The organism is Maribacter spongiae, assembly GCF_047345125.1.
GTDB lineage: Bacteria > Bacteroidota > Bacteroidia > Flavobacteriales > Flavobacteriaceae > Maribacter.
On sequence record NZ_JBLFEQ010000015.1, the window covers coordinates 1 to 52,450 of the forward strand.

Here is a 52,450-nt window from a genome sequence, read left to right on the forward strand (position 1 = left end):
ATCGAACCCTGCCCGTTTTATCTTGATCGCATCGCGATAATTGGCCTCATTGGAAATGGCATAACCGACATAGGGGTATTCCTGATGCCTATTGGTCCCGCGGAGGTACATTTTTTTATCGTTCAGAAAGAAACCTTCACCATTGAGCTCTATTTTTCTGATACCAATCTTTTGGGAGAGACTGTCTACCTTTTGTCCATTGCTGTACAGCTTTGTTGTCAATGTATATAAATGGGGGGATGTCGTGTTCCAAAGCTTTGGTCTATCAATATCCAATGAGATGGAAAATTCGTTATCACGGTTCGGGCCCACTGATACCTTAGAGGATTTTTGACTGGTACTATTTCCGCTACCATCGGTTAGGACAACTTCGGCATATATCTCTTTTTCTTGACCGGATCCGTTCATCGCATGGATCTTTACGCTGCATCTTGCCGATTCACCGGATATGTCCGAAAAATGGACCAGTATTCCTCCCCCACCGGTTTTATTGGCCAACATCGGGTCCGAAACGTAAACATCGTTTTTTGTGATCAATTCAACATCTCTATAAATCCCACCATAATAGTTAAAGTCGAGATCCTTTAATGGTTTCCCAGGTGGAATGACCGGGTTATCGGTATTGATCGCTTTTACCGTTAAAGTGTTCTTCCCCTCTTTCAAATGTTTTGATAAGTCGATACCGATAGGCAGATAACCGCCCATATGGTGGTTTAGGTGTATGCCGTTCAACCAGACATCCGACTCGTGCATTATCCCTTCAAATCGAAGAAAGACATTTTTGTTGTTTCCCGGGGCGAGTTCAAACTCCTTCTTGTACCACATGGTCCCCTGCCACTGGTTATTGACAACCAAGGGTTCTGTTCTCGGAATATGAGGAACGGATACTTCAATTTTATGTTCTAAATTTTCTTCTGTCCAAAATATCCAGTTCTCATTGAAATTAGTTTCAGTGCGAAAAGTGGTTTCCTTGGCTTTTGTGGAAATAAAAAAACTGCCTATCAATAAAATAATAAAAATTGGGACAATAAATTTGATATTGGAATTTCTGTAGGGTATGCGAGTCATTTTTTCTGAAATGTTTTTATACTTGCCGAATTTTGACTTACCATATATGTAGTTCCCAACTTCGATTTTAATTTAACAATACTCCTTGCATCACCATCTACATAAAATCCACTTTCTTGGATGGACAAAGGGTCAAAGTTTCCATCACCTTTTCCTAACATCAATAATCCCGTAAAAGCATCATGTCTTCCTGCCACCGGTTCTATTCCATAATTGTTCCCTACCAATAATACATCGGTAAGGCCGTCGTTATTGACGTCATCCGCCAATAAATCCATTATTGGTGCCCATTGAGCCTCTTTTGGCAAGGGAACAGCTTTAAATTTGTTGTTTCCTATATTTTCTATGTACATACTCTGCAGACAGTTTGCTTGCAGTACTAACATCTCCTTAAGGTCTTTTTCAGTAAACAATTGGGACACTTTCATATGGGCATAAGAGTCATAGGTAGGGAAAATGTTTTTCCCTTTTCTTATTTGGTTGACGAACTGATCTCTATTGTGGACCAAATGTTCTTCTCCTTCTAGGTAGTGCGAAATCAAAGGGTCTATTTTTCCATTTGAATCAAAATCATTGGCATACAAGGTAATAGGTTCTTCCAATGATGCTTTGTAGCTACTGTTCAACCCGAGGTTTCCTACAATGAAATCCATATCACCATCATTGTCAAAATCAGCAGAAGATATGCTATTCCACCAACCAGATAAATTCTTTGTTCCGCTTTCGTGCGTAACGTCCACCAGTGTTCCCTTTTTGTTCTCAAAAAAAGTGACGGGCATGTATTCTCCAACAACGACCAAATCTGGATAATCATCATTGTTAAAATCGGTCCAAACAGCATCTGTTACCATTCCCAATGCTATCAATCCTCGAGAATTTTTAAAATCATAATTACTAAAATACCCAGCGTTGTTTACCAGTAACAAACTGGTCACCGGTTTGGGATATTCCGTAGGATGTACCCTTGCACCAATAAAAAGATCTAAATCTCCATCTCTATCAAAATCCGATGCCATAACACAGGATCCACTAAAAGGAATGTCGGGCAAATGGCCTGAGGTTAATGTAAAATTGCCCTTGCCATCATTGAAATAAAGTCTATCCAAGTAATTTTCCTTGTGCTGGTATTCATTGCTTCCGCTTACTACATATATATCCAGATCCCCATCATTATCGGCATCGAAAAATGTAGCTTCAATATCTTCTGAAGGAATTGGCTTTTCCAAAGTACTTTGTTTATAGAAGCTGCCATTTTGCTTTTGCAAATAGATAGATCCAGGTTCATCACCATTGCCCCCAACAAAAAAATCATCCAGTCCGTCATTGTTGATGTCACCTGCTGCCAATCTGGGGCCTTGTTCCGATAGTTTTTGAGGGATTAAAAAATCGCGGTTAAAATCCAAATAATCCGGTTCATGATGCGTGTGATCGACCAAGTCAACTTTGTTCAAGCAGGTATTCGGAGGCGTATTCTTCGTGGATAACTCAATATTTTTATTGGCGTTTTTATGATTTACAACAAGTATTTGGTCAGCATCGACCATTGTTGATTTACTTACCATTCCATCGGGCCAATTAACAATCACGGAATCTATTTTTTCTGAATTGCCCAACCCAAAATGCAGTTTTTGATCTATGCTGGATTGAAAACCCCTTACATGTTGTTGGTAATGTGATTGCATCATTCCGTCATAGTATATTCGGATTTCCGCTCCCAAACCTGATGCGTTATTATCAGGTCCCTTTAAAGTGATTCTCAGATAATGATTTTTAAATAATTGATCGCTTTTATTTTCGTAAATATTGGCTGGTGCATCCAAATTATTTATCGCAAGATCTAAATCCCCATCATTATCCAAATCGGAATAGGCCGCTCCATTGGAAAGTGAAGGGTTGGTAAACCCCCAGTTTTCGCTCTTGTCTTCAAAGGTAAGATCACCTTTGTTTTTAAAGATAAAATTATGGAGCTTAATATTTTGTAATCGGTGCGATAAGGCGATGACCGCAGAATCCGAATCTATTGGATTCGGCTCTTTATCCACAATTCCATAAGCTATGAAATCCATATCGGTCAAAAACCTTTTGTATCCGTTGGTGATGAACAGATCCCTATACCCGTCATTGTCATAGTCCGCGAGTAATGGAGCCCAACTCCAATCGGTAGTATGAATTCCTGAGAACTGTCCAATTTCGCTGAATGAAATTGCACCTTCTGTATTAGGACCATTGTTCAATTGCAATGTGTTTCGCATATATTGAGGCCGATACCCTTTTTCAAGTGCCAGTTTAAACTTGGTATAACCTATATCACCCACCATCTTATGCCTCCTCCAATTTTCATAGGGCAGCATATCGGCCACTATAATTTCCATTTTACCATCGTTATTGATATCGGCAATATCATTGCCCATACCAAAATGGCTAAAGTGCTTAAAATACTTATCTCCGCTTTCGGTAAAAGTTCCGTCTTGGTTGTTTATGTACAGGTAATCGTGTGAAATAAAGTCGTTGGATACGTAAACATCGTCCCAACCATCTTGATTAATATCACTGATGGCCAATCCCAGGCCCATGCCTTCATATACTATGCCCGCTTGTTCGGTGACTTTTATAAAATTACCATTGCCATTGTTTTGATACAATTGGTCGTTGGAACTTCCACTGCCATCTGTTATCATAGGACGTATGCGATCTGGAATACGATCGGACATCGAATGGTTTAAGAGGTAAAGGTCCAAATCACCATCCTTATCGTAATCAAAAAAGGCCGCATGTGTTGTATAACCGTCATCGTTGACACCATATTGTTCTGCCAGTTCTTTAAACAATGGAATCCCTTCTTCATCAACTCCCTGATTGATGAAAAGCAGGTTTTCCCTTTCTTGTGAGGTATGGTTGCCCGCCTTGCTTACATAAATATCCAAGAGGGAATCACCATTGATATCTACCATTGTTGCCCCGGATGACCAATTGGTCGTAGCAGTACCTGATTTTGACGTTATGTCCTCAAATTTCAAATTTCCTTTATTGAGATATAAGGCACTGGAGACCATGTTTCCGGTAAAGTAAATATCATCCAGCCCATCATTGTTCACATCGCCTATGGCAACACCTCCACCGTTGTACACGTAATAATAACTTGTAAGGTCAAATCCTGGTTTTTCTTCAACTTTGTTCGTAAACCTTATTCCACTTTCATAAGGTTCTTTTTCTTCGAATAACGTGATTTTTTTTTCAGCACAGGATATAAAAAGAAGAACAATACCTGTGATAAAGAGATATGGAGGATTATAACTCTTTTTAAACCAGTTTAAATTGGTGGGCAATAATTTCATAGTCAATTAAAATTGTTGTTCTGGATTATGGGAATAATAAGGGCACTTTAAAGCAGTGGATAACATTTAAATACGTTTAAAGCCCTTCTCTTTCAAGAAGGGCCATAAAACTAACCAAACTAATTATTGTTCTTAATATCCCGGATTTTGTTCCAACCCTTCAATTAAATCTACTTCCGTTGCAGGTTTGGGAAGTAATCTATTATTTTCGGTTACATTGGGGTGAAGATCTTGATTGACTTCAACTACCATTTTCTTTCTTACCAAATCGAACCACCGTTTGTGTTCAAAAGCCAATTCCCATGCTCTTTCCGCTATTACCGCATCATCAAAGTCACCTTGGGAAATTCCTGCCGTCAAATCTACTGATGCGTCAGGAGTGTTTGAATCTAAATTGTTCGCTCTTCTTCTAACTTGGTTTATGGCTTCCAGGGCAGATGCTGAGGGGCTTCCTTCGGCCATATTTGCCGCTTCGGCATATATTAACAAAACTTCGGCATATCGCAGTATCGGAATCCCAAAATCTCCCTGTGCTCCACCACAACCGCCATCACCTGGGCCACAAGGAACACCTCCGTCCCTAAATTTAGCTATATATGGTTGTTGAAATTCGCCATCCTCCCATGCTGTACCATCCAAGAAAACGGTATGAAAAGAAATATCTTTTCTGTAATCATCTGGGAAAGCATTAAAGAAACGGTCTTCGCTATACCAGTCAGACCATCCACCTTCCACACCGGGACGTGAAGAATGGTGGAATTTACTTCCCTCTCCATTTGACGCACCAAAGAAAGAGAATATGAATTCACTATTGTTCAATTTATTATCAACTAGCCACAAATCTGCAAAATCCTCTTCTAGACTATAGGTTCCCGCCAGGTTTCCGGAAATCAGCTCATTGGCTTTATCCCTTGCCAAAGCATAATTGGAAGTATCTTCCAAAGGCCATCCTGCCATGGTCAGATATACCTTGGCCAACAATGCCTTTGCGGCACCTCGGGGAGCTTTACCCGCTTCAGCAAACGAAGGGGGCAATTGGTTTTCGGCCAAAGACAGATCAGAAACGATCAGGTTGTATATATCGGCTACCGGTGATTGTCCTACGACATCTGCATCGGTCTGATTTTCACTTGTAATAATAGGTACCTCTCCAAACCATCTCACTAGATAAAAATAACCCAGTGCCCTTAAAAATCTAGCCTGACCTTCTATTTCGTCTTTCCTTTCGGCAGACACGACTCCTTCCAAATTGCCAATATTTGAAATGATATTATTGGAATTGGCAATACCTGCGTATAGGGCATTCCACATGGCAGAGTGCGCGCCTGCACTCGGTTGGGTCAAAAATCTATCGTATTGATTCAAATTAAACGCCGGTGGTCTTGAACTCATGTCCTCTGCTCCACCGTTCATTACAAAAGCGTTTACAAAATCAAAACCTCCCCATCCGCCAAAGTAACTTCTATAATTACCTACCAAAGCAGCTTCAAAATCCACTTCGTTCGAAAAAAAGCTTTCTGGAGACAATAGGCCCTCTGGTTGTTCCTCTAAATCCGTACAACCATTTAACAGTGTGATGCCCATGGCAATCAACAGTATTCTTTTTGTTACCTTTTTCATTTTATACATTTTTTTATTATTAAAAACTAAGATCTAAACCTACCGTATAGGTTTTTTGTGAAGGAAAGGATGCCAGATCGATTCCACCTCTGGTATCAATATTCGTACTAGATTCAGGATCGTATCCAGTATAATCTGTAAAGGTGATCAGATTGGTCCCGGTAACATAGAGCTTGAGTGATTTAAGCCCAATTTTTTCAATCACGTTCTGAGGTATGTTATACCCTAACGATATGTTCTTTATTCTAACATAAGATCCATCTTCTATCCATCTACTGGATTGTAAGTTTTCAAAACTATTGCTCCCTTCAAATGAAGGAACGTTGGTGTTTTGGTTTTGGGGTGTCCAACGATTCAATATCGCTACACCTGTGGCATCTGAATCTCCAGAAGTTCTTTCAGTACGTACTCTACCAATATTCAATATATCGTTTCCTTGAACTCCTTGAACAAATACGTTCAAATCTAGGTTCTTATAAGAAAAAGTATTGGTCCAACCGAAGGTGTAATCTGGTTGGGCATTTCCTATGTCAACAATATCATTATCATCTATAACGTCATCATTGTTCTGATCAACATATCTAGGTGCTCCAGGTATTACCCCGAATACTGCTGCTTCGGTGGCTTCGGCAGTACCCCAGACACCATCTTGAACAAATCCTCTAAACTGACCTATCGGCTTGCCCACTTCTAAAAACAAGGTGTTTCCAAAACCTGGTATCCCGGGAGCCCCTAGAGTAATCTCATCCTCTCCGGACAAAGCGAGTACTTCATTATCGTTAAAGGAGATGTTAAACCCGGAATTCCAAGAAAAATTTTTCGATTGTACCGGGGTACCCCCTAGATAAAATTCAAATCCCTTGTTCTCTACTTCTCCTATATTCCTCAATACGTCTGCAACTCCCGAAGTTCTGGGCAAAGGCACTGACAATAGAAGATCTTCCGTGTTCTTTTTATAATAATCCGCAACCAGATTCAATCGTCCATTGAACATATCCAAATCAATCCCGATATTGGTTTGTTTGGTAACTTCCCATTTCAAATCTGGATTACCCGCGCTACCGGCCAAGAGTACCCCAGTTGCAGGATTTGCCCCATCTATGGCAAAATTGGTGGTTGCCAAAACTGTAAGTGATTGATAGGGGTCAATGGCTTGATTGCCCGTTTCTCCATAAGTAGCCCTTAACTTTAAATTATCAATGGTTTTGGAATCTTCCAAGAAACTTTCATTGGAAATGTTCCATGCCAGACCTGCTGATGGGAAAAAACCTCTTTTGTTGTTGGCACCAAATACCGAAGAACCATCGGAGCGTGCCGTCAATGTTAAAGAATATCTATTGTCATATCCGTAAATGACCCTTCCCAGATACGAAAGCAAAGATCTGGTTGTTCTCTCTGAACTTGGTCGTCCAGGAACAGCGGCCAGGCCAAGATTGTTAAAGGTTACGGCGTCAGTTAAAAACCCCATTGCGTTACCGGTAAAATGTTCATTGAACTCTTCAAATTGCTGCTCTAGAACACCAGTTAAATTAATGGAATGTTTTCCAAATTCCTTAACATAGTTAAGTTGATTCGTGTTTTGCAATGTTATAGTTCTCCTGTCCCTAATTGATGCCGTTTCCGTTGTTGGACTATTGCTTGGCCTCGAATTGGCATAAAAACTAAATTCAGAGTCATCCAGTCTATAGGCTCCACTGACACTAAATTTTAACCCATCCAAAATTTCATAATCCACTTTGGCATTGATACTCGTAGTGGTAATGATATTTTCCCTAATGGGTTCAACAGCTAAAGCCAAGGGGTTAAAGTTGGTGGGTGGGCCAGCACCACCACCTGGTTGGGAATATGTACCGTCTTCTTCAAAAACGGGCTTGGTAGGTGCAAATACCTGTGCCGAGAATATAGGGCTACCATCATTGTTTCCGGCAAAACTGTTCAAATTAGTCGGATGGTCCTCTTCATGGGAAAGATAGGTGTTCGTGGTTACACTAAGTTTATCATTGATCCTTGCTGTTAAATTTGCTCTCAAAGAATATCTATCATAAGAAGTATTTTGTATAATACCTTCTTGATCAATTACGTTACCCGAAACATAATAGGAAATATTATCGTTCGCCCCGCTAACATTCAATAAATGGTTTTGCGAAAAGGCCGTTCTAAATATTTCGTCTTGCCAATCGGTACCGCCATTTGCATTGAACGCTGAAATTTCGGCACTAGTGAACACAGGGTTAAGCCCTATTTCTGATCTATGGGCATTGACCGTTTGGGCATATTGACCGGCATTCAATAAGTCTAGCTCATTACGAACTTCTTGTAAGCTGTAAAAACTGTTATAGGTGACTACCGGTTTTCCTGATTTTCCTTTTTTGGTGGTAACCAAAACGACTCCATTTGCCCCTCTGGACCCATAAATGGCAGTGGCCGAGGCATCTTTCAATATCTGTATCGATTCTATGTCGTTTGGGTTTATCGTGTTTATACTGCCACCTTGGAAACCATCGATTACGACAAGGGGGTCATTGCCTCCGTTAATTGAATTCGCCCCACGGATCCTAATGGTAGCCCTTCCATTGGGAGCACCATCATTGTTTTGAATCTGTACGCCCGCTACCCTACCTTGGATGGCTTGGTCCACACGGGTGACAGGTAACTCTTTTAGCTCTTCCACAGCAACGGACGCCACGGAACCCGACAGATCGCTTCGTCGTTGTGGCCCGTATCCTACCACCACTACTTCGTCCAGGGCATTTCCCTCTTGTAATGCGATAGAAATAGATGTTTGCCCGTTCAAAGCAATTTCCTGAGTTGCAAAACCTATATAGGATATGACCAACGTAGCATTTTGATCCGTTACTTGTAGCGCAAAATTTCCATCAAAATCTGTTTGTGTTCCATTTTGCGTATTCTTTTCAATAATATTGGCCCCTGGCAAGGGTTGCCCGTCTTGGTCTGTAACAGTTCCCGTTATTACGGATTCTTGTTGGTTCAAATCCCATAAATTTGATTCATATCTTTTTGCAGACATTACTTCTGTCTGGAAAATAAAAGAGAATAAAATCAACATTGTCAATTTTAAGCTCCATTTTGCCCTATTTAAATAGAACAACTTACTTGGTTTGTTTTTTTTCATACTCTTAAGCGTTTTAGTTATCATCTATTAAGTAATGAGGGAAATCGTTAATTATGTTGATTCGATTACGGGGCGTTGTTCAACAACGCCCCACATGAACCAAAAAATTAAAAACTAACTAACTCATAAACTATATTTATGGTTCGCAAGTAATCACTTAGAGTAGAGAATAAAGGGGAAAGGTTTCGTTTAAAAGGGGAGGAGGTTTCGTTTTGGCGATAGTATGATATTTATTTTAACAAAAGTGGATGAGATGTACTATAAATCCTTTTGTTCCTTTAAAATTTCGGAAGGGTTTTGTCCAAATCGCTGTTTGAATAATTTGCTAAAGTACTTTCGATCTGAATATCCTATTTTATAGCATATTTCCGCCACAGTGTATTGTTGTTCCTCCAGTAACTTTTTTGCGATCTTAAATTTATAGTCGCGTATAAATGCAACCAAGTTCATTCCAGATAATGCCTTGATTTTTTTATAAAGTACGGAGTGGCTCATTCCCATTTCGTTAGAAAGATAGTTTGCGTTCAATTCTGGAGAGTCCAGATTGTTTTCGATCAATTTGATGAGCTTTTTCAAAAAGTCCTGGTCTTTTCGATTTATTGCCAGTTCTTTGGGTAGGATCAATCCATCCGCACTAAACTTTTTACGCAATAATTCTCTATTGTATAAAAGACTTTTTACCCTGGCCAATAGTAAAGGTTCATTAAAGGGTTTTGTAATATAATCATCCGCTCCAAGCTCAAAACCTTTGAGCTTATCTGAATCAAATGTCTTTGCCGTTAAAAGTATGATCGGAACATGGCTCAACCTCATATCCGTTTTGATGCTTTCACAAAGTTGCATACCATCCATTTTCGGCATCATTATATCACTTACTATCAGGTCCGGCATTTGTTCCAATGTTATTTTCAGGCCTTCTTTTCCATTCCGGGCTTCCAAAATATTATATGAAGTGTTCAGCACTTGTTTTATATATTGACGGAGCTCATCATGATCTTCGATGATCAAAATGGTTTCCATAGAAGTGTTATTGCTGGAAGTAAAAGCCTTGTTTAACTGATTTTGAGGTGTTTCTTTTTTGAATGTTTCTTGAGGTTCATTTATCTGCATATGCTCTGCGGAGAAGTGATCATTTCCAAAGGGCAATAAAATATTAAATTCACTGCCTTTTCCCTCAATGCTTTTAACGGTTATCTTGCCCGAGTGGAGCTTAATGACTTCCTGAGCGATCGACAATCCAATTCCGAAGCCTGTTTTTTCCGTTACGGCATTTTGATAAAATCTATTGAATATTTTTGAGAGTTTCTTTTTTGGAATACCCTCTCCCGTATCTATTATTCGTACTATGGCCTGTTTTTTTAAGATACCTACTTCAACTTTTATAGATTTACCGGGCGGGGTAAATTTAAAGGCATTGGATATAATATTGAATATCGTTTTTTCCATTTGCCCTTTATCGAACCACAATGTAATGTCATTGGAGGAAGAGGTAAATTGGTAGTCTATTTCATTGTCTATTGCCCGTTGGCCAAAGGCCAAATATATTTCCCGGATGAAGCTAGTTAGGTTATTTTCAGTAATCTTAAGGTCTATGGTGCCCGATTCCAATTTTCGGAAATTCAACAATTCGTCTACCAAATCCATAAGCCGTTTGGCATTGCTTCTAACGGAGACCAAACGCTTTTGTTCGCTTATGTCCACCGCATCTTTTTTCAACCCGTTTAATGCCCCTGTGATTAGAGTTAATGGGGTTCTTATCTCGTGGGATATATTTACAAAAAACCTTTGCTTGAGATTATAAAGTTCTTCGTTCTTTTCATTCGTCAACTGTTCAAACTTTAAGTTTGCCTTCATGCGCTCCCAAGCTATTGTATATTTTCTCAGAAAAAAAAGCAAGGCCAGTGATAAGAAACCATAAATTAGATAGGCCCACCATTGAAACCATAAAGGCTTTAATATCTCTATATCTATAATAGCCAAATTTGAGTTCCATTCCATACCCTTTTCCCTACTTTTGACTTTAAACGTATAGTTGCCATTAGGTAAATTGGTGTAAGTTGCCGTTCTCTCCTTACCAATATTTCTCCAATCTTCATCAAAGTTTTCCATTTTAATGGCATATTCCCTCTTTGAAGAAAAAGGATATTGTAAAGCCGCAAATTCAAATGTTATAACGTCAAGATTATGCTTGAGTATGATACTATCCTGATATTGAATGTTTTTTTGGAGAATATCGTTGTCGCCTATAGTAACAGGTTTGTTAAAAAGCTTAAAATCAGTAAATAAGATTTTAGGGGGGCTTTTTTTGTGGGAAACCTCATTGGAGTCAAAATTGACAACGCCCTGTAGTCCCCCAAAATAAAGTTTTCCTGAACTGTCTTTTGAAATGGAATTGATATGGAATTCATCAAGAAGATTCGGTACTCCATTAAAATATCCGGTATTGTAATCAAAATTATATATACCATCTTTGGTTCCGAACCATATTTTGCCCGTAGCATCTTCAATTATGGAGACTATCGTTGCGTATTTTATAATCTCCTGGTCATCAAATCTTTCTATTATGTTTTTTTGGGGGTTATATCTGTTGACTCCACTACCTGCCGTTCCGATCCATATAAAACCCTTTGAGTCCTTTAATATTGAAAAAACATAATCTGAGCTTATGGAATTGTTGTTTTCATCATCATATCTAAAATGTTCAAATGTCTTTTTTTCAGTATCGAAAAGGTTAATTCCGCCCCCAAAAGTTGCCAACCAAAGATATTTGCCATCTTTTTGCATTGCAATAACATTGTTACTGCTTATAGAATTGCGATCATCTTTCGTTTTTTTATAGTGGGTGAAAGTTTCTGTTCTTATATCAAAAAAACTTACTCCTCCTTCCCATGAGGCTATCCAGAGATTTTTATTTTCATCTTCTATGATATAGCGAATATCATTATAGCTTAATGAGTTTTGGTTAGGCCGATGCTTAAATTGTTTTAGTGTGCCTTTCTCAATATCAAAATGTATAAGGCCATTTTTAAATGTCCCTATCCAAAAAGTGCCATTGGAAGCTTTCATTATATATTGGACATAACCTGCATCAATAGGTATTTTGGAAGTTTTATTATAAAAAGTGGTTTTGTTGTTAAGGGAATCAAAAACAGTCAATCCTTTCCCGTCCAGTCCCATAAGAAGTTTATCCCTAGTCTTGAAAACAGAAAGTACCGGTGATGTATCTATTCCTTTTATATCGCTAAATAGGATTTTAAAATTATCTTCTCCTCCAAAAACATTAACACCGTTCCATGCGGTACCGATCCATACATTGCCGTCATTGTCCATGGCAAGATCATAAATAGCATTTCCGGATAAAGATGATGGTGTTTGGGGATTGTTCAGGTAGTTAGTGATCGAGGGTGAAATTCCTTTAAAGCCTTGTATTTCAAACATGCCGTTACCATCCGTTCCTAGCCAGAGATTGTTTTTTTTGTCACCAATAATGGATCGAACAATATTGATTTCTTCGTGTGATTCTAATCCTACCTCTTTCAGAAAGTTTGAAAGTTCATAAGTATTGGAATTTAATGATACGGCCCCACTGCCACTTGTTCCCAATAAAATGGTATCGTCGTCCAATTCATATAACGCATGGATAAAATCAACATTTAAATGAGGTTTTGAACTTTCTACGGTATTCAATGTTTGTTCATTGTAATCATATTTTTTAAGTCCATCCCCAAAAGTTCCTATCCAAAGGTTTTCCTGGTGTTCTAGAAAACTTGTTATATTATGTGGGGTACCATTTAACCATGAAACAAAACTATTGGAAGCCCTGTCAAATAAACAGAACCCATTTTCAGTTCCTATCCATAAATTCCCTCTAGTATCTTCGTATATGGCATTTAATTTATCTGAAGGGATTGAATAAGGGTCGTTTTTGTCATTGCGATAAATCGTAAAATTGTCTTTATCCGGTTCATAAAGGGCCAATCCCCCTCCAAGGGTAGCTACCCACATCCTGCCTTTTAAATCAATCAAGATATCGGAAATATCATTGGTGATCAGATTACTGTTTTGCTCGTTGTAAACTTTTATACTTTGCCCATCATATCTATTAAGTCCATTTTTAGTGCCGATCCACACAAAACCTTCCTGTTCTTTAACTATGCTATTGATTCTGTTATTGGATAAACCAATTGTTCGGTTTATCTTGGCAAAAAAAGGTTGAGATTGCCCACGGCAGCAATTATGGATAAGTATGCCCAGAACAGCTGTCAAAATTATCGATCTTATCATTGCGTTCCAGTTATTTGACTATTCCCCATTATCAATATTACACTTGAAATTGAACCTGGATTATTGATTAATAGTCAATTTAATAAATTAACCTTTTTATTAGGGGTGAAATTTGGTTTTTTGAGGGGGAAGAATTCTATATTTCGGCCTTTTATTTTATGAGCCTAATATATGCCCTATTATTCTTGTTTTTTTAGGTCGCAAAGATATGATGAGTCATATATACCATGTTCCCGTTCTGTTTTGAAAATCTATGGTTTTTCATCTTTTCGAAAATGCAAAACTACGTTGGATGTGTGGTTTTTTGAGTATTGTAATCGCGGAAGAATTGTATGTTCTATTACAAAAGTTTTAAGTTTTTGATGCTCCCAAAAAACAAAACCCTGCATTTTCATACAGGGTTTACGCTTTAAGTGATCGCGGAAGGATTCGAACCTTCGACCGTCTGCTTAGAAGGCAGATGCTCTATCCAGCTGAGCTACGCGACCATGCACATTGAAAGCCGTTTTTCAAATGTGGGTGCAAACTTACTAAAAAATACAAAGTGGTAAAACGAAAAAGAGGTAAAAGATACCGCTTTCTATTTTAGGTAGATTCTTAATCTGAAAACTCCCCGACCTTTGAGTTGGATTTCCTATTCACCACTCCTTTGGAGAGGTCTGAACTGCCTTTTTAAGCAGTTCAGGGTGAGGAAAAATACAAAATTTCGGTTTTTGAACCTCAGGGATACCTGCCTGCCGGCAGGCAGGGTCGGTTTCAAGAAATTTTTTATTAAAAATTGGACAGGAATACCCCGTTTTGTCAGTGTTGGGCATCATAACGATCAAAATTCTCCCATATCTGATCCAATACTTTTAAAAATACCTCAAATTCAGCTTCGCTAATAGATTCCGTACTCATTTTTCGGATATCCTTTATAATGGGTAAGGCACGTGCCATTAGATTTTCCCCGGTAGGGGTCATGACCAGCTTAAATCGTTTTTGATCGTCCCTAAAACGGGATTTTTTTAAGAATCCCTTTTTACAGAGTCCCCTGATTACCCGGGATGTGGTGGCCCTATTCCTGAAATTTGATTTACTGATTTCAGCCTGCGAAGCATCTTTGCCCAACAGATGCACCCGTTGCAATATAACCCATTGTTCAATGGTCAAATCAATATCATTTTCGGAAAAGGCCCTTAAAAAAGTCCCCTGGACTTTTTTTAACGTGCGATCCAAATAAACACCGAATCCATCGGTTCTATCCATCTTAAAATTGTTCTATGGTCAAAAATAGGGAGGAATACCTAAAATAATGTTGTTAATGCAACAAAAATAAAAAATTGTATTAAATTTGACCAAAATTGATAATCCATATGGCCAGATATTCCAATGAGTTAAAGACCGGCTTTAAAAACTACATCCTTGAGGACAGTACGTATAAGGGTGGAGGCAGGAAAATAACAATGCCCAAAGGGGTAGAGGTGCATAAATTGTCCTCCAATGAAAACCCATTGGGTTGTTCTAGCCAGGTGAAACGGGCCATAGAAGATGCTCTTAAAGATATAAGCATCTATCCAGATAACACGGATATCCGACTTAGGGAAGCCCTATCCAGGGATTTTGGGAATCAACTTACCGAAGATTATTTTGTAACCGCGAATAGTGGTTCTGAAATTATTGATATTATTTCAAAAGTTTTTTTATCCGAAGGTGATGAGGTCATTGTTTCCCAACCTTGCTTTTTGCCATATACGGCCTTTACAAGATGGATGGGGGCATCCGCGATCAATGTACCCATGACAAAAGATTATGATTATGATCTGGATGCCATTTTAGAAGCGATAACAGGGCGTACCAAACTTGTTTTTCTGGCGTCGCCCAATAATCCGTCCGGAAATTATATTCCTTTTGATGAATTGTCCCGATTTTTGGAACGCGTGCCCAAAAACGTCATCGTTGTCTATGATGAGGTGTACAGGCATTTTGCAGAAGCAAAGGATTACACCTCCGCCTTACCCTTTGTACAAAAGGGATACAATATTATTGCGATCAATAGTTTTTCAAAGACATATGGTCTGGCCGGGTTAAGGGTCGGTTATTGTTATGCTCCCTTGGAGATTAGCAATTATATTAGAAAAGTATGCAAGCCGTTTTTATTGTCTTCTCCTGCCTTGGAAGGTGCCATAGCGGCTTTGGACGATATGGATTTTGTACAACGGACCGTTGACCTGATCTCAAAAGAAAGACGATTTGTACTTAAGGGCCTGACGAATTTGGGAATCAAATTCTGGTCTACCCAGGGGAATTTTGTATTGATAGACCCTCCGATCGGAGATTTGGATTTCACCCAATTTTTACAGGATAAGGGCATTATGGTAAGGCCTGTAGGTAATTTTGGTGCTCCTGGCAAGGTTCGGATATCTTTTGGGACAAGACCGGCCAATGAAGCAATGTTAGAAGCTATTAAAGACCTGTTAAATAGCTGATTAAAATAAAAAAGTAATAAATTTTTAATATATTTGTTGCATATGCAACATAAAATAACGATAAATTATGAACACTTCAACTTTGCCGAAATTGCATGATGCCGCACAAGATTTCATGCCTATAAATGGCACGGATTACTTAGAGCTTTATGTGAGTAATTCAAAACAGGCGGCGCACTTCTATAAAACCGCCTTCGGGTTTCAATCTTTGGCATACGCTGGTTTGGAAACCGGACTAAAAGACCGTGAAAGCTATGTGGTGATTCAGGATAAAATACGTTTGGTGCTGACCTCCCCACTTAAAAGTGGAACCGATATAGGTCGTCATATAGATCAGCATGGTGACGGTATTAAAGTGGTGGCGTTATGGGTAGATGATGCTACCTATGCCTACAACACCGCTATTGAGAGGGGCGCAAAATCCTATATGGAACCGAAAACAGAAGAAGACGAAACAGGAAAGGTAATCCGTTCCGGGATATACACCTATGGCGAGACCGTCCATATTTTTGTAGAGCGAAAAGATTATAACGGGACCTTTATGCCCGGTTTCAGAAAATGGGAGACCCCGGATTATAATCCAACTCCTATAGGACTTAAATATGTGGATCATATGGTGGGCAATGTAGGATGGAACCGGATGAACGAATGGGTAAATTTCTATGAGAATGTAATGGGTTTTACACAAATTCTGTCTTTTGACGATAAGGATATCTCTACCGACTATACCGCCTTGATGAGTAAGGTAATGAGCAATGGGAACGGAAGGATCAAATTTCCGATCAACGAGCCTGCCGAGGGCAAAAAGAAATCGCAAGTAGAGGAATATCTCGATTTTTATGAAGGTGAAGGCGTGCAGCATATTGCGGTAGCTACAGATGATATCATCCAGACCGTTCGTGACTTAAAGAGTAGGGGAGTGGAATTCTTGACCGTTCCGGATACTTATTACGATGTAGTTTTAGATCGTGTGGGGCAAATAGATGAGGACATTGCACCGTTAAAAGAATTGGGTATCTTGGTAGATCGTGATGATGAAGGGTATTTATTGCAGATTTTTACAAGGCCCGTAGAACCAAGGCCTACCATGTTTTTTGAAATCATTCAAAGAAAAGGGGCACAATCTTTTGGAAAGGGTAACTTTAAGGCACTCTTTGAAGCTATTGAACGTGAACAGGAGCTTAGGGGGACATTGCATTAAGAAAATAGGCACTCGGGTTCAAGAACCTGTAAATTTGTATATATCCCTATAAAACGGGATGAAGTTTGAACTTAAAGGAAAAACATGCCCATATATCATAAATTAGGAAAATTTCCGCAAAAGCGGCACATACAATTTGAAAAACCGGACGGGGGCCTGTACTATGAACAATTGTTCGGTACCATTGGTTTTGATGGCATGTCGTCATTGTTATATCACGTACACCGTCCCACCCAGGTAAAGGAAATAGGTGAGGCCATTGATGTGAGCCCTAAAATTGCCGTTGAAAAGAACATTGCCTCAAGAAAATTGATCGGTTTTGATGTGGCCCCAAAAGATGATTTTTTGGAGTCTCGGGAACCCATGTTGGTGAATGGCGATGTTCATATAGGCCTGGCCGCCCCAAAAAAGTCAATGACCGGGTACTTTTATAAAAATTCGGATGCGGATGAGATGCTGTTCATCCATAAAGGTACCGGAACATTGAAAACCTTTTTGGGAGACATTCCTTTTGAATATGGGGATTATTTGATAATTCCCCGTGGAATGATCTATCAAATAGCATTTGATACAGAAGATAATCGCATATTATATGCCGAGTCCTTTCACCCAATTTATACCCCAAAACGGTATCGTAACTGGTTTGGGCAGTTATTGGAACACTCCCCTTTTTGTGAGCGCGATTACAAATTGCCCCAAAATTTGCGGACGCACGATGAAAAAGGGGAGTTCGTGCTAAAAATAAAAAAGCAGGGTATGTTACATAGTCTGGTCTATGCCACGCATCCGTTTGATGTTGTGGGATGGGACGGATACAATTACCCTTACGGATTTTCGATCCATAATTTTGAACCCATAACGGGCCGTGTTCATCAACCACCACCGGTACACCAGACTTTTGAGACAAGTGCATTTGTCATCTGTTCTTTTTGTCCAAGATTATATGATTATCACCCAAAGGCCATACCGGCACCTTATAATCATTCCAATATAGATTCCGATGAAATGTTATATTATGTGGACGGTGATTTTATGAGTAGAACCGGTATTGGGCCCGGATATATTTCTTTGCATCCTGCAGGAATCCCCCACGGGCCGCACCCGGGGACCTATGAGGCCAGTATCGGTAAAAAAGAGACAGAAGAATTGGCGGTCATGATAGATACCTTTAAACCCTTACAGGTAACAGAAAACGCTTTGAAAATAGATGATGGCCAATACTACAGGTCTTGGGTAGAATAGTATAAAAAAGAATTAAGAATCAAGAGGAAAGAAACAAGATTTAAATTCAAAATCTTATATCCCGTTAGTTAAAAGAACAAATGATTATAAATATCCCCGAAAACTCGGATTTTTCAATTTACAACATCCCTTTTGGGATATTTTCCACATTGGATGGAAGCCCTCGTGCCGGCGTAGCTGTTGGTGAATATATTCTGGATTTGGCCGCAACGGCCCAATTGAATGTCTTTGATTTTGATACGGCGGTATTTGAAAAAGAGACGTTGAACGATTTTATATCCCTGGGAAAAGAAATCACTAAAAAAGTAAGAAGGGACGTCCAGACGTGGCTTCAAGACGAAAATTCTGTTTTGGCAGGAAAACCAGGGCTTTTTATAAAGCAGTCCGAAGCTCAAATGCATCTACCTGTCCGTATAGGGGATTATACCGATTTTTATTCCAGTATAGAGCATGCCACCAATGTTGGCAAGATGTTCCGTGATCCGGAAAATGCGTTATTGCCCAATTGGAAACATATTCCGGTAGGGTATCACGGTCGTGCAAGCTCCATTGCGGTCAGTGGGGAACCTATTCACAGGCCTAAAGGGCAGACCATTCCCAACGGAGCCGATAAACCGGTTTTTGGCCCTACGCAACGGTTGGATTTTGAACTGGAAATGGGGTTTGTTACAGGTAAGAACACGGCCCTGGGCGAGTCTATCGCTACCGATGGAGCAGAAGATTATATTTTTGGGTTGGTCTTGTTCAATGATTGGTCCGCACGTGATATCCAAAAATGGGAATATGTACCGTTGGGGCCTTTTTTGGCCAAAAACTTCGCATCGCATATCTCACCATGGATCGTTACGCTCGAAGCCCTGGAACCCTTTAAAGTACCTGGCCCTTCCCAAGAACCGGAAGTATTGCCCTATCTTAAATATCATGGGAATAAAAACTATGATGTAAATTTAGAGGTTGCCATTACACCCGAGGGAAGTGGTGAGCAAACGGTTTGCCGTTCAAACTTTAAATATATGTACTGGAATATGGCACAGCAACTGGCACATCATACCGTTAATGGCTGTAACATTAATATTGGCGATCTTTATGGTTCGGGAACAATTTCCGGCAAGGATGAAGGCTCGTACGGTTCTATGTTGGAATTGGCGTGGATGGGGACCAAACCCTTGAAAATGAAAGATGGTTCCGAACGCAAGTTTATTTTGGATGGTGATACCGTTATTATGAGAGGTTATGCCAAAAAGGATGGAAAACGCGTCGGTTTTGGTGAGGTGAGTGCAAAAGTATTGCCGGCGATCAAATAAACTCTTTTTCCAGTTTAAGGAAAGTCATTAAGAGAACAGATGATAAGAACTATAGATCCCAATGCGATTTCCCAACCTGATCTGCACGGTATTTTACTGACCGCCGTTGCACCCAGGCCCATATGTTTTGCGAGTACGATCGATGCCAGGGGTAATGTAAACCTGAGTCCGTTCAGTTATTTCAACGTATTTAGTTCGAATCCCCCGGTCCTTATATTTTCCCCGGCACGTAGCGGTAGGGACAATACGTTGAAACATTCGCATGAAAATGTTAAAGAAGTACCCCAAGTAGTTATCAATATTGTCAACCATCCCATGGTGGAACAAATGTCGTTGGCAAGTACGGCCTATGATAAAGGAGTGAACGAGTTCGTCAAATCAGGTTTTACACAAGTGAAAAGTGAAAAAGTAAAACCGCCTAGAGTTGGGGAGGCACCGGTTGCTTTTGAGTGTTCGGTAACACAAGTTATAGAACTGGCCGAAACCCCTGGTGCCGGAAATTTGATTTTGGCCAAAGTGGAACTTATACATATCAATGAAGATTATTTGACCAATGAAAAACTGGATACCCAAAAACTAGACCTGATCGGTAGAATGGGCGGTAGCTGGTACACAAGATCTAGCGGGGATTCTTTATTTGAAATTCCTAAGCCCATAAGAACAAAAGGCATTGGGGTAGATGCCCTGCCAGCGCCGATACGGGATAGTGAGGTCTTATCCGGTAACAATTTGGGGAGGTTGGGCAATCTTGAAAAATTTCCGACCAAGGCGGAAATAGATGAGGTCCATGCTATGGAAGAAGTAACAAAACTTTATAAAGATTTTGACGGAGACAAAAATGAACGCTCCAGAAAGGTTCACCAATTGGCCAAGTCCTGGCTAAAGGCCAATAGAACAAGAGAAGCATTGGCACTACTGTTTAAGCTTGCGGAATAGACCACAAAAGTCTTTTCAAAATAGGAAAGGCTATGGTCTTTACGGATAAAAATTCAATCAATTATAATTTCGTCCGCAAACACCCAGGAAGGTAAGCCGGCGGCATGATGCCAATAAGGGGTCTCGGTATTATTGGCCTTTACTTTAACGTATTGTGCCATAGTGGGTTTAAAATCAATATTGAAATAAACAATATCATTTACTTTACTCTTTTTTTCTAAAGGGAAAGGGTTTTTTACGGATCCAAGCGGCGTAAAATTTATACCGTCCGATGATTTAAAGTATTCCACTATAGAAGGGAGGAAAACTACATGATTGGTCACCTGTAAAAAGGCCATGGAGATGCTCTTGATCTGCTGAGGTTTGTCCAAATCAACAATAACTTCCATATCGTTTCCTTCGTACCCCAACCAGTTGGCATAAAAACTACTTCCGCCAAGTGCTCCATCGGTCAATACCAATGGGTCTTCATCAGCATATTTTTTAGGTCGGGTAACAGAAATAACTTTCTTGTTCTTTGCCTTATTGGGTTTTTTTGCGGTTTCTATGGCGGACAGATAATTAGACCTGTATTCGCTTACCGTAAAGCCCATTTCATTCATTAAGGTAATCTTGTTTTTGGTCGTTGTGTTAATGAAATTATCCAATGTGACAGCGATCAATGGATTGGGGATGTCCCTGTTGTTGTCTTTAACCATTAAACGGTAGGTATCGGATACATTTTTTCTGCTGGCTTCTAAAATAGCATAGTCGATACTAAGGCGTGCCATTTTTATCCGGTTCAATATTTCCGGTTTATGGCCCACTATTTTTTCCGCCCGATCAAAAATTTCTGAATATTCGGTTAACAGTTCGGGGTTTAGGTAAGATGAAAAGGCCTCTGAAGGATCTCCGTAAAGAAATAGAAAAAAATCATTGTCTTCTTTGATTTTTGCATGTATAAGTTCAATATATTCTTTTATAAAAGGCCCAGCTTCATGGTAGTACCCATTAGTGAACTCGGTCAATAGGGCATCAAGATCCAAATCTGGATTCCATAGTAATTTGGCGGTGATATAGGAGCGTAATTCAAAAAGTTCACTGGGATTACGACTGTGCTGTTCAAAAACCCATTTGGCATTGTTCTTGCGAAACAATTGAATATTGGGCTGTAATGTATGGATATTGGGGAATGGGGCCAAAAAATTAGTGAATTGGGTGGTATAGTCCCAAATGCGGATATTGTCCGTGAGTTTTCCCCAGCCTTCTAGGTCGGCGGCGAAATCGGTACATTTTTTGGCAACTGGGGCACTTCGGTCGCATTCTATGGAACACAATGTAATCAATACATTTTTTGCCGGACGAATTTTAGGAGGTTTACGGGTATGTTGATAGGCCAGGGTAGAAATAGTTTTATCCGGAAAAGCGTTGGCTACCTTGTTTACAAAGTGGATCATGGTGCCGGACGGACTTCCTTCCTTTGTGTCTATTTTGTGGCAGTTATCGCATTGGCAATATTGTTGATTGTCATCTTGGCTTACCGAAATTACAGATGCTTCCGGATGCCTTTTAAACAAGGTGGAAACGGAATCCTTTACAATTTGCAGAACGGTTTCATTGGTAAGGCATAATTGCGTAGGCAGTCTTTTGCCTTCCCTTAAGGCATAATATTCCGGATGTGGCACATAGAATTTTTCTTCGGGCAGAAACTTATGGAACGTATGGACCCTTGCCTCTTTTACATATAGGGGAAAAGCGTTATGGGTGACCTTCTGTTGATCGGCAAATTCGGGGTTTTCATAAAAAAGCTTGGAATGTACCGTTCTGGTCGTAATCTCAGGAGTGTAGCTATACGCTATGGGGTCTAAGGAAATTGATTTTTTGAATGGAATTGCTTCAACTTCCGGAGCATACCATTTACAATCCAGATAGTTCTCTAAAAATTCATATACCCCATTTCTGGTCGCACTGTTGGATCCACCGTTGATAAACAAATTTAGGTTTTTGGTTCTGATGGCTATTTGATCGGGCAGAAGCTCTTCTTTTGTAGTTCCCAAATAAATCTTTTGTTTTTCTGCATTTTGGGAATCTTCAGCTACAACATCTATATGCGCCCCACTTATTTTATATAAATAATACTGAAGTTTTTCTGCAGACTCATATTGGCTTGCGCTGGCATGGCCGTTGCACACAATTTCATAATTGGATTCCCCATTTTCAGCTAGTTTTATCTTTTGGTCGGAACAGGAAACACCGAAAATAATTCCAAAGCACAGTGTTAGTATTGCATTTTTTTTCATCCGATGGTGCTTACTTGGTTTGTTTTTTAATTGGTGTTCATACCCCTAGATTTCACTGATCGATATTTCCGTCGGTATCAATTTTTTATGGAGGCATCGAATATGGACTTTAAAAGACTGCTCTTTTCTTTGGTATCGTTCCCCAGTTCCCAAAACATGATTCCACCTAATTTTTTGTTGCGGGCATACGTCGTTTTTAGGCGTACGGAAACGGTGTCGTCATAGCTAATAAAAATACTGTCTTTTGCGCTATATAAGTATGGAGCCTTGGCAACTGGATCCCAATACCTTTTATAGTTGGCATTCTTTTCAAATTCATTTCTTATCTGATGATATGCGCTCCACCCGATGTGTGTTCCGGAATTAGGCTGGTACAATCCGTTGTCTTGCGGGGGAACACCTTTCCATGCCCTACCGTAAAAAGCGGCACCAATGACAATTTGTTGGGGATCTACCCCGTTAGCGATGCAAAAATCCACAATTTTTTCCGCCGACCGGGGTTCATAAGTATAGCCTCTCTTTTTCATTTCCTCTTTTCTGCTATTGATATATGCCATGGCGGGAGTATCTTTTATATCCTCTTCCTCTATTCGTCCTAAAGCCGTATGGTGTCCTGTAAATGGTGAAGTAGATCCAATTTGATCATAGGTCATAACATTCATGTAATCCACATATTTCATAACTTCCTTAATCTCCACGTTTTTGTAATACCGTTTCCATCCGGCAGAGGCAAAGGTTAGGGTTTGTTTACGCTTTAAGGTATTCAGCCCCTCCCGTAGTTCCTTCATCAACAATGTGAAATTTTGTTTGTCTTCCGGGCGGGCCCCTGTTCCCGCTGCCGGTATGGCCGGATATTCCCAATCGATATCAAGACCGTCCAATTCGTATTCTTTGTTAAAGTCAACCACGCTTTCAACAAATTTCCGGCGATTTTCAGCAGTATGGGCCATGTCCGAAAAACCGTCTGCACCCCACCCACCGCAGGCAATCATAACTTTTAGATTGGGATGTAGTTTTCTTTGGGCCACTAATTGGCGAAGTTTCTTCCCTGTTTCCTCATTCCTGAATTTCATTTCACCATCAATTACATTGGTGAAAGAAAAAATAATATGTGTTAATTGGTGCAGGGGAATTTTTTCCGGATGGTAATCCCTTTCGGGAACATAATAAGCCATGACCATGATCGATGGTTCTTTTTTCTCCCCATATTCGTTATATGAAAACAAAAATGAAGAAGTCAGAAAAATAATTAGGATCGAAAAGGAGTATAATTTAAATGGTCGCATCGGAAGTAATTTTACTAAGAAAAATAAATATTTGGAGAATATATTTGGAATCTATTAGACGGAAAACATAATATGGAGCATAAACAACGATAATTATCTAGATTCCTTAAGGATTGATTTTGTATGTTCGATTATTTTTTCTGCCTTTTTGGAGCGGACAATGGATATGTTATTTTTTTGTCGATCTGAAAATGCTTATTTTCCGAAATCCATAAAATATGTTGTGGATGTTAAATGGATAGTTAAAAATGTCATCGGAGAAAGAACATTCGATAAAAGATGATTTATGGGCCAAATTTGTAAATGGTGAAAAAACGGCATTTACTTCTATATATAACCAATATGTGGATGCGCTTTTTGCCTATGGTTCAAAATTGTCCTTGGATACCGAGCTTGTAAAAGATTGCATACAAGATATTTTTATAGAACTTTATACGCGTAGAAGGCAGCTTTCAGAACCTAGGGTCATTAAATACTATTTGTTCAAGATGCTTAAGAATGGTATTTTAAAAAAACTAAAAAAAGAAAGAAGGACCAGTAGTATATCTGAACTTAATGATTCATTTTTTTTTGCTGAATACAATGTTGAGAACAAGACCATAGACCTGGAAATAGATGACAACAAGAGAAGACTTATTTCAAAGACCCTAAAATCATTGACCGATAAACAACAGGAAATCTTATACCTAAGATTTACCATGGAGTTTGATTATCGAGAAATATCCGAAATTATTGGAATTGATCATAATTCTGTTCGAAAACAGGTGTACAGGGCCATAAAAAAACTTCGTGAAAGTGATGCTTTTAAAAATAACATCAATATCATCCTGTTTTATTCTTCTATTTATTGAACTCGTTTAAACTTTTTCGATTGGCTAAAAAATTGCCCTTTTGCACCCTGACCTTGTCATTTTTTTCCTTTTGTAGCACGGCTACGCAACTCAAAAATACCTTCGACAGGGCAAAAAAACCTAATTTTCGCCATAACCCAAAAAATTTAAACCGGCCCATTAAAAAAAATAAAAGTCTACTAATCAGTGCTTTATATTGTTTTTGAGAGGTTTTGATGCGTTTTTTTAAAAAAAAGTTAAAAAAAAGTGTCCACAACATTAATTTTTTATTCCCTACTAAGATATAAATGCGCAATTGTATCAAGTGAAAATATATTCAAAGTATCTAGAAGATGAGACTTTTATAAAATGGGTGTTGGGCACAGCTGCCGAGAAAGACATTTCCCATTGGAACACCTACTTAAAAAAACATCCTAAGGAAAGAAATATCATTATGTCCTTAAGGGATGTTATCCTGACCTTGAGGACACAGGATAAAAAGTTGACGGTTGAAGAGAAGCAATACATTTTAGGGACTTTGCTTGATAAAGTGGATGAATCGCATAAACCTAAAGTTATTGGTCTGTGGAGAAAACCACTCAAATATGCAGCGATTTTCATTGTTGCTTTAGGTCTGGGTGCATTTTATTATGTATCTCAAATAGGACAAAACGAACATAAAGTTTTTGAAGGTCTGGTAGAAGTTCCCTTAGGGGAAGTTTCCGAAACCCAGTTGGTCTTGAGCACGGGAGAACAGGTTGTCGTGAATGCTCAAAAATCAGCTATTCAATATACCCGTTCGGGAGAGGTCATTATTAATGAGAAAGATACATTAAATAACGACGAGGTTAAAAAGCCGAAAACAGAGCTTTTAAACAGGTTAGTGGTTCCTTATGGTAAAATAAGCAATATTACATTGTCTGACGGTACGGTGGTATATGTAAACGCAGGTAGTGTATTGCTATTTCCCGAAAAATTTGATCTTGATAAAAATGGTGAACGGATAGTGTATTTGACCGGGGAGGCCTTTTTTGAAGTAGCTTCTAATAAGGAAAACCCTTTTGTGGTAAAAACCAGGGAAGAAAACTTATCGATAAAAGCGGTCGGCACAAAATTTAATGTATCGGCTTATCCTACGGATCGTGATATCATGACCGTATTAACAGAGGGAGAGGTCCATGTTTCTGAAACAAAAAGTGTGTTTAATAAAAGTGTTACAAAAATGGAACCTGGTCAATTGGCCTCATGGAACGAAGAAGGAGAAGGCGTAAAACTGGAAACAGTGAATACGGATGATTATACACTTTGGACACTTGGATTGCTTCGCTTTGAAAGTAAATTGTTCATGAATGTCACCAAAAAGCTGGAGCGCTATTATAACATAGAAATAGATTTTGATTCATCACCTTCCATGCAGGTATATATTAGTGGAAAACTGGATTTAAATGATGAATTGGAGGAAACGCTGCGAAATCTGGCCATGGCCACCAACAATAATGTCGAATTTCAAAAAATAAATGAAAAAAAATATCGTGTCATCAAATAGCAAAACATAACCAAAAAAAACCGTCAGGAGTGTCTTACGGATAATAAATTTAATTAACCAATCTAACATTTATGAGAAAAACCAAACATTATATGGTCGTTTATTCGACCATAGTGACTAAATTATTGGCTATTATGAAGTGTCTTAGCCTTATTTTGTTAGTTTTTGCATGTTATTCTTTTACAAGTTCCTATGCACAGAACACCAAACTAAAATTGGATTTAAAGCAGGCTTCTTTAATCCAGATTATTGAGGAAATAGAACGACAAAGCGATTTTCTTTTTATTTATAATGACGAGGTATTGCCCGAATTGAACAAGGTAGTGGGCGATGTTGTGATGAACAATGTTAAAATAGTCAAAATACTTAATGAAGTCGTTGATAAAGAAAACCTGAAATACGTTATAAAAGGGCGTCAGGTAATTATGCGGAAAAGTACTAGGAGATCCCGAAAAAAAACAACCACTCCTGTTGTCGATGTACAAGAGATGGAAATTAAGGGAACCGTGACCGCAGCCGATGATGGTGCTCCCTTGCCTGGAGCCAATGTAATAAAGGTAGGGACCGACCAGGGAACACAAACGGATTTTGATGGTAACTATACCATTAACGCCGAGAAAGGGGACGTTCTACAATTCTCCTATATTGGATTTAAAGTAACGGAAGTTACCGTGGGTGATTCTGAGATAATCAATGTAACTCTTCAGGAGGATTCAGAGTCGTTGGACGAAGTGGTCGTTGTCGGTTTTGGTACGCAGAAAAAGGAAAGTGTGGTTGGGGCAATGAGTTCTATAAAACCTGCTGAGCTTAAGATACCTTCCAGTAATTTGACCTCCGCCTTGGCAGGAAGGATTTCTGGGGTAATTGGTTACCAAAGAAGTGGAGAGCCCGGAGCTGATAACGCACAATTTTTTATACGGGGAGTAACCACCTTTGCATCCCAGGCAGTACCCTTGATTTTAATTGATGGGGTAGAGTTGACCGCAGATGATTTGGCAAGATTGAATCCAGACGATATTGAGAGTTTTGCGGTACTTAAAGATGCTACGGCTACCGCAGTGTATGGGGCCCGTGGAGCCAACGGGATTATCTATGTGACCACAAAACAAGGGGTTACCGGTAAGGCCAGGGTATCCTTGCGTATAGAAAATTCTTTTAGCCAAAATACTCAGGTGCCGGAATTGACCGATCCCATTACTTATATGCGTTTGGCCAATGAAGCTGTTATCACTAGGACGCCCAATAGAAGGGTACCGTTCAGTGAGGAGCAGATATTGAGTACCCAAAGGGGCATTAATTCTAATGTTTTTCCGGTAACCGACTGGCAGAACGAACTCATTAAAAAAACCGCCGTCAACCAAAGAATGAACATGAACGTTACCGGTGGGGGCGAGGTGGCCCAGTATTATATCGCAGCCTCCTTTAATAAAGACAATGGGATACTTAGGGAGGACTCCCGCAATAATGTGGACAATAACATTAATTTGAAACGCTACCTCTTGCGGTCCAACATTACCATAAACCTGTCAGAAACCACCAAGGCCATTGTACGTTTGCACGGCACTTTGGACGAGTTTAGGGGGCCTTCCATTTCCGGTACCAATGTGTTCGGTAGAACACTGCGTACTAGTCCAGTGCGTTTCCCCGCAGTTTACGATCCGGATGAGGCTAGTGTTAATTCGCCCAATATATTGTTCGGTAACCAACGAACTACCACTGGCGATCTGTTTTTAAACCCTTATGCCGAATTGGTGAGCGGGACCTCGGAAACTAGCCGGTCCCTCAATCTGATTCAATTTGAACTGAAACAGGACTTGAGCTCCATAACACCAGGCCTTAAGGCACGTTTTCTTGGGAACAACAACCGTACCTCTTTTTATCGTTTAGTACGAATATCCACCCCCTTCTTTTATAATGCCGAATTGTTCAATTTCGATCGGTTAAACAATACCTATATTCTTTCTGACCTGAATTCCGATGGTAGTAGGGCCTTGAGGTTTGATCGAGATCAATCGGAAACTACCGTGAACAACGTATTGTATGGAGAATTGGCCTTCAATTACGATCGCACTTTTAACGAAAAGCATACCATCAGTGGCTTGTTGGTAGGTATTGCCCGTGAACTGAACGACGGTAATGCAGATGATGTCGAATCTGCCTTGCCCAGCAGGAACCTAGGATTTTCCGGTAGGTTTACCTATGATTATGACAGCAGGTATTTTGTGGAGTTTAACTTTGGGTATAATGGATCGGAGCGTTTTGCCAGCAGGGAACGTTTCGGCTTCTTCCCCTCAGTAGGTGCCGGTTGGTTGGTGTCCGATGAGCCCTTTTTCGAAAAAGCCCCAGACTTTATCTCCCGCTTAAAGTTCAGAGCTTCTTATGGTCTGGTGGGTAATGATGCCATTGGTAATAGGGACGACCGCTTTTTTTACCGTTCCAGGGTAAACCTCAATGACCCAAGCAGGGGCTATGTTTTTGGAGGAGGCACTATTCCAGGAGTATCCATTAGCCGCTATGGCAACGAGTTGATTACCTGGGAAGTAGGTAAAAAATTCAATGCGGGTATGGAACTCAACCTGTTCAATGATGCCGTACAAATCAGGGCCGATTATTTTTCTGAAGTCCGGGAAGATATCTTACAGACCCGTGTGACCCCTACCAGTCTGGGTCTTCAGGCGGCGAACCGAGCCAATGTGGGTACTGCCTTTTCACGAGGGGTCGACGCCTCGGTTGAGTTGAACAAATCCTTTAGCAACGATCTTTGGGTAACCGGTAGGGCCAATTTCACCTACTCCAAGGCCAATATACGTTTTGTGGAAGAGCCTGATTTTGCCCAGGTCGGGGCACCTCACAGATCCGCCATCGGAGCCGTGATCGGACAACGCTTCGGTTATATAGCCGAGCGGTTGTTCATCGATGAGGCAGATATTGCCAGTTCGCCCATTCAGAATTTCGGAATTAATGCAGAACCTTTGCCAGGGGATATCAAGTACAGGGATGTAGATGGCGATGGTGAAATAACCAACTTGGACCAAGTACCGTTGGGGAACCCGATAGTGCCTCAGATTACATATGGTTTCGGGCTATCGGCCGGATACAAAAACTTCGATATTTCCGCCTTTTTCCAGGGTAATGCCAAGGTATCCCTCTTTATAGATCCGGTCCAAACCGCCCCCTTTGTTACCAGAGTTGAGGATTTTACCAGTTCCTTCAGCTTTTTGGGAGGAGGTAACACCTTGTCCACCGAATCTACTATTTTAAAGGCTTATGCCGATGACCACTGGTCCTTGGACAACAGAAACCCCTATGCCCTGTACCCTAGGTTGTCGAATAGAGTCGAGCCCAACAACGTACAACGTAGTAGTTGGTGGTTGCGCGATGCTTCCTTTTTACGCCTAAAACAGGTAGAGGTGGGTTATACCTTTAGGGAGCTTTCTGAAAAACTAGGTATGGGTACTGTACGCTTATATGCCACCGGTACTAATTTGTTCTTATTGTCCCGCTTTAAATTATGGGATCCCGAGGTGGGTAGTAACGATCCCGATCAGGAAAACGGGGGGAACGGCTTTGGATATCCTTTACAGCGAGTCATTAACCTAGGTTTGCAATTAAATTTTTAAAAAAAGATTGAAATGAAAAAAACATTCAAAATTATTGCGTTATCCGTTATAGCATCACTACCGACATTGTCCTGTAGCGACTTCTTGGATATCGTGCCAGATAATGTGCCTACCGTGGAAATCGGTTTCGAGAACCGGTCAACGGCCCGAAACTTTCTGGCCACGGCCTATAGCTATTTACCATTTGTAGCATCTTCCGGTGCTAATCCAGCTGTTTTTGGAGGTGATGAACTATGGTTGAACCCTGGCGTATTACAAGATCTTTCCGGAACATTTCCCGGTATTGACATTGCGCTCGGTCAACAGTCCGTAAGCAATACCCGATTAAGCCTTATAGATGGCCCTTTTAGTCTGTTTGTTGGCCTTAGGGATTGCAATCTGTTCATCGACAATATCAACAAAACCTTCGATGTCACTGAGGCTGAAAAAAGGCGTTGGGCCGCCGAGGTCAAAACCCTTAAAGCCTATTATCACTTTTTACTGTTCAGGATGTACGGCCCTATGCCCATCATTCGGGAAAACCTTCCGGTAGGGGTGGATTCCGATCAAATTGCCATTGAGCGGGAACCCGTGGACGATATGGTGGAATACATCGTAGATTTGATCGATGAGGCCTTACCAGAGCTAAGAGAGTCCAATTCGGGCCTTGAAGAAGAAAGGGGCAGGATTACAAAACCCATTGCCGCTGCCATAAAGGCCAAGATTTTAGTAACCGCTGCCAGTCCGCTATTCAATGGTAATATCGATTATGCTGGTTTTGTGGACAGTCAGGGCAGGGAGTTTATCAATTCTACTTTCGACGCTGCCAAGTGGGATCGGGCTGCCGAAGCATGTAAAGAAGCTGTTGCAATGGCCGAAGCCGATAATAACCTTTTGTATGTATACCCTACTAGTATAGTTAATCAGAAAAACATTTCTGACTTTACCGTACAGGAATTGTCCATAAGAGGGGCACTTACAGAACCCTTTGATAATTTTGAAATGATTTGGCCGGCCACAGGGCGTAACTTCGGTTCTTTTGAGCAAAGCTCGGCCATGGCCAAAATGGAAGATTTAACCGGTAATATCACAGCCTTTGCTTTTGGCGCGATTCAATCATACAAATCCCCAACCTTGCGTATTGCCGAAATGTTCTATTCCGAAAACGGAGTACCGATCGATGAGGACGTAAATTACGATTATGCCGATCGTTTTAGCTTGCAAACTTCCGGATTGGAATCTGCACGCGTAATCAGATTCGGTTCCCAAACCGCTAAACTGCATTTTAACAGGGAGCCCCGTTTTTATGCATCATTGGGTTTCGATAACAGTATATGGTACGGTCACAGTATTTTCAGTGACGATGAGGGCTTAAATTTCGTAAGCGAACTAAAAGGAGGGCAAACCGGAGGTATACAGTTGAGTAGCATAAACTATTCCGCTACCGGCTATTTAGCCAAAAAACTGGTGCATTTTGAAAGCCGGGGCATCTCCAGTGAGGGAAGTCCTAGGTTCCAGGCCACTAGCTACCCTTGGCCCCTCATGCGTTTGGCAGACTTATATTTGCTAACGGCGGAAGCCCTAAACGAGTCTAAAGCAGCTCCGGATGGTGAGATATATGATTTGGTTGATAGAGTAAGGCAAAGAGCCGGTCTTGATGGAGTGGTCAGTTCATGGGCATCCCATTCCTCCAATCCTTCCAAACCTTTGGAAAAAGATGGTATGCGTGATATCATCCACCAGGAGCGTATGATCGAGCTGGTATTCGAAGGACATCGTTTTTGGGATTTAAGGCGTTGGAAAAGGGCCGAGGAATTCATGAATGGTAAATTTATCAGGGGATGGAATATTACCTCTGGAACCGATGAAGGTTTTTATACGGTACAAAATTTGTTCCCACAAACCTTCTCCGAACGCGATTACCTATGGCCTATAGGCTTGAACAATATTTTGAACAATCCCAATTTGGTGCAAAACCCAAAGTGGTAATTAAAAGGATAAATTAAAACACCATAACTATGAAGAAAATTCTATCAAGAGCATTAAGTATGCTCATGGTTTGTGCTTTAGTGTTGCTGTTTTCTTGTGAAGAAGAGGCAAAAGGATCATTAACATCGGATGGGGTTGCCCCAGATGCCGTATCGGATGTTCAGATAACCCCAATAGCAGGAGGAGCACGGGTTTCATACAAATTACCTGCCCAGGATGATGTATTGTTCGTAAGGGCGGATTATGTTCTCCCTAGCGGGGAAACTACTTCGTTGAACGCCTCTCTTTATGTCAATGAGATCGATATATTGGGTTTTATTGATACCGAGAAGGAAGTGACCGCATCGCTTACAGTAGTAGATCAAGGTGGAAATGAGTCCAGCCCTGTCCAAGTCAGTTTTATGCCCTTGGAACCCCCGGTGACGGGAGTGGCCCAGAACTTGGAGATATTGCCCGATTTTGGAGGGATTCGCCTCAAAATATCAAATCCTACCGAAGCGCGACTCACCTTTACCACCTATACCTTTGACGAAAACAATGAACCGTTGTTGCTCGGCTCCAATGTGTTGATCGACGAAGTACCACTGGATCCCATATTTTTTAGGGGTTTTGATCCCGAGCCACGTGATTTTGAGGTAAGGGTAACCGATCGTTGGAATAACGAACAGGTGGTTCAGAATACGGTAACCCCCATTGAGGAGGTGTTGATACCTAAGGAAGGATTCTCACACTTTCCCCTGCCCCACGATGCACCCCTTAGGGGTGGTGGGACCCATCCACTGAGTAATATGTTCGATGATAATTTGGGAACTTTTGGTTGGACACTGGATCAAGTGGCCAATACGGTAGGTTTTGATCCCAACCCACTGCCCGAATACACCAATCCCTTCAACCCGGGCAATGTAACCGCACACTTAATGACCTTTGATATGGGAGAATCGGCCATATTGAGTAGGTTCGTTTACCATAACCTGCGCCCCTGGCATGGATATAGCTCGGTTACCTGGAGGTTGATCGATATTTGGGTTACCAATGAGGAGCCCAATGCCGAGGGTACCCTGGAAGGTTGGACCAAAGTGGTGGAGGATCACGAGTTTCTGGAACCCGATGATCATGTTCCGGCCGTTGATAACCCCAGAATTCACGAAGAAGGCTTAGAAGTATTGTTGCCTCCTGTACAAGCGCGGTACATCAGGATAGCCTTAAAAAGGAATTATCTTGCTATTTTAACCTCGTTGGCTACGGAAATAGAGGTTTATGGAACCATTGTAGAATAATTTAAAAGAAAGATATGATACCTAAATATGTATATAGATCGTTTGCGGCCTTACTTCTCTTGGTCGGGTTGATCGCTGTTTCGTGTAGTGATGAGAGTATAGATACGTTTGACCGGTTTTTGAACGTCGAGGATGTGTCTGTTGTGGGCAAGATCAACGGAATAACAGGTAGTGTGGCCGGAAACCGCAGGGTGGAATTCAAAGTGGCCATATCGGCCGATCCACGGATTACAAAAGGTCAGGTGACCTGGGTAGATAACAGTGGGGAAGAGAAAGTCCATGAATATGACATACAGCGTAACAAAGATGGTTTAGATACCCTCTTGGTGGCCGTGCCCGATGTTGACGAAGGCTTTAGGAGATTCCGGTTCATTATGATCGACGGTGCGGGTAGACAGTCATCCGCCGTGCAATTCGGAAGAGAAGTTTATGGCCCGGGATACGAAAGCAACCTTGTCGCCAGAAGGCCCGAAACTATCGAAGCCTTTGAAATTGCTACTGGCGATTCGCTTGCCATTAGATGGAGTACCTTGCCCACGGTATTGGAAACCGTAATGAGGTATACCGACCTGGATGGTATTGAGCAACAAATCACTTTTGATAAGTTGGATAAAGAAACCAATCTAGAGAATTATGACATAACCAAACCTTACACGTTGGTTTCTCAATTTTTGCCGGAACCCGATGCTTTGGACACCTTTACCAGTCCGGTTTTAGAAGGGTTTTTCCCGACGCCCATAGTGGTGTTGGATAAAAGCCTTTGGAGCAAGGTGGACCTACCCAACGATCTCCCACTGGTGGCAGGTAGTCCCGGTAACACTGTTGACAAGCTTTGGGACGGCGATCGAAATTCAAGATTGATCGTTGAAGGAAATCCTGCGGATAACCCACCAGAAGGCTTTTCGTTTCCCCCGTACCATTTTACATTCGATATAGGTGCTGTAACCCAAGTAACGAAACTGGATGGTGTTGGTTTTCTACCTTTCGATAGGATTACCCCAGGGCAGTATCAAATATGGGCCATTGACGATCTAACGGATGCCGAGACCACTATTGACCTGCAAGATTTAAGTATGCTTACCGACGAGGAAAAGGCCGATCCGGACGCCGTGGCTGCCCAGTTGGCGCAAAATTTAGCCGATTGGCAAGAGGAATCCACTGAAAAAGGATGGACCTTGATCGTAAATGATAATTCGACCAATAGAAGGGACTGGTCCGAGGTAATCGTGGACAGTGGAAAATACCGTTATTTCAGGTGGGTTACCATAAGGGCCCACGATCCTATTGCCAATGGTGCTACGGCTTGGAATGAGATTACACTCCATGGATTTAGGCCACAATAATAAAGAAGTAGTCAATATTTTAATAGTATAGTTTTTAATTAATGAAAAGACCGTCTAAGTATTTTTTAGACGGTCTTTTGTTATGGATAGAAAGGCTTGATTTTATGGGGTTATGCTCAAATTTGATTGAAACCATACACATTATTTATAATGATTTGGCTTTTCTCTTTTTATGGAAATTATGTGCTCGGATAAAAAAATAAATGTAAAAAAAACAATAATTCCATGTTAATTAATCTAAATATTTTAATTTGGCAGCTTTACGCTTTAAGAAAATCAAAATATTATGAGTACAAGCTTTGAATTTTGGGACTATTTTATTTTTGCCGCATACGGTGTATTGATTTTAGGTGTAGGCCTATGGGTGTCCAGGGATAAGGAAGGGCATCAAAAAAATGCGGAAGATTATTTTTTGGCAAGTAAATCCCTGCCATGGTGGGCAATAGGTGCTTCATTGATCGCTGCCAATATATCTGCAGAGCAATTTATAGGAATGTCGGGTTCCGGTTTCGCCGTGGGACTTGCCATTGCTTCGTATGAATGGATGGCCGCACTTACATTGATCATCGTTGGAAAATATTTTCTTCCCATTTTTATTGAAAAAGGACTGTATACAATTCCTGAATTTGTAGAAAAAAGATATTCCACTAATCTTAAGACCATTTTGGCCGTTTTCTGGATAGCCCTTTATGTGTTCGTTAATTTAGCATCCGTACTTTATTTAGGCTCCCTGGCTTTGGAGACCATTATGGGAATCCCAATGATATATGGTGTTGTTGGATTGGCGTTGTTCGCAGCTGCCTATTCATTGTATGGAGGGCTCTCGGCCGTAGCGTGGACAGATGTAATCCAGGTTGTTTTTCTGGTCTTGGGAGGTCTGGTCACAACGTATTTGGCCTTGAATGCCGTATCTGGAGATCAGGGGATTATAGCAGGATTGACTACGGTGTATGAAGCGGTTCCGGAAAAATTTGCGATGATTTTAGATAAATCCAATCCAGAATACAAGAACTTGCCCGGCTTAGGGGTATTGGTGGGTGGCCTGTGGGTCGCCAATTTATATTATTGGGGATTCAATCAATACATTATCCAAAGAACACTGGCGGCCAAATCGTTAAGGGAATCCCAGAAAGGTATTTTGTTGGCAGCCGTTCTAAAATTAATAATTCCTGTAATTGTAGTTGTTCCGGGGATTGCGGCCTATGTTATGGTCAATGACCCTGAAATTTTAGCAAGTTTTGGAGATGCCGGGCTTCAGAACCTACCCTCTACTGAACAAGCAGACAGGGCTTATCCATGGCTATTGCAATTTTTGCCCACGGGACTTAAAGGAGTGGCCTTCGCTGCCTTGGCGGCTGCCATAATATCATCACTTGCATCAATGCTGAACTCTACGTCCACGATTTTCACCATGGATATCTATAAACAATATATCAATAAAAACGCAAGCGATAAAAAAACGGTGAATGTAGGAAGGACCTCTGCTGCGATCGCCCTCATAATTGCCTGTATAATGGCCCCTTTATTGGGTGGGATCGATCAGGCATTCCAATTTATCCAGGAATATACAGGAATCGTAAGTCCGGGAATTTTGGCTATATTTTTACTGGGATTGTTCTGGAAGAAGTCTACGAATAAGGCTGCTATTATTGGAGCCTTAACATCTATTCCTATTGCCATGTATTTTAAAATTGCTCCAAAGGGATGGTCTTCCAACGGATTTTTTGTCGATGTTCCCTTTTTAGATCAAATGGGTTACACAACATTACTGACCATGTTGGTCATTATTGTGTTCAGTTTGATCCAGAATAAGGGCAAAGAAGATGAAAAGGGTATTGTATTGAGCAAAGATTTATTTAAGACAAGCCCTATATTTAACATCGGTGCTTTTGCGGTAATGATTATATTGGTCGCTTTGTATGCCCTCTTTTGGAAATAACGGTGTGGGATTTATAGATTGCTTTTGATTTGTTATTTTAGGAAATCGTATCCTGGGAGAATCGTAATTTTATAAAAAGAACTTTTTTACAGATGGGTTTTTCCGATTCTATTTGAATTGTTTTTGGGTTGCATTTTTCTTTATTCTAAATTATAGGATGTTTTTAAATAGCGGATTACCTGTTGCATTTCGTCATCGGAAAGTGGTCTTTCAAAAATAAGGAAGCGTGCAATTTCCCCATCAAATGATTCCTTGCCCGGATGGTTGATGGCATCCCTTTCCTGACCTATGCTCATTTTAGAGGCATTGGATTGGGGGTTGACCATAATGTTCCCTTTTGCCACGGGAGTATCATTATTTACAAAAAGTTCCATGGTAACTTCACCGGTACCCGGTTCCATCCGGCCCATGACCAGATAATATTTCCCTTCCTCAAGGGGTTCGGGAGCATCCACCAAAGGATTATGCGTATTCCATCTTCCCGGTCCCAGGGCGTTCCGTACTCCTAACCAAGGACGGTTGTCATCGGTAAATCCGCCCCAAAACCCTTCGTAATGGCCTTTTTTCTCTACATTGCTATTCCGAAGATTGCCAAAAAAGGAATTCACACCGGGCAAATCGGGCACTTGCTGATATACGCTCATCACAGAAAACCAGGTATGTCCGCTGCCATTAATCAAATGGTCAAAGGCATCTTCATGGTCATTGAGCAATTCCTGTCTGTGAAAAACGATGGCATTATGTCCATTGAGTTTAGGAATATTAAGCTTGAGTCTCGGTCTCCCAGAGCCGGCCACTTCCCTGCCTTCGTCTCGTTTAACAAAATCTTTGATGGCATTATCGACCTGATTGCGCCAAGTGTGTACCTTGTTACCTTCTTCTATTTCCACATCATAATCGGCGTTCAAATCCAAAAGAAGGCCATCAATGGCAGGCATTTTGACTAAAACGCCATTGGCTGCCCAACGAATCCCTCCTTCAACCAGTTTCTGAAAATGGGCATTGGCATAGATTTCCTCCGTATGCCCCAGAGATGTAAAAAACGAACGTCCTCCATCATAGTGTTGGTACCAGGTAAAGGGATGGTCTCCTCCCATTTTTCGTTCTCCTTCATAAGAGGTTTCATCCAATGAAATCAGTACATTGACATTTTTACGTGGGTTATGGGAAAACCTATGGTATTCATCGGTTACATACCATTCCTCTTCCAGATGTTGGGTACTTATATGGGATTGGTCCTCGACGACCAATCGGGCTTTTTGCACTTTGGGATGGTCTACAAGACGGGTACCTATAAGACCCTCATACCATTGCTGAAAGCCATCCCCTTCTTGCCAGATGGCCCCTGCACAGTGAATCCCCACAAAGCCACCTCCGTTGCGGATGTAGTGCTGTAGGGCTCGTTGTTGTTGCTCTGAAAATATGCGCCCATCGGTTCCACAGTTGTTGTTAAAGACCACAACATCGAATGCCTCTAGGGTTTTTGGTCTTAGCATGGCGGTATCTGCGGTCGATACTACATACCATTTGTTTTGCCTACCCAAGTTCTCTATCATGGCAAGGGCTTCGTCTTTGGAGTCGTGTTCAAATCCATTATCAGCCTGAAAGTTGAGTACCCGTATGGATTGGGCAAGAACCATTTTCGGCAGGATGATGGCAATTATTAATACTATTTTTAAGTACTTCATCGATTCTTATGTGTTTATTTTTCTACTTCTGCATAACGATAGGTAGGCGTGGGTCTTCCCGGGCTCAGGTGTTTCAGTTCAATGGTATCAAATAAAATATGGTGGTCGGCATAGGCATCCACAATATCGTCCACGATTTCCTTTAACAACCTGGGAGGGGCTTCTGCCCTGATGTTCACTACCAATCGGGCCGATGCCTCGCTAAAGGGTGTTCCCTGAACGCTTATTTCCCGGTCGGTACCGGTCAGGTTGGCATTGAGGTGCGATGGACCACCTTTAAGGAAGGTCTTTAGATGGCCTATGGCGATTTTTTCATGTTGAAATACCTGTTGGAGCAATTGCAGGAATTTTAGGTTGAACTCGGCCCAGGGAATCAACAACCTTTTGGAATGGGACACCATAAACGTGGCATTGTACCACCCCATGAGGGCTTCCCCTTCTGCATACAGGTCATAATCAACTTCGGCCAAACGAATCCCGACCTTAGGGTCTTCGTTCAAGGCTGTTATCCATTCGTTAATGCCCTCTTCTTTAAAAGCGGACAGATAATGAACAGGGTAATCGGGGAACCTTTTTTGCAATAGTTCCTTTATTTCGATTTGAAGTGCATCGTCCATCAAGTCGGTCTTGTTGATGACCAAATGGTCGGCTTCTTGGAGTTGTTTGAGATAAATATATCCGGAACCCTCGTCCGTTTTGCCATCTGTATTTAGATATTCTTTTAAGCGAAACGGGTCGACCAAAACGGACAAAGGCACCAATTCAAAATATTGCTTGTGGTAGGATTTGATGGGTTGCATTAATGTAGCGGACAGGTCGGTACAACTGCCCACGGGCTCTGCGACAATACTATCGCATTGGGCGGTATCCCTCAAATAAAGGGCCGCTTCCATAAGTCCATCGAAATTGCAGCAAAAACAACTTCCTGCAATTTCCTGTACTTCGGTATCATCGGTAGAGAGAATATGGGTATCCACTAACCCTTTGGCCTGGTCATTGGTAATGAGCCCCACCTTTTCCCCCCGGGATTGCAACAACTTTGCGGTTGCTCCCAATAAGGTGGTCTTACCGGCCCCTAAAAAGCCACCGACGAATATTAGCTTGGTTTTTTGCATATATGAGTTTAATCATTTACTCCTTTACCCATTTTAATTTGGCCATCCGTATCCCATCCAGACCGGGATTCAGGGCGGCTATATAGTATTGACCTTCATAGAGAATGATTTCCGGTGCGGTTATTGGTAACGTACCTATCATAAAATCATCATGACCAACTCCAAAGTCCAAAGGGTTTTTGGAAGCGTACTGGGTATTGAGGCCATCCTCGCCGTAACGTTGGTTCCTGAACAGGTAATAGTAGCCATCTTTTTTCAAGACGAAGGGGCATTCTGCATCGCCCCCATACCAGGTAGATTTATCGCCTGCCCATCCCCCGGAGGATACATTCATAGGTTCGCTCCAGTGGACAAAATCGGCCGAAGTACGGCAAAAGATGATACTTCTGTATTTCTTACGTGCTTTTTGCCCGTTCTCTACAATGGTTGAATCAGGGTCGGTATGCGCCATATAATAGAGGTAATACAAATCGTTTTCTTTGTACACCATGGCATCTCGGGCATTGTTATAGGGGCTTGTGAACAGATTGGGCTGGCCATTTTTATTGAGTACCCTGGTAAATTTTTTCCCGTCCTTGCTTGAGGCATAACATATTCTGTTCCAATCACCGTAAGCCATATGGTAAAGGCCATTTTCCTTAAAAACGTAAGGGGCTTGCATACCCCCCGAAGCTTCTCCGAGTGTGGTATCGCCTTCCATGGTGATGCCCATTGGCTTCCAATCTTTTGAAATCAGGCTCTTGCCCTCCCAACCGTGGAAAACCCGGGTGTTTTCGCCTGCCTTGGTCTTTCGGATGCATGACCAAAGTTGCCAGGTACCATCTGTGGCCTGCCAAATACCAAAGTCCACGGGTTGTTGTTCATCAGTGGTATAGGCTCCAAGGTCAGGATTTCCGGCTATTTGCCACCATTCCCCATCAATGACCGGTCTTAGTTTTTGAACGATTTCCTTTTTTTGCTGATTCCCGTTTTTTTCACAGGAAACCAATAGCCCTAAACCGACTACAAAGGCTAAGAGTAATATGCCGTTGTTTCTCATACGATTAATTTTACCCATTAAAAATTGAGGGTGTATGCAATTGCTCTGCCCTCATATATGCTTCTAATTTAAAAAGCCTCTATGCTTTTATCATCTTTCCGGAGACCGAAATTTTTTCCACATCGATTGTACCGAATTTGGTATCCACAAAGGGTTCGCCCCCCTTGAGGCCCACATTGCCAAAACCAGTTTTAGTAGATATGAAAGACGTAAAATCATCTCCTATCTTCGAATCAATATACAGGGTCTTATCTACTGCATCGTATCGAACACCTGTTAAGCCTTGAAGCAATGCATAACTTGACATTGCCCTGGCATACCAGTGCCCACATTCGTATTCATCGAAGGGGTTACGGATGGTACCGTCATACCGTCTCCTGCATGTTCGAACGATGTCAAGACCTTCTTCTACTTTTCCTTTCATCATCAGGTGGGAAGCTACCTGATATTCAATTCCCGTCCATACCTCGTTGCTATAAACAAAGGGTAGGGATAGCTTGCCTCCCTTGGGCCAGGTACACAATAAAAGCCCCCCTTCTTTTCCCACGGCATAGGTAGGTCGTTGGGGATTGGGATGGTCTATCAAATCTTCTTTTAGGTTATATTTATGGATAGACTTCAAGTGACTGGTTACCATGTTGTTATCTACAGGTTCGCCCAATCCCGCACAGGAGGCAATCCACATGCCCAAGATGCCATCGGAAAGGCAACCTTTCCCGTATTGGTATTTGGGACCTTCTTTTTGCAACAGTTCTTTTGCTTCTTCTGAATAATTGGATGTCCAGGAACCTTTGGAAAGCTCTACAGGGTCTTTGGCTTCAAGGCCTGTCCATTGGATATTCTGTATGAAGTACTCCCCATCGAAGAGCTTTTCCTCCATATGTTTTTTACCACTTTTAAGCAATTTGCCATAGCGTTTGTAGGGCTGTTTTGCCGCCTTGGCCATGGCTGTGATGGCGGTCAGTGCCCCTAAGTAAAAGCTGGTACACATTCCATCAGCTCCCCAGAACTCAATGTCGTAGGTGTTGTGATGCGGCTCTTCCAAAATACCCTTTCCCTTAGGGTCCCAAGTTTTTATACAGTAATCCAAACTCTGTTTTACCTTGGGATATAACTTTTTCATCCAATCGGTATCCCCGGAAATGCGCCAGTCTCTATACACCTTCATGATACCTCCCAACTGGCCGTCGGATGCCGCATGGAACCCATGGTCCACAGTGCGAATGGGCAAAGAGGTACGGAAAGTCTGGTGTCCCTTGTTGTTCTGGCTAATATTGAATTCGGTATCTCTAAGCGAACGTTCCAGGTTCGGGAACAGGTGCGGCAAAGCCTGGGCATAGTTCCATACGTGGGTACAGGTACCATGACAGCAACCGGAATCGTCATTACAGCCCTCCCATGCCCAGAACTTACCATCTGTTTGGCGTAACACGGTAGGCGACTTTAGAATGCCTAAGTTGGCGGAAACCGCTTCCAATACCTCAGGCGGCAAAGTAGAACCATAAAACGAATCTGTGAATGCCTTGCTCTTTTTATCCAGCGCATCATGGTTTTTTCGCCAATAATCCGCTGTCTCAAATACAGAATCGAATTTACCCGCATACCACGGACGATAGGTATCCGATTCGGAACAGGAGGAATTGGGTTGGCAGTCGCCATCGTTTCCTAAACGGGTGGTGGTATTTGGTACGTACCATGCGAACAATAGTTTGATGGTTTTTTCCTGTCCCGGTTCCAAATTGAAGGGTACATAAATGGATGCTCCCGGCGAACCTTCTTTTAAAGGCGGTTCTGATGTGATATCTCCATTGGTTATCTTTTCCCAGGCAATGGACAGTGAATCGAACCATCCGCCACGGAACCAGCTATGGTCTACGGTAACGTCTTCATCTGGGACAAAAGCTGCAAAAGCACCTTCATCTGAAGGGGATTCCGGTGTACCTTGTTGTTCCAATACAAATCCGTTTTTAATGGATGATATCTTATTCCCTTTTTTATTCCTTATGGACATGAAGTTCTTTGCGTTCCATGAGAACACACCCTGGACGTTCTCGCCCGAGGTATTTCTGAAGGTATATTCAAAAGCGCCAACGGGAAGGCTGGAACTGTCCTCATCCGAAGGGACAAAGGGACTCCAACCTTTCAACTGTACGGAAACGGGCATATCTGCATCTTCCATGTCAACGGTACCATAGGGAAACCGCGTATTGAAGGTGGCCTTTTCAAAGCGGGGTAAGCCATGGCTCCTTCTTGCACCTCCACGGGCGGAGGCCTCATCATAATGGCCGCCTTGTCCATATTTCTTCCAGTCGGGTACAAGTCCTTCTAAAACCTTGGTACCATTCTTTTGTCCTTTTATATGTACGGCCGCAAAAGTACAGGGTTCATTGGTTGTATCTGAAACGTTGCGCACGGACACATGGGATATGGCCCCTGTGCCCTCCATACAGAACATGCCGGCTCCTATACCTCCAATTGGGAAAGCGACTCTGTTGTTATTATCTCCGGAATACGGCGCATTAAACGCTCTTGCATTTTCCGAACGTGCATCTTTTCCATTGAAATTACTTTTATTGGCGGTTTCTTTAGTTTCTTCGCTCGCCTTTATATTATATGGTACGGCCATCAACGCCCCTAAAGCGGCAGAATTTGCTAAAAATTTTCTACGACTATTTGTCTTTGGTTCATTCTTTTCTTTCATGATGCTTATGTTTTCATTATTTTTCTTCAAACTGTATCAAAGGCTATTGCGACCACTCCGTAGGTTCCCTGTCCCAACGATGTTTTTTGAGTTCTTCCACTAAATTAGCATCCAGCGGTTCTTTTCCACTTGTAGCGGTATTAGCTTCTACGTGGTGTAATTTTCGCATACCGGGGATAATGGTACTCACGGCAGGTTCCTCCAAAATAAACCGCAAGGCCATTTCGGGCATGGTCATACCTTTTGGTACCAATGGCTTTAATGCATCGGCATGCTCTACACTGGAATGTAGGTTTTCGGGAACAAAATAGGTATTGCGCCAATCGCCTTCGGGCCAAGTAGTCTCTTTGGTCAACAAGCCCGTTAGTGTCCCTTCATCAAAAGGAACCCTTGCGATTACCGCCACATTATGTTCCTTACAGGCAGGAAACAATTCATCTTGTGGATTTTGGTCGAAAATATTATAGATAACCTGTACCGAGTCTATCAACCCACTTTTTACGGCCTGTACGCCATTCCATGGTTCCCATCTGTTCATACTGATGCCAATGGCATGGAAAAGGCCCTGGGATTTCAGGTCGGCCATCTTTTTCAAGACATTTTCATCTTGTAACCAAGAGTCTTCCCAGGTATGGAATTGCATCAAATCAAAAGAATCCAATCCGGCATTCTTTAGGCTTTTATTTACGTATTCCTCTATATGGTCCGGGGGAAAACAGTCCTTAGAAACATATTCCCTTTTACTGGGCCATTGAAAGTTCTTTGGGGGCATTTTTGTGGCCGTGTATAATTTTTTTCCCGGATTGGCCCTTACAATTTCCCCTAAAAGTTCTTCACTGTGCCCTTCTCCATAGCCCCATGCCGTATCAAAGAAATTGCAGCCCAAATCAATGGCTTTTTGAAGGGATTTCAAAGATTGTTGGTCGTCGGACTCTGTCCAGCCGCCCATGCCCCACATGCCATAGCCTATCTCGCTAATATCCCAGCCTGTTTTTCCGAATTTTCTGTATTTCATTTCTTTTAGTATTTAACTTTTATGAGTACTATTATTTGAGTATTGTATCCTTATGTGTTGCGTTATTAAAAATTGTTTTCCTATTCATATGTAGATACGGATAGGAGAACATTGGTTCTATTTTAATGATTAAGCTGGGGATATTTATATATTAATAATTGATTCCAGTGAATCCCCTGCTTTCAATATTTGATCCAATTTCCAAAAATATTGCCCATTTGCTCCCTGTGCCCCTTGGGCATTTACTACGTTTCCGTTAATCTTAAAAGACACTGATTTTGGCATTGCACCTTCTGGTAATTGCAGGTCTAACCGACTAAGGTTTAGCTGTCCATATTCTAGTTTCAGTATATTTTCCTGTATTCCCTTTTGTCTTTTTTGTGTGAAATGTCCCCAACCTTCCGCTACGGTAAAGGGGGCCTTGAAATCTTCCGGGTGCAACTTTGGGGCAAAGGACAAATGTCCCTTGGGTCCGTGATAATCAAAACCGCATACGGCCAATAATACTCCATAGCTTGCCATAGATCGACTGTAGTGGTCGCTACATTCAATTTCATTGTACGGATTTCGTTTTACGGGGTTGTGACGATCGTGTACCACCTTTGCCGTTGCCAATCCTTTTTCCAGCATTCCCTCATAAATCATGTGGGTGGCCAATTGGTATTCCTGACCTGGCCATACTTCGTCAAAATAACCTCCAGGACCTTCCCATAATGGGGAATCACTGGGTCTTTCGGCCATGCCTGGTACTGCATAAGTATCCCCATCACTTTTGGGCCATGTAGTCATAATAGTACCTGCCTCCCCTTCGGTGGCGTAGATACGTACTCCTTTGATTACCTTATGTTTGGCCTGGTACGCAAAGGCATCTGGGGCAAAATTGTATTTCCAGATGGACTCCAATGCTTTTTTGGTCTCTTGTTCGGGTACGATCCGATCTTTGATGCCTATTTGGTGGGCAAAGCTTTGCCCCAATACTTGATCGATATGACATCCGTCGTTTGAACTGATTACATTGGCATATTTCTCACGATCGTGTATATGGATAAAATATTCCCCATTGAACAGTTTATCGACAATGTTATTGTTTCCTTTTTTTAACAAAGCATCACATTCATTAGCGAAATCGATGTCCCCAAATTCAAGGGCCATTTCCTTTCCGGCAGCCAAAGCGCCAATGTACAATGAACTGATCCAGCCCATTGGGCCGTACCATGAGGCATCCAGGGTATTCTTTTGCTGCCCTTCTAAAAGACCGTCTTTATCTTTATCCTCATTGATGATGAACTGTACCGTCTTTTTTATTTTTTGATAATTGGCCTTTAAGAATCTATTATCAGGTGAAGTTTTGTGCTCTCGATACATGCGCATAATAGTACCACAGTGCCCATCATGTGCCACTTCTGCCCCATGACCACCAGCTGTCTCGTCCCGGTGCCCCATACCCCCATCTTTATGGAGACTGTGCCCCAGATCGGTCACTTCACGTAAGGTTCGTTCAAATTCGGGAAAAATCCTGGCTGCTCCTTGGGCATACTGCCATACATGTTGACAAGTACCGATACAGCACTCTACACCTTCCCAGGCCCAGATACGACCATTGTCGAACCAAAGTGTGGTATTGGATGCCAGGGTGTTGTTCGGGATAAAGCTACGATCCAACAACCAATAGGGAAGGGTGGAATCGTAATATGTTTTGTTCCATAAACGGGTAGTGCCGGCCAAATCATTGTATTGTCCCGATACATAATCTGCCACTTGGTTGGCCGATTTGAACCAATTGTGGTAATGTCGTTTTAAGGATTTGAAATCCTTTAGCTTCATCAAATCACCCCATTCAAAATCAAGTTGGGTCATGAACGGGAAATACCAGGTCAATATAAAGGTTACTTCTTTTTCTTCACCGGGCTTTAAGCTTATACTATCCTGTAGAGCGCCCATCAATGCATTATCCATAGATTTGGTCGCCGTACCGTTGTCTTTTGGGGGTTGGAGCTGTGCCGAAATGGTCCCCACATTATTTGTTTTTGATAGGTTCAGAACCGACTTGGCCTGACTGCTCGGATTCTGGATCGACCAAGTCATGGATCCGTAACCGTGCTGATCCGTAAGCGAATTGCCCAAAGGTTCTTTGTCGGTAAAGACAATATGATCCACGGAAATACTGCCCCACATACTCTGATGGTCGTCCACCAGTTGTAATTTTGCTTTTTTGCCTATAAAATCCCGTACATCGAAGAAACGTTGTTTTAAGGTCAAATTGTTATCTCCCGTAAGGGTACGTGCCACTTTGCCATCGACCAATAAATTGATGGCCGTTTGTTCCGGATGATGGCCCCCACCCAATAAGAAGGTGATGTAGTCATGGGTCACGGTAAATGTTTTGCTGGTAAGGCTGCCCGTATATTCATGTGCCGGGGTGATACTGCCATAACGGTAACTGGTGTTGTTCGGTTTTCCTTTTAGTTCGGCCACATTGTAACTGGAAACAAAATAGTCTGCCTTGAATGCTTTTTCCCGCACGCCTTTATCTCCCTTTTTCTGAGGACTTTTACCAAAGGCTTTTCCCTTCGCTTTCCACCGTTTATAACTTCCACTTTCAAAATCCTCAAAGACAATGTCCTCTTTTAAAGGAACCACGGCACCGCCGTTTATGGGCTCTGCAGTACAATTAATAGTAAGCCTGCCGTCGTCTTGAATCAAGCTGTTCCTGCGTATCCCCATATTTTTGTTATCTATATTGGGACAGACGGCATTTTCCAACCAACCGATCACATCGGCCTCTACATCGTGGTCCGAAGTATTCTTTACCTTATAGGTCATTATAGTGACCGGCAATGACGATTTTTCCAAATTGGTAGGGATAAAAGGAGAAAATGCCTCCAACTGTACTTCTACCGGTAGGGCTGCATCTTTATAAGTCACTTTTCCAACGGGGTACTCTCCACGAAAGGTTATGTCCTTAAATCCAGAAGCATCCAATCTTTTAGTGATGGTCTTTCCCTGATGGCGCACTTGTATAGCGGCTCCTTGTTCTACAGGACGTGTTTCACGTTCCAATACTTTTTCGGGATATCGATAATGCGACCCTAAGGTCATGGCCACCATACGCTGGTTGTGGTCTTTTTCTCTACCGTATACGGTTTGGAAGATGTGCCAGAACCATAACTTGCCATCACCTCCCAAATATAATTGTCCGCAAGCGATACCGCCTACAGGCATTCCTATGTGCTTTAATTGACTCTTTTCGGCTGTAAAAAGTTCTGGAACACCTCTTTCATAGAGCGATTCTATCCATTCTGCCGATAACTTTTTGTCTTCGGGAACCAAATGTCCGTCTTGGTCGTACACAAACGGCCCTGCAAAAACGGGAAGACTGGGAAGCCCCAATAGGGCGGCCCCCATAGTGGATGTTTTTATAAAGTTTCTACGGGAATTTATTGTGTCCGATTTAGTTTTCACCTCTTCAATAACAATATCTTGATTCTTGTTCTTTTCTACTTTCCCTTTATTTTTCACGGTATTGTATATTTTTATTGCTTTTTAGAGTCACTTACTTTATTTCTAATTTCTATTGATTCGGTTAAAAACAGAATTATTGTTCTATGAACGCTTCCCCATAATGATCTCGAATTTTGTTATAAGCTTCCGTTGCCGCTCCGTTGCCCCAATCATAGATCGTAAAGACGCCGATACCAAGTCCTTCTCTTGAAGTCACTCCGTTGTGAGCATAGTTTTCCATCATAAAGCCATAATCTTCAGGGCCAAAATGCGGATGTGCGGCCTCCCACTGTACTTTGGTAATCGGGTTTTCAGGGCAGTACATCATCACAAAAGAGGAACGTAAAGCGGCCAGTCCCCTTTCAATATATTCTTCTTTGTTAAGTTCTTTTCCATACTTGATTATAAGTTCGGCAAACAGGCTCTGACGAGAATCGTTCCATTCACCATCAGCGTTCATGACCCCAAATCCGCCCAAAGTTCTGATATACATAAAAGGGGGCTGCCATGATGCCTGTGCCATGAGTAATTCATCCAAGGTTCGTTGGCCTTGTTCTAAATACTTAGGGTTATTTGTCAATTTATAGGCGTCGAACAAAGATTCGGCCGTCCAATAAATAGACAGTGTATTCTGTTTGTACATATCATTACGAGCCACTTTTTTATTGATCAACGTGTTTTTACCGTAACCTGAACATGACCAGTAAGTTTCATAATCTTCCCATCGGCCTACAGGCACAATCTCTTCTAACAATACACCCATACACTTTAATGCCGCTTCTTTATAGGCCTCATTTTTAGTGTGTTTATAAGCTTTTAGTAAAAAGGTGACGGACATGGCGGACTCAGGTGATTGATCTAATACACCAAGAGCTTTTAAATCATCGGAAATCCATCCTGGAAAGTAGCCTTTGTCGTCTTGTATCTTAAGTAATGCATCTGCATAGCGTGTTGCATATTGCAAGAGTCGTTCGTCTTTTTCCAATTCTTCATACCAAGTCAGCATTAGATAGGCCGTCCAACTCATATCCAAGATATGGTAGGGTGATTTTTTAGGACTGCCCCAATAATAGTTTCCATCACTTGCCGGATTTTGAACCTCTACATAAGGATTACGGTTAGAATTGCCAAAATAGTAAGTATCCCAACCCTTTGATTTGGTGTAGGTTTCCCCTTCTATTTCAAATTCTTCCATTTCCGTGGCGATAAGGCCCGAAAAGAAACCTTCTTTTTGCGGGAATGAAAGGGCCAATTCTTTGGTCAAGACCGCTTTTTTGAGCAATTCTTCATTTTGGGTACGGCGGGCATATCTATATAGACCCGAGGCCGATCGCAATGAACTGAACCAGGCCTGGTTCCAAATGGAACGAAATTCCCTTTCGTATGATTGCTCCGGATAATTGGGACTTTGGGTGACATTTACAATAAAAGCCGGAGCGCCCACCTTTTGACCTTCTATTTCAAATTCTTGCCATACCGCATCTTCCCAGGTATCAAAAGCCCAGTTATAAGTGTGTTCTGCATAAGGTTCAAGATCGGTGCGCCCCAATGGTTCTTTTGCACGGTACAGATCCTTTCCATAATTTTCCCATTGAAAAGCCAGTATATCCCGCCATGGGTTTTTTACATATTCTTTCTCATTAGTTGCTTTTAAATAAAATCCTAATGTATAATTTCCGGGAGCGTAGACTGCACCTTTCTCTTTGGTGAAGAGTACATGCTCTTTTACGTTTGTTTTGCTCCAACCAACGGACATTACATTCTTTAAGGCATCAATGTCCATGTACCAATTAGGGCCGTTCTCTTCAATTAGTTCTACATCGGGTACCATCACTATTCTCTTGCTTGCAACGGTATCTGCCATAATAAGGGCGGGAGCACGAAAAGCATGCTGCGAAATAACATAATTATCTTCCGGGGCCAAGTGGGGGGACCAATAAAAATCAGGATCAAATGCCGGTTTAATTTTTACGCCCCAATCATCTTGTTTTATGGAATCCTTTAGATCGAAGGACAATACCACCTTTAGCGTGTTCTGATCAACAAGCTCGTAATTAAGTTCAGGTTTGGTATCACCCAAATCGTCAATGGCAATTGACGAAATCAAATCTGAAAAAATTGTCGGAATCTGTGTTTGATTCAAATCAAAAGCACCCGTGATTCCGGATTTGTGATTTTGATTACATCCTGATATAAAAAGGAAAAGTGCAATCGTATTGAACAATCCTGACCTCATACTTTTTTTAGTTTTATGCTTATTGATCATTTTTATATATGTCTTTAATATTAAATTCGAGTTGAGCGGACGCTTTTAATATCCACATAAATCGGATAGATTAATCTATAAATCCTAGTATGTTTTCTCTAAAAGAATTTATTGAAAATACCTTTCTAAAAAAGGTCAAACGTTTTTATTAGTACTTAATGGGATTGGACAACCCAAAACTATATTTTATCTATTTAATAATAAATGTTTGAATTTGCAATTTTGTGTATGTTTTATTGCTTGTTTAAAGTTAAACATTTATCCGCCCATAATCCTCTAGTTTTAAACTGTCCCATTTAATGGGAGGAGGTCATACACAAGGAATATCCAAAGTGTTAGCGTAGCCAAGAGCTTGTTGTATGCCACTTTTTACGCTATGCTTATTATCCTTTGCCTCAATGATAGCAATCGGAACATTTGGTTTGTAGAATAAAATATAGTCGGCAAATTTTCTTTTACCTCTGGCCGTCAGTTTTCCTTTAACATAGATTCGACCATCCGTAAAAAATATTTCTCGACCAATTTGAGTTTGCTCATCCCAACCTGAATTCAGTATTGCAGGCGTAATGAATTTCGCTTTTATATCAGATTCGGATAAGTCTTTTTTGTTCATTTGATTCTATTTTATCAAGAATTTATTTCAAATTCCTTTATACTTTTTCATTCTTTACATATTTGCAATTACTCCAGTCTTTAGCCACTCAAAAGCTTCTTCTTGATTATATGTTATTCCTGTTCTTAATAAAGCCTCCATATCTCCTGTGAAATTGGGGTCTTGTTCTTTTTCTTCTATATTCATTAAAAACTCTTTTTGACTTGGTGCTCTATTACCTGTTGAAAATGTTGTGTATTCTTGGAAGCATTTAATTATCTGCTCTACGTCTAATTCCATATTCAATCTGGAATAATCCAAATCAAACAAATCCCTGCCCTTACTACGTTGGTATAATGCTCTTAATTTTGTGCCCAATAACTCATTGATGTTATAGGTGCGGATATTCGTTTTCCCTGTAAACCAATCACTTTCTACTTCAAAAGGAAATTCAACCCAGTCTAAAACATTAAAATGCTCTTTACAATTAATTTCTAATTTTAATCGCAGTCTAATATCCTCATATTCAGAAGTGAAACGGTATAGTGCTTTTGCGCCGTGTCCTCTTACTTGCGTTTTTCTTGGTTCTTCAAAAAATGTAATAACCTCATTGAGGCGTTGCATTATTGGTTTTATAGGGCCTGGCTTTATTTGAACCAAATCGATATCCTCAGAATAACGTGGTGCTGGATTCAAATACAATTTGTGCAACGCAGTACCGCCTCTAAAGGCTAAGTTCTCTCGTAGAAAATCATTCGAGAAAATTTCTACTAACGCACGACTAATTACTAGGTCTTGTTCTACTTGATAAAACTGTTTCCACGGGGCTTGTTCTTGCCATTTTGCTATATAAGGCTTCGGAATCATAAATCGCTTTCTAGTTTTATATTCACATCAACTTTCCAATCATTATGGACTGCTCCAGGTTTCTCTTTTGATTTTGGACTCAATAACACGGGATAGTATTTTGATGCCTTTAAGTACTCCGTAATTGGTACATATAAATTGGATTCAACTTGCAGTGCTGCCTCTAGCAAAAAGCCTAAACGTTGTAAGGTACTTTTGTGTGGATACCAACTAATTAAGTCTTCTATATCTTGTACGGTTATTTCTTCTGACAACTCTTCGAGAATGGCTAACATTCTATTGATACCACCTAACTTAGTTTGATGATGAATTAAATCTACTGATGTAAGTGCCGGGCTTGAAATTTTAAAAATACCTGCATCCGATTTTTTTTTCAAAATGTTTTTTATGGGCCATTTTGAAGTTGTAAAAAAATGGATATCAAGCGATGACTTTTTAATATTAGGGAATTGCTTATCTGTCATAACATATTCCCGTTGCACTTGTTGATGTCCTGCACCATGAAACTTTGCAGCAGAATAAAAGCCTAAATAATAATTACTATCTAAATAATTAAAAAGCTTATCTGCAAATAACTGTACAGGTAACTGTTCTTGTTTTGAATATCTTGGTGGAATGATTAAGTAAAATCCTTTTCTTAAATTTATAATTTCCTTTTTGAATACCAATCGAGATAGCTCTCGCGTTAAAGCAGTATCGGTTTTATTACAGGCTGTTACAAGTTCATCCCAAGAAAACGAGTATTCTTCAACCGATTGTAGTTGCTTAATATAGGCTGAAATATCCAAGTTAAAAGTAAATTTTTGAGAAAGATACCACTTTACGGTAATTATCTCATTATTTTACTATATTATTTTTATTTAATAACCCATTGTGCATTTTAAACAATGCTGATTTTAATGTTGTTTATATTTCTATCAAAGACGAACCTGTTAACGAACTGAACCATTGTCAAGGCAGTGATTTTGGACAGCACCCTTGTCTTGA

At 41.1% G+C, this 52,450-nt stretch carries 29 protein-coding genes, 1 tRNA gene and 2 pseudogenes; 12 read left to right on the forward strand and 20 right to left on the reverse strand.

Annotated features, from left to right (window positions below; all coding sequences use genetic code 11):
• The 7 genes from ACKWB9_RS14945 to ACKWB9_RS14975 form a co-directional block, all read right to left on the reverse strand.
• Positions 1 to 1,068: glycoside hydrolase family 2 protein (locus tag ACKWB9_RS14945; RefSeq protein WP_414003822.1), on the reverse strand; the 1,068-nt coding region annotated here is incomplete at its 3' end.
• Positions 1,065 to 4,403, reverse strand: coding sequence for a VCBS repeat-containing protein (locus tag ACKWB9_RS14950; protein WP_414003823.1), 3,339 nt, complete (start codon positions 4,401 to 4,403; stop codon positions 1,065 to 1,067). The genes ACKWB9_RS14945 and ACKWB9_RS14950, both read right to left, overlap by 4 nt.
• Positions 4,404 to 4,535: 132 nt before the next feature.
• Positions 4,536 to 6,023, reverse strand: coding sequence for a RagB/SusD family nutrient uptake outer membrane protein (locus tag ACKWB9_RS14955; protein WP_414003824.1), 1,488 nt, complete (start codon positions 6,021 to 6,023; stop codon positions 4,536 to 4,538).
• A 19-nt stretch (positions 6,024 to 6,042) separates the two neighbouring features.
• On the reverse strand, positions 6,043 to 9,156 hold the full coding sequence (locus ACKWB9_RS14960) for a SusC/RagA family TonB-linked outer membrane protein (RefSeq protein ID WP_414003825.1): 3,114 nt from the start codon (positions 9,154 to 9,156) through the stop codon (positions 6,043 to 6,045).
• Positions 9,157 to 9,414: 258 nt separating this feature from the next.
• A complete protein-coding gene (locus ACKWB9_RS14965) occupies positions 9,415 to 13,440 on the reverse strand; it encodes a hybrid sensor histidine kinase/response regulator transcription factor (RefSeq protein ID WP_414003826.1) in 4,026 nt (1,341 codons plus the stop codon).
• 414 nt (positions 13,441 to 13,854) lie between these two features.
• Positions 13,855 to 13,928: transfer RNA gene (locus ACKWB9_RS14970), tRNA-Arg, on the reverse strand.
• 313 nt (positions 13,929 to 14,241) lie between these two features.
• On the reverse strand, positions 14,242 to 14,688 hold the full coding sequence (locus ACKWB9_RS14975; protein WP_414003827.1) for a MarR family winged helix-turn-helix transcriptional regulator: 447 nt from the start codon (positions 14,686 to 14,688) through the stop codon (positions 14,242 to 14,244).
• Between the two features lie 107 nt (positions 14,689 to 14,795).
• On the opposite strand from ACKWB9_RS14975, the gene ACKWB9_RS14980 reads away from it, so the two are divergent.
• From ACKWB9_RS14980 to ACKWB9_RS15000, 5 genes are all read left to right on the forward strand, one after another.
• Positions 14,796 to 15,908: a pyridoxal phosphate-dependent aminotransferase gene (locus ACKWB9_RS14980; RefSeq protein ID WP_414003828.1), complete on the forward strand. Its 1,113-nt coding sequence runs from the start codon at positions 14,796 to 14,798 to the stop codon at positions 15,906 to 15,908.
• Between the two features lie 67 nt (positions 15,909 to 15,975).
• Entirely contained in the window at positions 15,976 to 17,109 is a 1,134-nt protein-coding gene (gene hppD / locus ACKWB9_RS14985) for a 4-hydroxyphenylpyruvate dioxygenase (protein ID WP_414003829.1), read from the forward strand.
• An 84-nt stretch (positions 17,110 to 17,193) separates the two neighbouring features.
• Complete coding sequence (locus ACKWB9_RS14990) at positions 17,194 to 18,351, forward strand: homogentisate 1,2-dioxygenase (protein WP_414003830.1); 1,158 nt, start codon at positions 17,194 to 17,196, stop codon at positions 18,349 to 18,351.
• Positions 18,352 to 18,431: 80 nt separating this feature from the next.
• Positions 18,432 to 19,655, forward strand: a complete 1,224-nt coding sequence (gene fahA, locus ACKWB9_RS14995; RefSeq protein WP_414003831.1) for a fumarylacetoacetase — start codon at positions 18,432 to 18,434, stop codon at positions 19,653 to 19,655.
• Between the two features lie 39 nt (positions 19,656 to 19,694).
• The gene (locus ACKWB9_RS15000) at positions 19,695 to 20,591 is read left to right on the forward strand and encodes a flavin reductase family protein (RefSeq protein WP_414003832.1); all 897 of its coding nucleotides are present in this window, start codon (positions 19,695 to 19,697) and stop codon (positions 20,589 to 20,591) included.
• A 53-nt stretch (positions 20,592 to 20,644) separates the two neighbouring features.
• On the opposite strand, the gene ACKWB9_RS15005 is transcribed toward ACKWB9_RS15000, so the two are convergent.
• A complete protein-coding gene (locus tag ACKWB9_RS15005) occupies positions 20,645 to 22,870 on the reverse strand; it encodes a DUF4838 domain-containing protein (RefSeq protein WP_414003833.1) in 2,226 nt (741 codons plus the stop codon).
• Between the two features lie 77 nt (positions 22,871 to 22,947).
• Positions 22,948 to 24,156: a glycoside hydrolase family 18 protein gene (locus ACKWB9_RS15010; protein WP_414003834.1), complete on the reverse strand. Its 1,209-nt coding sequence runs from the start codon at positions 24,154 to 24,156 to the stop codon at positions 22,948 to 22,950.
• A gap of 248 nt (positions 24,157 to 24,404) precedes the next feature.
• Here ACKWB9_RS15010 and ACKWB9_RS15015 point away from each other — a divergent pair, with 248 nt between their 5' ends.
• The 7 genes from ACKWB9_RS15015 to ACKWB9_RS15045 all read left to right on the forward strand — a co-directional run bounded on the left by ACKWB9_RS15015 (position 24,405) and on the right by ACKWB9_RS15045 (position 36,679).
• Complete coding sequence (locus tag ACKWB9_RS15015; protein ID WP_414003835.1) at positions 24,405 to 25,007, forward strand: RNA polymerase sigma factor; 603 nt, start codon at positions 24,405 to 24,407, stop codon at positions 25,005 to 25,007.
• A 304-nt stretch (positions 25,008 to 25,311) separates the two neighbouring features.
• Positions 25,312 to 26,532, forward strand: a complete 1,221-nt coding sequence (locus tag ACKWB9_RS15020) for a FecR family protein (RefSeq protein WP_414003836.1) — start codon at positions 25,312 to 25,314, stop codon at positions 26,530 to 26,532.
• 71 nt (positions 26,533 to 26,603) lie between these two features.
• Positions 26,604 to 30,152 carry a SusC/RagA family TonB-linked outer membrane protein gene (locus ACKWB9_RS15025; RefSeq protein ID WP_414003837.1) on the forward strand — a complete coding sequence of 1,183 codons (3,549 nt, stop codon included), beginning with the start codon at positions 26,604 to 26,606 and terminating at the stop codon, positions 30,150 to 30,152.
• 12 nt (positions 30,153 to 30,164) lie between these two features.
• Complete coding sequence (locus ACKWB9_RS15030; protein ID WP_414003838.1) at positions 30,165 to 32,120, forward strand: RagB/SusD family nutrient uptake outer membrane protein; 1,956 nt, start codon at positions 30,165 to 30,167, stop codon at positions 32,118 to 32,120.
• A gap of 29 nt (positions 32,121 to 32,149) precedes the next feature.
• A complete protein-coding gene (locus ACKWB9_RS15035; protein WP_414003839.1) occupies positions 32,150 to 33,397 on the forward strand; it encodes a DUF4959 domain-containing protein in 1,248 nt (415 codons plus the stop codon).
• Between the two features lie 14 nt (positions 33,398 to 33,411).
• Complete coding sequence (locus tag ACKWB9_RS15040) at positions 33,412 to 34,740, forward strand: DUF4998 domain-containing protein (protein WP_414003840.1); 1,329 nt, start codon at positions 33,412 to 33,414, stop codon at positions 34,738 to 34,740.
• 286 nt (positions 34,741 to 35,026) lie between these two features.
• A complete protein-coding gene (locus tag ACKWB9_RS15045) occupies positions 35,027 to 36,679 on the forward strand; it encodes a sodium/sugar symporter (protein WP_414003841.1) in 1,653 nt (550 codons plus the stop codon).
• 140 nt (positions 36,680 to 36,819) lie between these two features.
• On the opposite strand, the gene ACKWB9_RS15050 is transcribed toward ACKWB9_RS15045, so the two are convergent.
• The 11 genes and pseudogenes from ACKWB9_RS15050 to ACKWB9_RS15100 all read right to left on the reverse strand — a co-directional run.
• Positions 36,820 to 38,367: a ThuA domain-containing protein gene (locus tag ACKWB9_RS15050; RefSeq protein WP_414003842.1), complete on the reverse strand. Its 1,548-nt coding sequence runs from the start codon at positions 38,365 to 38,367 to the stop codon at positions 36,820 to 36,822.
• Positions 38,368 to 38,381: 14 nt separating this feature from the next.
• A complete protein-coding gene (locus tag ACKWB9_RS15055) occupies positions 38,382 to 39,482 on the reverse strand; it encodes a GTP-binding protein (RefSeq protein WP_414003843.1) in 1,101 nt (366 codons plus the stop codon).
• 16 nt (positions 39,483 to 39,498) lie between these two features.
• Positions 39,499 to 40,521, reverse strand: coding sequence for a glycoside hydrolase family protein (locus tag ACKWB9_RS15060; protein WP_414003844.1), 1,023 nt, complete (start codon positions 40,519 to 40,521; stop codon positions 39,499 to 39,501).
• A gap of 79 nt (positions 40,522 to 40,600) precedes the next feature.
• Positions 40,601 to 43,222: a GH116 family glycosyl hydrolase gene (locus ACKWB9_RS15065; RefSeq protein ID WP_414003845.1), complete on the reverse strand. Its 2,622-nt coding sequence runs from the start codon at positions 43,220 to 43,222 to the stop codon at positions 40,601 to 40,603.
• Between the two features lie 43 nt (positions 43,223 to 43,265).
• On the reverse strand, positions 43,266 to 44,237 hold the full coding sequence (locus ACKWB9_RS15070; protein ID WP_414003846.1) for an aldo/keto reductase: 972 nt from the start codon (positions 44,235 to 44,237) through the stop codon (positions 43,266 to 43,268).
• Positions 44,238 to 44,381: 144 nt separating this feature from the next.
• Positions 44,382 to 47,756 (reverse strand): GH116 family glycosyl-hydrolase, encoded by a 3,375-nt coding sequence (locus ACKWB9_RS15075; protein WP_414003847.1) that lies wholly within the window; start codon positions 47,754 to 47,756, stop codon positions 44,382 to 44,384.
• Between the two features lie 76 nt (positions 47,757 to 47,832).
• Positions 47,833 to 49,974 carry a hypothetical protein gene (locus ACKWB9_RS15080; protein ID WP_414003848.1) on the reverse strand — a complete coding sequence of 714 codons (2,142 nt, stop codon included), beginning with the start codon at positions 49,972 to 49,974 and terminating at the stop codon, positions 47,833 to 47,835.
• 343 nt (positions 49,975 to 50,317) lie between these two features.
• Positions 50,318 to 50,617, reverse strand: a pseudogene (locus ACKWB9_RS15085) (type I restriction endonuclease subunit R); the annotation flags it as partial.
• 54 nt (positions 50,618 to 50,671) lie between these two features.
• On the reverse strand, positions 50,672 to 51,463 hold the full coding sequence (locus tag ACKWB9_RS15090; protein WP_414003849.1) for a nucleotidyl transferase AbiEii/AbiGii toxin family protein: 792 nt from the start codon (positions 51,461 to 51,463) through the stop codon (positions 50,672 to 50,674).
• Positions 51,460 to 52,251: a type IV toxin-antitoxin system AbiEi family antitoxin domain-containing protein gene (locus tag ACKWB9_RS15095; protein ID WP_414003850.1), complete on the reverse strand. Its 792-nt coding sequence runs from the start codon at positions 52,249 to 52,251 to the stop codon at positions 51,460 to 51,462. The genes ACKWB9_RS15090 and ACKWB9_RS15095 overlap by 4 nt, the downstream gene beginning before the upstream one ends.
• A gap of 92 nt (positions 52,252 to 52,343) precedes the next feature.
• A pseudogene (locus ACKWB9_RS15100) lies at positions 52,344 to 52,450 on the reverse strand (IS982 family transposase); the annotation flags it as partial.

What these genes read in the sequence shown, in the direction of transcription:
- ACKWB9_RS14950 (WP_414003823.1), bottom strand. Translation starts at nt 4,403, where the DNA reads ATGAAATTATTGCCCACCAATTTAAACTGGTTTAAAAAGAGTTATAAT.
- ACKWB9_RS14955 (WP_414003824.1), bottom strand. Translation starts at nt 6,023, where the DNA reads ATGAAAAAGGTAACAAAAAGAATACTGTTGATTGCCATGGGCATCACA.
- ACKWB9_RS14960 (WP_414003825.1), bottom strand. Translation starts at nt 9,156, where the DNA reads ATGAAAAAAAACAAACCAAGTAAGTTGTTCTATTTAAATAGGGCAAAA.
- ACKWB9_RS14965 (WP_414003826.1), bottom strand. Translation starts at nt 13,440, where the DNA reads ATGATAAGATCGATAATTTTGACAGCTGTTCTGGGCATACTTATCCAT.
- ACKWB9_RS14975 (WP_414003827.1), bottom strand. Translation starts at nt 14,688, where the DNA reads ATGGATAGAACCGATGGATTCGGTGTTTATTTGGATCGCACGTTAAAA.
- ACKWB9_RS14980 (WP_414003828.1), top strand. Translation starts at nt 14,796, where the DNA reads ATGGCCAGATATTCCAATGAGTTAAAGACCGGCTTTAAAAACTACATC.
- hppD (WP_414003829.1), top strand. Translation starts at nt 15,976, where the DNA reads ATGAACACTTCAACTTTGCCGAAATTGCATGATGCCGCACAAGATTTC.
- ACKWB9_RS14990 (WP_414003830.1), top strand. Translation starts at nt 17,194, where the DNA reads ATGCCCATATATCATAAATTAGGAAAATTTCCGCAAAAGCGGCACATA.
- fahA (WP_414003831.1), top strand. Translation starts at nt 18,432, where the DNA reads ATGATTATAAATATCCCCGAAAACTCGGATTTTTCAATTTACAACATC.
- ACKWB9_RS15000 (WP_414003832.1), top strand. Translation starts at nt 19,695, where the DNA reads ATGATAAGAACTATAGATCCCAATGCGATTTCCCAACCTGATCTGCAC.
- ACKWB9_RS15005 (WP_414003833.1), bottom strand. Translation starts at nt 22,870, where the DNA reads ATGAAAAAAAATGCAATACTAACACTGTGCTTTGGAATTATTTTCGGT.
- ACKWB9_RS15010 (WP_414003834.1), bottom strand. Translation starts at nt 24,156, where the DNA reads ATGCGACCATTTAAATTATACTCCTTTTCGATCCTAATTATTTTTCTG.
- ACKWB9_RS15015 (WP_414003835.1), top strand. Translation starts at nt 24,405, where the DNA reads ATGTCATCGGAGAAAGAACATTCGATAAAAGATGATTTATGGGCCAAA.
- ACKWB9_RS15025 (WP_414003837.1), top strand. Translation starts at nt 26,604, where the DNA reads ATGAGAAAAACCAAACATTATATGGTCGTTTATTCGACCATAGTGACT.
- ACKWB9_RS15030 (WP_414003838.1), top strand. Translation starts at nt 30,165, where the DNA reads ATGAAAAAAACATTCAAAATTATTGCGTTATCCGTTATAGCATCACTA.
- ACKWB9_RS15035 (WP_414003839.1), top strand. Translation starts at nt 32,150, where the DNA reads ATGAAGAAAATTCTATCAAGAGCATTAAGTATGCTCATGGTTTGTGCT.
- ACKWB9_RS15040 (WP_414003840.1), top strand. Translation starts at nt 33,412, where the DNA reads ATGATACCTAAATATGTATATAGATCGTTTGCGGCCTTACTTCTCTTG.
- ACKWB9_RS15045 (WP_414003841.1), top strand. Translation starts at nt 35,027, where the DNA reads ATGAGTACAAGCTTTGAATTTTGGGACTATTTTATTTTTGCCGCATAC.
- ACKWB9_RS15050 (WP_414003842.1), bottom strand. Translation starts at nt 38,367, where the DNA reads ATGAAGTACTTAAAAATAGTATTAATAATTGCCATCATCCTGCCGAAA.
- ACKWB9_RS15055 (WP_414003843.1), bottom strand. Translation starts at nt 39,482, where the DNA reads ATGCAAAAAACCAAGCTAATATTCGTCGGTGGCTTTTTAGGGGCCGGT.
- ACKWB9_RS15060 (WP_414003844.1), bottom strand. Translation starts at nt 40,521, where the DNA reads ATGAGAAACAACGGCATATTACTCTTAGCCTTTGTAGTCGGTTTAGGG.
- ACKWB9_RS15065 (WP_414003845.1), bottom strand. Translation starts at nt 43,222, where the DNA reads ATGAAAGAAAAGAATGAACCAAAGACAAATAGTCGTAGAAAATTTTTA.
- ACKWB9_RS15070 (WP_414003846.1), bottom strand. Translation starts at nt 44,237, where the DNA reads ATGAAATACAGAAAATTCGGAAAAACAGGCTGGGATATTAGCGAGATA.
- ACKWB9_RS15080 (WP_414003848.1), bottom strand. Translation starts at nt 49,974, where the DNA reads ATGAGGTCAGGATTGTTCAATACGATTGCACTTTTCCTTTTTATATCA.
- ACKWB9_RS15090 (WP_414003849.1), bottom strand. Translation starts at nt 51,463, where the DNA reads ATGATTCCGAAGCCTTATATAGCAAAATGGCAAGAACAAGCCCCGTGG.